This window comes from Nocardia bovistercoris, from assembly GCF_015674855.1.
GTDB classification, from domain to species: Bacteria; Actinomycetota; Actinomycetes; order Mycobacteriales; family Mycobacteriaceae; genus Nocardia; species Nocardia bovistercoris.
Genome location: NZ_JADMLG010000001.1, coordinates 775,342 through 833,012, shown reverse-complemented (window position 1 = coordinate 833,012; position 57,671 = coordinate 775,342). Strand labels below are relative to the sequence as shown.

General features: G+C 69.1%; 53 protein-coding genes (2 of these 53 only partly in view). 43 read left to right on the top strand and 10 right to left on the bottom strand.

Annotation, left to right across the window (positions count from 1 at the left end; all coding sequences use genetic code 11):
* Positions 1 to 616: the 5' portion of a hypothetical protein gene (locus IT779_RS03810; protein ID WP_198428061.1), read on the bottom strand. It extends 119 nt beyond the left edge of the window; the window shows 616 of its 735 coding nt (coding positions 1-616); its start codon is at positions 614 to 616; its stop codon lies beyond the left edge, outside the window.
* A gap of 205 nt (positions 617 to 821) precedes the next feature.
* Positions 822 to 2,258: a CYTH and CHAD domain-containing protein gene (locus IT779_RS03805; RefSeq protein ID WP_196147668.1), complete on the bottom strand. Its 1,437-nt coding sequence runs from the start codon at positions 2,256 to 2,258 to the stop codon at positions 822 to 824.
* A gap of 192 nt (positions 2,259 to 2,450) precedes the next feature.
* On the opposite strand from IT779_RS03805, the gene IT779_RS03800 reads away from it, so the two are divergent.
* The 7 genes from IT779_RS03800 to IT779_RS03770 all read left to right on the top strand — a co-directional run bounded on the left by IT779_RS03800 (position 2,451) and on the right by IT779_RS03770 (position 9,674).
* Positions 2,451 to 5,009: a sensor histidine kinase gene (locus IT779_RS03800; protein ID WP_196147667.1), complete on the top strand. Its 2,559-nt coding sequence runs from the start codon at positions 2,451 to 2,453 to the stop codon at positions 5,007 to 5,009.
* A gap of 62 nt (positions 5,010 to 5,071) precedes the next feature.
* A complete protein-coding gene (locus IT779_RS03795; protein ID WP_196147666.1) occupies positions 5,072 to 5,779 on the top strand; it encodes a response regulator in 708 nt (235 codons plus the stop codon).
* Positions 5,780 to 6,015: 236 nt separating this feature from the next.
* Positions 6,016 to 6,528 (top strand): OsmC family protein, encoded by a 513-nt coding sequence (locus IT779_RS03790; RefSeq protein WP_196147665.1) that lies wholly within the window; start codon positions 6,016 to 6,018, stop codon positions 6,526 to 6,528.
* Positions 6,529 to 6,700: 172 nt separating this feature from the next.
* Positions 6,701 to 7,009: an acylphosphatase gene (locus IT779_RS03785; protein ID WP_196147664.1), complete on the top strand. Its 309-nt coding sequence runs from the start codon at positions 6,701 to 6,703 to the stop codon at positions 7,007 to 7,009.
* Positions 7,010 to 7,448: 439 nt separating this feature from the next.
* Complete coding sequence (locus tag IT779_RS03780) at positions 7,449 to 8,000, top strand: hypothetical protein (RefSeq protein WP_232541362.1); 552 nt, start codon at positions 7,449 to 7,451, stop codon at positions 7,998 to 8,000.
* Entirely contained in the window at positions 8,000 to 9,178 is a 1,179-nt protein-coding gene (locus IT779_RS03775) for a glutathionylspermidine synthase family protein (protein ID WP_196147663.1), read from the top strand. Before IT779_RS03780 ends, IT779_RS03775 begins: the two co-directional genes overlap by 1 nt.
* A 46-nt stretch (positions 9,179 to 9,224) precedes the next feature.
* Positions 9,225 to 9,674, top strand: coding sequence for a DUF350 domain-containing protein (locus tag IT779_RS03770; RefSeq protein ID WP_196147662.1), 450 nt, complete (start codon positions 9,225 to 9,227; stop codon positions 9,672 to 9,674).
* 61 nt (positions 9,675 to 9,735) lie between these two features.
* On the opposite strand, the gene IT779_RS03765 is transcribed toward IT779_RS03770, so the two are convergent.
* Positions 9,736 to 10,362: an MBL fold metallo-hydrolase gene (locus IT779_RS03765; RefSeq protein WP_196147661.1), complete on the bottom strand. Its 627-nt coding sequence runs from the start codon at positions 10,360 to 10,362 to the stop codon at positions 9,736 to 9,738.
* Positions 10,359 to 11,444, bottom strand: a complete 1,086-nt coding sequence (locus tag IT779_RS03760) for an S-(hydroxymethyl)mycothiol dehydrogenase (protein WP_196147660.1) — start codon at positions 11,442 to 11,444, stop codon at positions 10,359 to 10,361. The genes IT779_RS03765 and IT779_RS03760 overlap by 4 nt, the downstream gene beginning before the upstream one ends.
* A 163-nt stretch (positions 11,445 to 11,607) precedes the next feature.
* On the opposite strand from IT779_RS03760, the gene IT779_RS03755 reads away from it, so the two are divergent.
* Positions 11,608 to 12,039 carry a DUF1707 SHOCT-like domain-containing protein gene (locus IT779_RS03755; protein ID WP_196147659.1) on the top strand — a complete coding sequence of 144 codons (432 nt, stop codon included), beginning with the start codon at positions 11,608 to 11,610 and terminating at the stop codon, positions 12,037 to 12,039.
* Positions 12,040 to 12,450: 411 nt separating this feature from the next.
* Here the strand turns inward: IT779_RS03755 and IT779_RS03750 are convergent, their stop codons facing one another.
* Positions 12,451 to 15,015 (bottom strand): hypothetical protein, encoded by a 2,565-nt coding sequence (locus IT779_RS03750; protein ID WP_196147658.1) that lies wholly within the window; start codon positions 15,013 to 15,015, stop codon positions 12,451 to 12,453.
* Between the two features lie 314 nt (positions 15,016 to 15,329).
* Here IT779_RS03750 and smc point away from each other — a divergent pair, with 314 nt between their 5' ends.
* Entirely contained in the window at positions 15,330 to 18,974 is a 3,645-nt protein-coding gene (gene smc, locus IT779_RS03745; RefSeq protein ID WP_196147657.1) for a chromosome segregation protein SMC, read from the top strand.
* A 597-nt stretch (positions 18,975 to 19,571) separates the two neighbouring features.
* Here the strand turns inward: smc and IT779_RS03740 are convergent.
* A complete protein-coding gene (locus IT779_RS03740) occupies positions 19,572 to 19,961 on the bottom strand; it encodes a DUF2237 family protein (protein ID WP_019048221.1) in 390 nt (129 codons plus the stop codon).
* 252 nt (positions 19,962 to 20,213) lie between these two features.
* On the opposite strand from IT779_RS03740, the gene ftsY reads away from it, so the two are divergent.
* From ftsY to IT779_RS03595, 29 genes are all read left to right on the top strand, one after another.
* Positions 20,214 to 22,139, top strand: a complete 1,926-nt coding sequence (ftsY, locus tag IT779_RS03735; protein WP_408637712.1) for a signal recognition particle-docking protein FtsY — start codon at positions 20,214 to 20,216, stop codon at positions 22,137 to 22,139.
* Between the two features lie 483 nt (positions 22,140 to 22,622).
* Positions 22,623 to 23,969 carry an ammonium transporter gene (locus tag IT779_RS03730; protein ID WP_332838634.1) on the top strand — a complete coding sequence of 449 codons (1,347 nt, stop codon included), beginning with the start codon at positions 22,623 to 22,625 and terminating at the stop codon, positions 23,967 to 23,969.
* A gap of 5 nt (positions 23,970 to 23,974) precedes the next feature.
* Entirely contained in the window at positions 23,975 to 24,313 is a 339-nt protein-coding gene (locus tag IT779_RS03725; RefSeq protein WP_039799550.1) for a P-II family nitrogen regulator, read from the top strand.
* Between the two features lie 99 nt (positions 24,314 to 24,412).
* On the top strand, positions 24,413 to 26,872 hold the full coding sequence (locus IT779_RS03720; protein WP_332838633.1) for a [protein-PII] uridylyltransferase: 2,460 nt from the start codon (positions 24,413 to 24,415) through the stop codon (positions 26,870 to 26,872).
* Positions 26,873 to 27,068: 196 nt separating this feature from the next.
* Positions 27,069 to 27,353 (top strand): hypothetical protein, encoded by a 285-nt coding sequence (locus IT779_RS03715; RefSeq protein WP_196147654.1) that lies wholly within the window; start codon positions 27,069 to 27,071, stop codon positions 27,351 to 27,353.
* A gap of 165 nt (positions 27,354 to 27,518) precedes the next feature.
* Entirely contained in the window at positions 27,519 to 29,081 is a 1,563-nt protein-coding gene (gene ffh / locus IT779_RS03710) for a signal recognition particle protein (protein WP_196147653.1), read from the top strand.
* A gap of 143 nt (positions 29,082 to 29,224) precedes the next feature.
* Positions 29,225 to 30,316 carry an amidohydrolase family protein gene (locus tag IT779_RS03705; protein ID WP_332838632.1) on the top strand — a complete coding sequence of 364 codons (1,092 nt, stop codon included), beginning with the start codon at positions 29,225 to 29,227 and terminating at the stop codon, positions 30,314 to 30,316.
* A 179-nt stretch (positions 30,317 to 30,495) separates the two neighbouring features.
* Positions 30,496 to 31,080: a Uma2 family endonuclease gene (locus IT779_RS03700; RefSeq protein ID WP_196147651.1), complete on the top strand. Its 585-nt coding sequence runs from the start codon at positions 30,496 to 30,498 to the stop codon at positions 31,078 to 31,080.
* Between the two features lie 89 nt (positions 31,081 to 31,169).
* On the top strand, positions 31,170 to 31,724 hold the full coding sequence (locus tag IT779_RS03695) for a dihydrofolate reductase family protein (protein WP_196147650.1): 555 nt from the start codon (positions 31,170 to 31,172) through the stop codon (positions 31,722 to 31,724).
* A gap of 186 nt (positions 31,725 to 31,910) precedes the next feature.
* Entirely contained in the window at positions 31,911 to 32,345 is a 435-nt protein-coding gene (rpsP, locus tag IT779_RS03690; RefSeq protein ID WP_196147649.1) for a 30S ribosomal protein S16, read from the top strand.
* Positions 32,346 to 32,588, top strand: a complete 243-nt coding sequence (locus IT779_RS03685) for an RNA-binding protein (protein ID WP_067782143.1) — start codon at positions 32,346 to 32,348, stop codon at positions 32,586 to 32,588.
* Entirely contained in the window at positions 32,589 to 33,149 is a 561-nt protein-coding gene (gene rimM, locus IT779_RS03680) for a ribosome maturation factor RimM (protein ID WP_196147648.1), read from the top strand.
* Positions 33,150 to 33,161: 12 nt separating this feature from the next.
* Positions 33,162 to 33,848, top strand: coding sequence for a tRNA (guanosine(37)-N1)-methyltransferase TrmD (trmD, locus tag IT779_RS03675; RefSeq protein WP_196147647.1), 687 nt, complete (start codon positions 33,162 to 33,164; stop codon positions 33,846 to 33,848).
* A 345-nt stretch (positions 33,849 to 34,193) separates the two neighbouring features.
* Positions 34,194 to 36,662 carry a Tex family protein gene (locus IT779_RS03670; RefSeq protein ID WP_408637711.1) on the top strand — a complete coding sequence of 823 codons (2,469 nt, stop codon included), beginning with the start codon at positions 34,194 to 34,196 and terminating at the stop codon, positions 36,660 to 36,662.
* Between the two features lie 32 nt (positions 36,663 to 36,694).
* The gene (locus tag IT779_RS03665; RefSeq protein ID WP_196147646.1) at positions 36,695 to 37,558 is read left to right on the top strand and encodes a hypothetical protein; all 864 of its coding nucleotides are present in this window, start codon (positions 36,695 to 36,697) and stop codon (positions 37,556 to 37,558) included.
* Between the two features lie 179 nt (positions 37,559 to 37,737).
* Positions 37,738 to 38,079: a 50S ribosomal protein L19 gene (gene rplS, locus IT779_RS03660; protein ID WP_196147645.1), complete on the top strand. Its 342-nt coding sequence runs from the start codon at positions 37,738 to 37,740 to the stop codon at positions 38,077 to 38,079.
* A 143-nt stretch (positions 38,080 to 38,222) separates the two neighbouring features.
* A complete protein-coding gene (lepB, locus tag IT779_RS03655) occupies positions 38,223 to 38,987 on the top strand; it encodes a signal peptidase I (protein WP_196147815.1) in 765 nt (254 codons plus the stop codon).
* Between the two features lie 51 nt (positions 38,988 to 39,038).
* Positions 39,039 to 39,791 (top strand): ribonuclease HII, encoded by a 753-nt coding sequence (locus tag IT779_RS03650; RefSeq protein ID WP_196147814.1) that lies wholly within the window; start codon positions 39,039 to 39,041, stop codon positions 39,789 to 39,791.
* Between the two features lie 124 nt (positions 39,792 to 39,915).
* Positions 39,916 to 40,221: a DUF2469 domain-containing protein gene (locus IT779_RS03645; protein ID WP_011210678.1), complete on the top strand. Its 306-nt coding sequence runs from the start codon at positions 39,916 to 39,918 to the stop codon at positions 40,219 to 40,221.
* Between the two features lie 110 nt (positions 40,222 to 40,331).
* A complete protein-coding gene (locus tag IT779_RS03640; RefSeq protein WP_196147644.1) occupies positions 40,332 to 40,688 on the top strand; it encodes a YraN family protein in 357 nt (118 codons plus the stop codon).
* Positions 40,688 to 42,196 (top strand): YifB family Mg chelatase-like AAA ATPase, encoded by a 1,509-nt coding sequence (locus IT779_RS03635; protein ID WP_196147643.1) that lies wholly within the window; start codon positions 40,688 to 40,690, stop codon positions 42,194 to 42,196. The genes IT779_RS03640 and IT779_RS03635 overlap by 1 nt, the downstream gene beginning before the upstream one ends.
* Before the next feature lie 302 nt (positions 42,197 to 42,498).
* Complete coding sequence (gene dprA / locus IT779_RS03630; RefSeq protein WP_332838647.1) at positions 42,499 to 43,632, top strand: DNA-processing protein DprA; 1,134 nt, start codon at positions 42,499 to 42,501, stop codon at positions 43,630 to 43,632.
* A gap of 51 nt (positions 43,633 to 43,683) precedes the next feature.
* Positions 43,684 to 44,607 carry a tyrosine recombinase XerC gene (locus IT779_RS03625; RefSeq protein ID WP_196147641.1) on the top strand — a complete coding sequence of 308 codons (924 nt, stop codon included), beginning with the start codon at positions 43,684 to 43,686 and terminating at the stop codon, positions 44,605 to 44,607.
* An 81-nt stretch (positions 44,608 to 44,688) separates the two neighbouring features.
* Entirely contained in the window at positions 44,689 to 45,420 is a 732-nt protein-coding gene (locus IT779_RS03620) for an acetoacetate decarboxylase family protein (RefSeq protein WP_196147640.1), read from the top strand.
* 297 nt (positions 45,421 to 45,717) lie between these two features.
* The gene (locus IT779_RS03615; protein ID WP_196147639.1) at positions 45,718 to 46,083 is read left to right on the top strand and encodes a YidH family protein; all 366 of its coding nucleotides are present in this window, start codon (positions 45,718 to 45,720) and stop codon (positions 46,081 to 46,083) included.
* On the top strand, positions 46,080 to 46,391 hold the full coding sequence (locus IT779_RS03610) for a DUF202 domain-containing protein (RefSeq protein ID WP_196147638.1): 312 nt from the start codon (positions 46,080 to 46,082) through the stop codon (positions 46,389 to 46,391). The genes IT779_RS03615 and IT779_RS03610 overlap by 4 nt, the downstream gene beginning before the upstream one ends.
* 41 nt (positions 46,392 to 46,432) lie before the next feature.
* Positions 46,433 to 48,334 carry an alkyl/aryl-sulfatase gene (locus IT779_RS03605; RefSeq protein WP_196147637.1) on the top strand — a complete coding sequence of 634 codons (1,902 nt, stop codon included), beginning with the start codon at positions 46,433 to 46,435 and terminating at the stop codon, positions 48,332 to 48,334.
* Between the two features lie 859 nt (positions 48,335 to 49,193).
* A complete protein-coding gene (locus tag IT779_RS03600) occupies positions 49,194 to 49,862 on the top strand; it encodes a GAF and ANTAR domain-containing protein (RefSeq protein WP_196147636.1) in 669 nt (222 codons plus the stop codon).
* A 185-nt stretch (positions 49,863 to 50,047) separates the two neighbouring features.
* A complete protein-coding gene (locus IT779_RS03595; RefSeq protein ID WP_196147635.1) occupies positions 50,048 to 50,245 on the top strand; it encodes a hypothetical protein in 198 nt (65 codons plus the stop codon).
* An 86-nt stretch (positions 50,246 to 50,331) separates the two neighbouring features.
* Here IT779_RS03595 and IT779_RS03590 read toward each other — a convergent pair whose 3' ends face one another.
* Entirely contained in the window at positions 50,332 to 50,859 is a 528-nt protein-coding gene (locus IT779_RS03590; protein ID WP_196147634.1) for a hypothetical protein, read from the bottom strand.
* Positions 50,860 to 51,020: 161 nt separating this feature from the next.
* The gene (locus IT779_RS03585; RefSeq protein WP_196147633.1) at positions 51,021 to 51,533 is read right to left on the bottom strand and encodes a DUF1990 family protein; all 513 of its coding nucleotides are present in this window, start codon (positions 51,531 to 51,533) and stop codon (positions 51,021 to 51,023) included.
* A 183-nt stretch (positions 51,534 to 51,716) separates the two neighbouring features.
* Here IT779_RS03585 and IT779_RS03580 point away from each other — a divergent pair, with 183 nt between their 5' ends.
* Positions 51,717 to 53,552 (top strand): protein kinase domain-containing protein, encoded by a 1,836-nt coding sequence (locus IT779_RS03580; RefSeq protein WP_196147632.1) that lies wholly within the window; start codon positions 51,717 to 51,719, stop codon positions 53,550 to 53,552.
* Here IT779_RS03580 and IT779_RS03575 read toward each other — a convergent pair.
* Both IT779_RS03575 and IT779_RS03570 read right to left on the bottom strand, forming a co-directional pair.
* Positions 53,524 to 54,102: a M23 family metallopeptidase gene (locus IT779_RS03575; protein WP_196147813.1), complete on the bottom strand. Its 579-nt coding sequence runs from the start codon at positions 54,100 to 54,102 to the stop codon at positions 53,524 to 53,526. The genes IT779_RS03580 and IT779_RS03575 overlap by 29 nt on opposite strands.
* Positions 54,103 to 54,122: 20 nt before the next feature.
* Complete coding sequence (locus tag IT779_RS03570) at positions 54,123 to 54,344, bottom strand: hypothetical protein (protein ID WP_196147631.1); 222 nt, start codon at positions 54,342 to 54,344, stop codon at positions 54,123 to 54,125.
* Positions 54,345 to 54,769: 425 nt separating this feature from the next.
* On the opposite strand from IT779_RS03570, the gene rpsB reads away from it, so the two are divergent.
* From rpsB to frr, 4 genes are all read left to right on the top strand, one after another.
* Positions 54,770 to 55,585: a 30S ribosomal protein S2 gene (rpsB, locus tag IT779_RS03565; protein WP_196147630.1), complete on the top strand. Its 816-nt coding sequence runs from the start codon at positions 54,770 to 54,772 to the stop codon at positions 55,583 to 55,585.
* Positions 55,586 to 55,726: 141 nt separating this feature from the next.
* Positions 55,727 to 56,551 (top strand): translation elongation factor Ts, encoded by an 825-nt coding sequence (tsf, locus tag IT779_RS03560; RefSeq protein WP_196147629.1) that lies wholly within the window; start codon positions 55,727 to 55,729, stop codon positions 56,549 to 56,551.
* 310 nt (positions 56,552 to 56,861) lie between these two features.
* Positions 56,862 to 57,590: a UMP kinase gene (gene pyrH / locus IT779_RS03555; protein ID WP_196147628.1), complete on the top strand. Its 729-nt coding sequence runs from the start codon at positions 56,862 to 56,864 to the stop codon at positions 57,588 to 57,590.
* A 49-nt stretch (positions 57,591 to 57,639) separates the two neighbouring features.
* On the top strand, positions 57,640 to 57,671 hold the beginning of the coding sequence (frr, locus tag IT779_RS03550) for a ribosome recycling factor (protein ID WP_196147627.1). Its footprint extends 526 nt past the window's final position; 32 of the gene's 558 nt are visible here — the first part of the coding sequence; the start codon lies at positions 57,640 to 57,642; its stop codon lies beyond the right edge, outside the window.

Genomic DNA, 57,671 nt, shown 5'->3' with positions numbered 1-57,671 from the left:
CGGGACCGAAGGATACCGACGCGACCTCCCACGGCGGCAGATCCGACCAGCCCCATTTGGTGCCGACCACGCCGGGCAGTCGCGCGGTGCCCCAGTTCTGCGCGGTGCCGTCGGCGGCGGTCGGTGCGGCGGTGGCCATCCATTCGAGGATCGGGGAGGTGGGGTCGGTGCTCTGCTTGACCGCCAGGAAGGTGGCCAGGTCGGCGGTGCTGGTGACCGCGGTGCTCCAGTCGCCGGGGCCGGAGCGGGTCTGCGCCAAAGCGTATTCGGCGGCGACCGCGTCGATGGCCGCCGGGTATTTCGCGGACAGCGCGGAAGCCGCCGCGTCGTCGGAGTAGCGGATCATCCGTTCGGCTAGTTCGAGGTCGCCCGCGGAATCGTCACCGTGGCGCAGGGCGTAGTCGACGATGTACAGCTTGGCCGTGGACAGCGCGCTGCGGGTCTCGTACTGGTTGGGGGTGCCCCAGTCGAGGCCGAGCGGCGTGCGCACCGACAGGGCGGTTCGCGGCGGCACCGCATCGGGCGGACGATTCGGCGGACCGGGGTCGGCCGTCGCGGGTGCGGCGGCGAGGCAGGCGGCGATCAGGGTGGTCAGCGCGGCGGTGCGGTAGCCCATGGCAGCTCCTGGGTCCGGAAAGGCGTCGATCCGGAATTTCCACGCTCCTGTCGCCGGGCGTGACAGGTGTCACGGTGCGCCGCGACGACAGGAGCGCCGAGACGATGCGCTCGATACTGCGACGCATCCCATGTAGATCTCTTGAGGCTACTTCACAGCTATCTGACTGTCTCGAGAATCAATCGTCCGCTCATCTGTTCTCGCCCTATGGATGTCGTGACGCGACCTCGGAAACCGAGCGCTTGGCGGCCTCGGCGTCGTGCAATGAGTCGGAGTACAGCAAACCGTAGGTGAAACCGTTCTCGCCGGGCGTCGTCCCCGCGACCGCGCCCGTCCGGCGCAGGAATTCCGCGGACACGACCCCGTCGTTGTGGTCCCCGAGGACCCGTTGCAGCCGCTTGTAGTACGCGATGGAGGCCTTCGCCCGACGCGGTTTGCGCACCGGACGGTGCAGTTCGGCCGCGTAGCGCGCCCGCTTGGCGGCCTTGCGCGCGCGGTGCAGTGATTCGTCGCGCTGATCGTCGAGCGCGGTCGCCAGTCGCCGGTCGGCCTTGTCGGCGGCGCGGTCCGCTCGGTCGACGAGGTCGCGTCCTCGGATGTGCCGCGTGAACGGCGGCGCGGACTTCCACTCGCTGAGCGTCGCCAACAGGCGCAGATAGCGCGTCGAGTCCATGGCCGCGTCGAGTGCCGCCCGATTCTTGACCTGCGTGCCGAGCAGGGTGCTGTCGATCCGTCCCGCCACCGGCCCGAGCACGAGTTCCGGCGGCAGCGCGGCGACCCGGTCGGCGAGCCGTCGGCGCTGTACCTCGCAGTCGCGGACCTCGCCGAGCACGCTCGCGTACCACTTCAGCTCCGCTTCCACGTCCTCGATCGCGGACCGGTCGAGGAGCTTGCCGAACACCCGAAGGGTGCTGCGCAGGCGACGGGTGGCGACGCGGGTGTCGTGGATCGGGTCCGAACCCTGCCGCAGCTCGATATCACCGGTGAAGATAGCGTCGATCTGCGTGGTCAGGTAGTCGTGGACCGCGCGTTCGGCCGTGTCGGTGCCGAGCCAGCGCCGCCGCGCGGGCAACACGCGGGAGAGTTTCGACGGATAGATCGCTTCGCGGGCGCCCGCCGAGGACAGGGTGTCGGCGAGTGCGGGCGGCAGTCGATCGGTGTGCCTGCCGAGTTCCACCTCGACCTCGCGCCACGCCTTGACCAGTCCGGAACCGTCGACCGCGCTCGCCTCGACGGTGTCGTCGTCCACCTCGAGGACCAGTTCGCGATCCGGGCCGAACACACGGTGCCGACGCCGGTCGGTGCGGATCTCGGTGCGCGGATTCAACTCCTTGCCGAGGCCGATGCCCTTCACGATCGCGGTGAGTTCGTGCGGCGGCTCCTCCGACAGCGCTGTGCTCTGCTCGAACCTGCCGAGCGTCCTCGGCACCTTGAGCTGCCAACCCGATTCGTCGTCGCCGCGGCGCTTGCGCAACGTGACGTTGCTCGCGAGCAGGTCGAGGTCGGCGGTGTCGTAATAGGTGCTTGTCAGCCGGACCGTCTTGGTCTCGATGTAGCCGTTCGGGACGAGGTCGTCCAGCGCCGGGAACGCGAAGTCCCGTTCGACCTCCCATTTCGTTTCTCGTTCCAATTCGCCCTTCATCGATATCGCCTTCCCGTTCCGTCACGGTCGAAACCGCGCGACCGGTACGCGGACGCCCTGCTGATGTGACGCTCGTCCCCCGTATGGATAGCGCTAAGAAGCGCGGTGGCGGGTCGCGCGCCGTGCCTACAGTCGGTTGATCGGACAGGTGATCCGCGGGCGGCGCGGACGGGAGGTTCGGAAAGGGATCGGGTGAAACGCGGGCGGCTGCGGATCTACCTCGGTGCGGCGCCGGGCGTCGGCAAGACCTACGCGATGTTGGCGGAGGCGCATCGGCGGCTGGAGCGCGGACGTGACGTGGTGGCCGCGATCATCGAGACGCACGGGCGGGCGAAAACAGCCGAACTCATGGCGGGGATCGAATTCGTGCCGACCGTGTCCGTGCGCTACCGCGACGCCGATTTCGCCGAACTCGACGTGGCAGCGGTCCTGCGCCGCGCGCCCGCCGTGGCGCTGGTCGACGAACTCGCGCATACGAACACGCCGGGCAGCCGCAACGCCAAACGCTGGCAGGACGTGGCGGAACTGCTCGAAGCGGGCATCGACGTGGTGTCGACGGTCAACGTGCAGCACCTCGAGAGCCTCAACGACGTGGTCGAGCAGATCACCGGGATTCGGCAGCGGGAGACGGTGCCCGATGCCGTCGTGCGCGGCGCGGACCAGGTGGAACTGGTCGACATCACGCCGGAAGCGTTGCGGCGCAGACTGTCCCACGGCAATGTCTACGCCGCCGACAAGGTGGACGCGGCGCTGCGCAACTACTTCCGGCCGGGCAACCTCACCGCCCTGCGCGAACTCGCGCTGCTGTGGATCGCCGACCAGGTCGACGCCGCGCTGGCGAAATACCGTGCCGACCACCGCATCACCGAGCTGTGGGAGGCGCGCGAACGCGTGGTCGTCGCCGTGACAGGCGGCCCGGAATCGGAGACCGTGGTGCGGCGCGCGGGCCGGATCGCCGTGAAATCCAGCGCCGACCTGGTGGTGGTGCACGTGGTGCGCGGCGACGGACTCGCAGGGGTGTCGGCGCAGCGGTTGGCGCGGCTGCGCGACCTCGCCGCGAGCCTGGACGCGACCCTGCACACCGTCACCGGCGCCGACGTGCCTACGGCCCTGCTGGAATTCGCGCGCGAGGTCGACGCGACCCAGCTGGTGCTCGGCACCTCGCGGCGCTCGCGCTGGGCGCACATCCTCGACGAGGGCATCGGGGCGGCCGTCGTGCGGCGCTCCGGCAAGATCGACGTGCACATGGTCACCCACGAGGAGGCCGATCGCGGGGTGCGGTGGCGCCGGTTCCTGCCGCGCCTGCCCGTCTTGGCGTGGCTCGCCGCGATTCTCGTGCCCGCGCTGGTGTGCGCGGTGAGCGCGGTCGCCCTCGACGGATACCTCGAACTCGGCGGACTCAGCGCCATGTTCTTCATCGGCGTCGTCGCGGTCGCGCTGCTCGGCGGGGTGCTGCCCGCCGTCTTCTCGGCGCTGTTCTCCGGACTGTTGCTGAACTGGTTCTTCGCCGATCCGCGCTACAGCCTCACCATCGCCGAGCCCGACAGTTTCGTCACGGTCGTGGTGCTGCTGATCGTCGCGGTCGCGGTCGCCGCGCTGGTCGACCAGGCGGCCGCGCGCACCGCGCAGGCGCGCCGGGCCGCGCACGAGGCCGAACTGCTGACCTTGTTCGCGGGCGCCGTGCTGCACGGCGCCGACCTGCCGAAACTGCTCGAACAGGTCAGGGAGACCTACGGACTGCGCGCGGTGAGCATGCTGTGCGGTGACGACGTGGTCGCGGCGGTCGGCGTGGAACCGGCACGCCGCGGTGTCGACGCCGACGCGGTGATCGAGGCGGGTGACACCACGAGTCGCCTGCTGCTGTCGGGGCGTCCGCTGGCGCCGGGGGACCGGCCGGTGCTCACCGCCGTGGCCAATCAGGCCGCGGGGCTGGTGAACCAGGCCAGGCTCGCCGAGGAGGCCAGTGCCGCCGCCGCGCTGCTCGAAGCCGACCGGCTGCGGCGGGCGCTGCTTTCGGCGGTCAGTCACGATCTGCGGACCCCGCTGGCGGGTGCGAAGGCCGCGGTGTCGAGCCTGCGCGGCGACGAGGTGGAATTCTCCGCCGAGGACACCGCCGAACTGTTGGAAGCGGTGGAGGAATCGGTGGATCAGCTGACCGCGCTGGTCGACAACCTGCTCGACTCCTCGCGCCTCGCGGTGGGCGTGGTGTCGCCGCGGCTACGCCGGGTCTACATGGACGAGGTCGTGCACCGGGCGCTGGTGAGTGTCGGAATGGGCGCGCGCGGGCCGCGTCGCGCGGCGATGGACCGGGTGTCGGTCGAGGTCGGCGATGTCTCGGTGCGCGCCGACGCGGGGCTGCTGGAACGGGTGCTGGCGAATCTGATCGACAACGCGCTGCGGCACTCCGGGGTCGACACGCCGGTGCGGGTCACCGCGGAACAGGTGAGCGACCGGGTCACGCTCGCGGTCATCGACGTGGGACCGGGAATTCCGCAGGACGCCGAGGAACAACTGTTCGAACCGTTCCAGCGGCTCGGCGACCGGGACAACACCACAGGGGTCGGGCTCGGGCTCTCGGTGGTCCGCGGATTCACCGAAGCCATGGGCGGCGCCGTGCACGCCGAACCGACGCCGGGGGGCGGGCTCACGATGATCGTCGACCTCGCGGCCGCCGACCCGCGACCCGGTGCGGACAACGGCGCCGACCGGCCCGCGCGTACTGCCGTCGACGGCGAGACGGGTGGTCGATGATGACAACGAGCATGGTCGAACGGGCGAGGACACCGAATCCGGAGAGGCGGACCGAGGTCGGTATGGCGGACAAGACACAGGACGGCCAGGCCACCAAGGTGCTGGTCGTCGACGACGAACCGCAGATCGTGCGGGCGCTGCGCATCAACCTGTCGGTGCGCGGCTACGAGGTGATCACCGCGGGCACCGGCGCCGCGGCCCTGCGCGCGGCCGCCGACCGCCACCCCGACGTGGTCGTCCTCGACCTCGGCCTGCCCGATATGGACGGTATCGAGGTGATCGCTGGCCTGCGCGGCTGGAGCACCGCGCCGGTGATCGTGCTGTCGGCGCGCACCGACTCCTCCGACAAGGTCGAGGCGCTCGACGCGGGCGCCGACGACTACGTCACCAAACCGTTCGGCATGGACGAACTGCTCGCCAGACTGCGCGCCGCCGTCCGGCGCGGGACGGGCGGCGCCGAGGCCGACGACCCCGTCGTGGTGACCGCCTCGTTCACCGTCGACCTCGCCGCCAAGCGGGTCACCAAGAACGGCGAGCCCGTGCACCTGACGCCCACCGAATGGGGGATGCTCGAGATGCTGGTGCGCCATCGCGGCAAACTCGTCGGCCGCAAGGAACTGTTGCGCGAGGTGTGGGGTCCGTCCTACGCCACCGAAACCCATTACCTGCGGGTCTATCTCGCGCAGTTGCGCCGCAAACTCGAGGACGATCCGGCCCATCCGCGACATCTGCTGACCGAGGCCGGAATGGGATACCGATTCCAGGAGTGAGGGGGTTGTGTTGATTTTGCGAGACGGCCGCGAACCGTCGCTCGTCGGGCTCGCTCCCGACGGGGCTGGGTTTGGTGGGGGTGTTGCGGGGCTGGGGATACCGCGCGGTGTGACGTGGGGGCCTGTGGCGGAATGCGGGTCGGGGCGGTCGATGTTGGCATGCAGGTCCAGATGTTCGCTGTGCTGTAGTTCACCGGCATGTCGGATGACCCGATCACGATGGCAGGATCGAGAACATGGCCGAGCAGATCTCCGCATCGAACAGTGCGCCCGCGGCGGCGCCGACGACCTCCGCGACTCCGGCGGCTCCGGCGGTCGCGACTCGGGCCGGCGCGGCTCCAACCACGCTGTGGGCCGAGCGCACCGGGACCCGTGAGTACGTCGGCCGCAGTTCGCGCGGAGCCGAAGTGCTCATCGGCTCCCAGGGCGTTCCCGGTCGGTTCACGCCGGGTGAACTGCTCAAGATCGCGCTCGCGGCCTGCTCGGGGCTCAGCGCCGATCTGCCGCTCGCGCGCAAACTGGGCGACCACTTCGACGCGACGATCCGGGTCTCCGGTGACCCGGATCGCGAGAACGAGGTGTACCCGCAACTCGACGAGGTCTTCGAACTCGACCTCAGCGAACTGGACGACGAGGCGCGCGAACGCCTACTGGTCACCGTGCAGCGGTCCATCGACAAGGTGTGCACGGTCGGGCGCACGCTGAAGGCGGGGACGAAGGTCACTCTTTCCTTCGAGATCGACGGCTGAGCTGTTCTTCGTATTTCCGCTGTCCTGAGTGGGTTTCGCGCTCGGCGGTCGGGGCTGTCTTCGGTGACGACGGCCGTGGTCGCCCGGCGGGATCGACCCGTCCGGGGTGCGTCGCGCAGCGCGGCGTGACCGTGGGGTGGGACTACCGCATCACACCCGTTATCGTCTGCGCATGGGTGACTTACCTGGCCCCCGTCCCGAGGACGGCGGCGACGCGCGGCTGAGCGCCTGGGTGCACGGCCTCGTGCAGGGCGTCGGATTCCGCTGGTGGACCCGCTCGCGCGCGCTGGAACTCGGACTCGCCGGATATGCCAGGAACGCGCCCGACGGCCGCGTCCACGTGGTCGCCGAAGGCCGCCGCGCGGACTGCGTGCGGTTGCTCGAGGTCTTGCGGTCGGGTGATACGGCTGGTCGGGTGACCCTTGTTGTGGAAAGCTGGGAGCCCGCGCGGGGTGATATGTCCGGATTCGAGGAGCGCTAGTGGATTCGACGGTGCAGCGGGGGGTGCTGTGAGTACGGGGGATTCGGCGGACGGTTCCGGTCGCGAGGAGCAGGCTGGTCGAGGCGGCGATCCGGCGCGCGGTGGCGCCGATCGTCCCGAACAGGACGCTCCAGGCTCGGCGCCGGGGCAGGGTATTCCGCCCGGTCCCGTGCCGCCGCCGGGCCAGGGGTCGTCGTTCGGCGCGGTGCCGCCGCCAGGTCAGGGTTCGGCGCCCGGAGGTGTCCCGCCGCAGTTCCAGGGTTCGCAGTTCGGCGCCGCGCCGCCGCCTGGCCAGGGATCTCCGTCCGGTTCCGCGCCGTCGCCTTGGCAGGGTTCTCCGTCCGGTTCCGTGCCGCCGCCAGGTCAGGGTTCTCCGCCTGGCTTTCCGCCGTCGGGCGGACCGGGACAACCTCCCGCTTGGCAGCCGCCCGGAGAGCAGGTGGGCGGGCAGCGTCAGGGCAGCATCGAGCGTCAGGAACCCGGTGTCACCCAGCCGCGTCCGCCGACCGTGGCCGAGGCGAGGGCGCGGGACAAGGCGCGTCGCAATGCCGAACAGGCGCACCGCGCGGCGACCGCGGCGGCCGACGCGAAACGCCGCACCCGCAACCGGGTGCTCATCGGCGGTGTCGCGGTGGTCGGCGTCGCCGGACTCGTCGGCGGCGGCTACCTCGCCTACCGCGCGTTGACCGCACCCGACCGGGTCACGGCGTCCTGCGTGCAGATCAACGAGAACGGCCAGGAAGTCGTGGTCGACGACAAGTACTGCCAACCCGGGCAGAGCGGATTCGTCAACGACAGTTCCGGCGCGGGCATCGTCGTGCTCGGCGCGTGGCCGCAGTATCGCTACTACTACGGCGGCAGTTCGACCATCGGCAAGCCACCCACCGGCGGGACCACGGTCCGGCCCAAAGGCGCGGAGATCAAGACCAAGTCGGGAACCACCGTCCAGCGCGGCGGACTCGGCAGCAAGAGCACCGGGAGCGGTTCGTAATGCGGCGTGTGCGCGGCACACCGAGGGCGGATTGGCAGCAGATCGTCGAAGGCCAGGGGTTGGTCTACGGCGCGCCGGGCCGGGATGCGAGCGGTCAGCCGCGGCCGTACTGGGACGAGTCGGTGCACTACGAATTCGACATGGCGGAGATCCTCGCGTTGGAGGCCGATGTCGAACTCCTGCATTCCATGTGCCTGCACGCCGTCGAACACGTCGTGCTCACCGGGCGGTTCCGGGATTTCGGCCTGCCGGAATGGAGTTGGGAGCCGATCGCGGAATCCTGGCGGCGCTCCGATCCACACGTCTACGGCCGTTTCGACCTGCGCTACGACGCCCGCCGCCCGGCGAAACTGCTGGAATACAACGCCGACACCCCGACCTCGCTGCTGGAAGCGGCCATCGTGCAATGGCATTGGCTGACCGCGCTGTATCCCGACGACGACCAGTGGAATTCGCTGCACGAGAAACTGGTCGAGCGCTGGGGCGACCTGCGCGATCTGCTGCCCGCGCCGCAACTGCATTTCAGCTGGTCCGGCGCGGACGCCACCGGTGAGGACAATGTCACCACCGCCTATATGCAGGAAACCGCGGCCGAGGCGGGTTTCGACACCATCGCGCTGCCCATCGAGGAAATCGGATTCGATTCGACGCTGGAACGATTCGTCGACCTCGCCGAGGCGCCGATCGACGCCGCTTTCAAGCTCTACCCGTGGGAATGGGTGCTCGACGACGAGTTCGGCAAGCGGGTGGTGAGCAGCTTGCCCGGCACCATGTGGGTGGAGCCGCTGTGGAAGACGCTGTTGAGCAACAAGGCGATTCTTGCGGTGCTGTGGGAAATGTATCCGGGACACCCGAATCTGCTGCCCGCCTACCTCGACGACCCGCACGAACTCACCGAGTACATCCGCAAGCCGAAACTCGGCCGCGAAGGCGCGAATATGACCATCGTCGGCGCGGGCATGGAAACCGCGACCGGCGGGGTGTACGGCGAAGAGGGTTTCGTCTACCAATTGCTCGACCCGCTGCCGGAATTCGACGATATGCGCCCGGTGCTCGGCGCGTGGATCGTCGGCGATACCTCGGCGGGGCTCGGGATCAGAGAAACCGCGGGCCTGATCACCGACGACAGTTCGGCCTTCGTCCCGCACCGCATTCCCGCCGACCCGGCCTCGCACTGATTCGGAAATCACCGAACGGACCTCGCATGTCAGGAAAGGACCATCGATGACCGCAGTCGCCCTCGAATCGGGGTACTGGAGTTCACTCGGCGAAGGAGTCGGCGCGATCCTGCTCTACGCCGTGATCGGCCTGGTGCTCATGTTGATCGGCTTCTACGCCATCGACCTGACCACCCCCGGACATCTGCGCGGGATGGTGAGCGAGGGCAAACCCAACGCCATCATCGTGACCGCGGCGGGCATCGTCAGCATGGCGTTCATCGTGGTGCTCGCGATCTACTCCTCGGCGGGCAAGCTGTCGGAGGGTCTCATCGCCGCCCTGATCTACGGTCTGGTCGGCATCATCGCCCAGGTGATCTCGGTGCGCATCCTGGAGCGGGCGCTCGGCATCGATATCGGGGCCGCGCTGCACGCCGACACCTACACCACCGAGGTGCTCGTGGTCGCCGCCGCGCACTTCGGGCTCGGTCTGGTCGTCGCCTTCGCCATTCTTTGAATGTGCGCGGCTTGAACGTGCGCGGCCCGGTGCGAGGATTCGACCGGGCCGCATCGTCGGGTCAGTGCCCGCGCGCGATCCAGTCCGCCAACGCGGGCCGCTCCGCGCCGATGGTGGTGCCGTCGCCGTGACCGGTGTGCACCGCGGTGTCCTCGGGCAGGGTGAGCAGGCGGTCGCGGATGGAATCGATGATGGTGTCGAAATCGGAGTAGGACCGCCCGGTCGCGCCCGGTCCGCCCTGGAACAGCGTGTCGCCGGTCCACAGGGCCGATAGTTCGGGCACGTACAGGCTGACCGAGCCGGGGGAATGCCCCGGCGTGTGCAACACGTCGATATCCGTGCCGGCCACGGTGATCCGCTCGGTGTCGGCCAGCGAACGGTAGTCGACGTCCGGGTGGGTCATGCGCCACAGCGGTTCGTCGCCGGGGTGCAGCAGGATGGGCGCGTCGAATCGGTCGCTCAGTGCGGGCGCGACGGTGACGTGGTCGTTGTGGCCGTGTGTGCACAGCACCGCGACCACCTCGCGGTCGCCGACCGCCGCCGCGATCGCGTCGGCGTCGTGGGCGGCGTCGATCACGAGCACCTGGCGGTCGTCGCCGATCAGCCACACGTTGTTGTCGACGTCCCAGGTGCCGCCGTCGAGGGAGAAGGTGCCCGAGGTGACGACCCGGTCCACGCGCGCGGTCACAGGACCACCACCGAGCGCAGCACCTTGCCCGCGTGCATGGCGTGGAAGGCGGCTTCGACGTCGTCGAGGCCGATGCGTTCGGTGACGAACTTCTCCAGCGGCAGGCGGCCCTGGCGGTACAGCTCGATCAGCATCGGGAAGTCGCGTTCCGGCAGACAGTCGCCGTACCAGGACGATTTCAGCGCGCCGCCGTGTGAGAACAGGTCGATCAGCGGCATGTCGAGGGTCATGTCGGGGGTGGGGACGCCGACCAGGACCACGGTGCCCGCCAGGTCGCGGGCGTAGAACGCCTGCTTCCAGGTCTCGGGGCGGCCGACGGCTTCGATGACCACGTCGGCGCCGACCTCGTCGGTGAGTTCCTTGACGCGTTCGACCACGTCCTCGGTGCTCGCGTCGACGGTGTGGGTCGCGCCGAATTCGCGCGCCCACTCCAGCTTCGCCGGATCGCGGTCGACGGCGATGATGGTGCGCGCGCCCGCGAGCCGCGCGCCCGCGATGGCGGCGTCACCGACGCCGCCGCAGCCGATGACCGCGACGGAGTCGCCGCGCGAGACATTGCCGGTGTTCATCGCGGCGCCGATGCCCGCCATGACACCGCAGCCGAGTAGTCCGGCGACCGCCGGATCGGCGTCGGGATCGACTTTGGTGCACTGCCTTTCGTGCACGAGGGTCTTGTCGGCGAAGGCGCCGATGCCGAGCGCCGGGCTCAGTTCGGTGCCGTCGGCCAGCGTCATGGGCTTGCTCGCGTTGCCGCTGTCGAAGCAGTACCAGGGCCGTCCGCGTTTGCACGCGCGGCACTGTCCGCAGGTCGCCCGCCAGTTCAGCACCACGAAATCGCCCGCGGCGACATGGGTGACCTGCGCGCCGACGGTTTCCACGACGCCCGCCGCCTCGTGTCCGAGCAGGAACGGGAATTCGTCGTTGATTCCGCCTTCGCGGTAATGCAGGTCGGTGTGGCAGACGCCGCACGCCTGCACCCGCACCACCACGTCGTGCGGACCCGGATCGGGGATGACGATGTCCACGATTTCGACCGGGGCGCCCTTGGCGCGGGCGACGACGCCACGCACGGTTTCCGACACGAAGTACCTCCTCGAGGATCTGGCCACTGCGGTACGGCTCATCCTGCCGTGCGGCGGCGCGCGACGCCACGGCGCGCCCACGGTGACACTTGACATTCCACATAGGAGGTTTCATGCTTGATCTACATTCCAATGTGGAACATCAAGGACGAAGGATTCGGATATGGACATCGCGACCGGAACTCGCGCCTCGGACGCCGAACGCGACGCCGTGGTGCGCCTGCTCGCCCGACATCTGGCCGAAGGCCGGATCGACCTCACCGAATACGACCAGCGCGTCGCCGCCGTCTACGGCGCCGCCACCCGCGACGACCTACACCTGGTACTCGGCGACCTGCCCGCCCTGTCGAAGCCCGCACTCACCGAACACGCCACCCGCCCCCGCCGGGTGCCGCTGTGGCAGCGCATAGAAGCCACCACTTGGTTCGGCGTGAGCCTGCTCGTCCTGGTGATCTGGGCCGCCATCTCCCTCGGCGTCGGCGAATTCACCTACTTCTGGCCGGTCTGGGTGATCGGCCCCTGGGGCGCGGTCCTGGCCTTCCGCATGGTCACCGGATTCGAATCCGGACTCGGCTGCGGTCGCCGCCGCGTGTGAATCGACCTGAGACCTCGGCCGACGGGCACCGAGCCGACGACCGACCGAGGCCGGGGCGACCGGCCATCGGCCCGAACACCGACGGACGCGGGCCTGACACCCTGCGCGAGGCCGAGGCTCACCACTCGACCGATGTCGGGACGGAATCCGATCCGAGTCGACCTGTGACCGACCGAGATCGCCCGGATGTTGGGCCTGCTCCGGTCGTGGCCGGAATTCGGCGTCTTCACCGAAGCCGAGGTCGCCATCCGGCTCGATGTCGGGGCTGGACTCCGGTCGTGGCCGGTCTCGGCGTCTCGACCGAAGTCGGATGGGCACCTTCCGAGGGGATGGCCTGAGATCAACCTCGAGGCCGGGCCTGAATCGGATCCGACACGCCGGTTGCGGCCGTGGCCGAACCTTATGCTTCGACTATCGGCCGTGACGTGGACGCGACCCCAGGTCGTACCTGTCGCGGCCGTAGTCGTCCTGGTCCGCGTACCGGTCGTCGTAGTCGCGGCGCACGCGATCCTGCGTGTGCCGGTCGCGGGTGTCGGGCGTGCTGGAGCGTGAGCGAGCGTTCGGGGCGGGGTCGTAGGCGGCGAGGCCGTCGGGTGATCTTCCGCCGCGCGGCGCGGATCGGTCGAAATCGTTCGAGTCGATGGGGCGGCGGCGACCGGATTCGGAGTACTCGGCGCCGATTCGGTCGCGTCGGTTCGCGTCGCCGGGGCGTGGTCGCGGGGCGTTCCCGCCCGAACGGTCGCGTCCGTCGCGAGGCTGCGCGGCGCGCGGGCCGGTGTCGGCGCGGCGGTCGGCATCGGGGCGGTCCGGCGTGTGGCGCGGCGGTCGGGCTTCGGCCTCCGGGCGTCGGGTGTGGGCCTCGGCGTCCGGGCGATGGGCGCGCGTGGCGGTGTCGGGGCGTTCGGCGGCGTGGCGGGTGCGAGGCTCGGCCGGGTCGTGCCCGCTCGTGCGGCGTGACTGTCGGGTGTGCGGATCGATCGATGTGTCGGGGTGTTCGGAGGTGTGGCGGGATCGAGGGGCTGCGGTGTCCTGCCGGTCGGTGCGGCGTGCTTGTCGGGTGTGCGGATCGACCGGGGTGTCTCGGCGTTCGGGGGTGTGTCGGGCCGAGTCGTCCCGGCCGGATCGGCCCGTGTCGTTGGCGCCTGCGCGAGCTCTGTCGGACCGATCGGCATCGCCGCCGGATCGGCCGTTTGCCTGCGTGCCGGATCGGCCCGTCGCTCGGGCATCGGATCGGCCGATGTCTCGTGCGGATCGGCCTGCTCCTGATCCGTCCGAGTCGCGACCCCGACGGCTCGAAGGCGAGTCGCCCCGCCGGTCCCTGCCCTCGGACTGCTCGCCCGCGTCCCCGCGCCGCCGCGCACCCGACCCGCGCGACCCCCGTTCCGGGACGTCGTCGTAGCGGACGTCGAAATCGCGGTAGTCGTCGTAGTCGGCCGGACGGGCGGGTGGGCGACTCCCGCCGCGTGCGCGGTCCCGCGAGCCCGGCCGGACGGCCGCGCGATCGTCGTAGTCGTCCTCGACATCATCGAGTTCGTCGTCGAAATCCTCGTCGTACTCGTCGTCGAGGTCGTCGTAGTCGTCGTCCGCATCGTCGCGGTGGCGCTGGGGGATGGCCCGCGCGAGCAGCCCGCGCGCCCGGTCCATGCGTTCACGCCACGACGGCGGATCCTCGTAGTCCTCGTCCTCCGCGAAGTCGTCCACATCGTGCGACACGGACTCGCGGACCCGCGACTTCGGTTGTGTGTGCGACCCGGGCCGCGCAGCCACGGGCGAGTCGGTCCGACCGCCCGCGGACTCCGATCGCCTTGATCTCGCGGCCGATTCGGACCGTCCGACCGTCGTGTCGGACCGCCCGGCCGTTGTGGGGGATTCGGCATACCTGGACGGCGATTCGGACCGCCCGGTCTTCGCGGCGGATCCGGGGTACCCGGGTGCGGATTCGGGTCGTCCGGCCGATGCGGAAGTCCTCGACCGCCTTGCCGTCGCGGCGGATTCCTGGCGTCCCGAGGCCGTGGGCGACTCACGCCGCCCGGAGGCGACCGGAGACTCCGCCCGTCCGGCGGCGGAGCGCCTGGATTCGGTCGCGGCGTCGAGCCTGCCGGACGCCGCGCCGGACTCGGGTCGGGCGCCCGGTTCAGGTCGTCTCGCGGTGTCCTGACGTCGGGATATCGCGGGAGATTCGGGTCGACCCGCTGCCGGTCGCTCGGCCGCTGCCCGCCTGCCCGTCGCGGCGGATACGGATCGTTCGGGTTTCGCGGGGGACTCGACCCGCGCGGACGAGGTGACGCGGACGTTCGGGCCGGAGGAAGGCGATTCCGCCGCCGCTCGGGTGGACGGCGTGATCGGGATTCCGCCGGTGCGGCTCGCTTGGACTTCGCGCGGCAGTCCGCGTTTGAGGATGGGGAGTTTGCGGGTGGAGCGGCTTGGATTGTCGCCTTTCTCACGGTAGGTCGCGGGGATGCCGTGTGCGCGGACCCAGGCGCCGGGGTCGCGACGGCTCGGGCGATCCAGTTGCGGGATTGTGCTTTCCAGCAACTCAACGAGCTCGCCCGCACCGCCCCCGAGCGCGCTGCGGATGGCGGGGAAGGTGGCGGGGCGGAAGGTCCACGACCATTCGTGTGCCTCGTGTTCGCCGGAGCCCTCGCGGCCGTGGAAGACCAGGTTGCCGGAGGGGGCGATTCTGGCCCGGATCGTACGGTTCTCGTGTTCGAGGAGGAATTCGCCGCGCTCGCCGGTCTCGTCGGCTTCGTCGGCCTCCAGTTCCTCGGCGCGATTGCTCAGCGTGATCTCGAACCAGGCCGCCGCGATGCCCGCGATGCCGAGGCCCGCCGCGAGCAGCAGTTCGCCCCAGACATCGGAAAGCATCGAGGTGCGACTTTGCTCACAGGCGTACAGGAACACCAGGCAGCCCAGCACCAAGGCGGTGATACGGACAAGCCGGTATCTGGTGCTGGTCCCGAATAGGGGGGCTGGCATCGGTGAAACTCCCGAGAAACGTACCGCTGGCGAACCTGGAGGCATGTTATGCGCACTCGCGCCCTTGTCGCAGAGTTTGCGAACGGTTCGACACACGGCATGCCCGTGAAGATTCTGTGAACGATCCCGACGTGGCTGTCGCGACGGGCAGGTCGCGTGGGCTCGGCAAACGCGGGGCACACCACACGGCGGCGCTGTCGTAGGGAGTCGATAACCTGGAACGGGCTGTCCCCCGGTCCCGCCGCCGGTGGATACGATGGCTGGTCGCGCCTCGCGGCACCGTGGGAAACGAACGACGGAAGGGTCGTCCGAATTTGCACCTGAAGAGTCTGACGTTGAAGGGGTTCAAGTCCTTCGCCTCCGCGACGACGCTGCGCTTCGAACCGGGCATCACCTGTGTGGTCGGCCCCAACGGTTCGGGCAAGTCCAATGTCGTCGACGCGCTCACCTGGGTCATGGGCGAGCAGGGCGCGAAGGCGCTGCGCGGCGGCAAGATGCAGGACGTCATCTTCGCAGGCACCTCGGGGCGCGCGCCGCTCGGCCGCGCCGAGGTGACCCTCACCATCGACAACTCCGACGGCGCGCTGCCCATCGACTACGCCGAGGTCTCCATCACCCGGCGCATGTTCCGCGACGGCGCGGGCGAATACGAGATCAACGGCAACTCCTGCCGTCTCATGGACGTGCAGGAACTGCTCAGCGACTCCGGCATCGGCCGGGAGATGCACGTCATCGTCGGGCAGGGCCAGCTCTCGGCCATCCTGGAATCGCGGCCCGAGGACCGCAGGGCCTTCGTCGAGGAGGCCGCGGGCGTACTCAAACACCGCAAACGCAAGGAGAAGGCGGTCCGCAAACTCGAGGCGATGCAGGCCAACCTGGCTCGCCTCACCGACCTCACCACCGAATTGCGGCGGCAACTCAAACCGCTCGGACGTCAGGCCGAGGTCGCGCGCCGCGCCCAGACGGTGCAGGCCGACCTGCGCGACGCCAGGCTGCGTCTGGCCGCCGACGACCTGGTCACCCGCCGTCAGGAACTCGCGTCCCAGCAGAGCAAGGAAGCCTACGCGCGCGAGCAGCAGATCACCGTGCAGTCCGAACTCGACGCCGCCAACGCCGCGCTGGCCCAACAGGAGTTCCAGCTGTCGCGGCTCACCCCGAGTTCGGAGGCCGCGGCGCAGAGCTGGTTCCAGCTGTCCGCGCTGGCCGAACGCGTGAACGCGACCATCCGCATCGCGGGCGACCGCGCCCGCCACCTCGACACTCCGGCTCAGGTCGGCACAGGCCGCGATCCCGAACAGCTAGAGGCCGAGGCCGACCGTGTCGAGGCCGAGGAACTGGAGCTGAACGCGGCCGTCGAGATGGCCACCGAAACCCTGGAGTCGGCGCGCGACGCGCTCTCCGACCGCGAGCACGCCGCCAAGGCCGCCGAGGCGGCGCATCTGGCCGCCGTGCGCGCCATCGCCGACCGCCGCGAGGGCCTGGCTCGGATGGCGGGCCAAGTGGAGATGTTGCGGGCGCGTGGGCAGTCGGTGGACGCGGAGATCGCGCGCCTGTCGATCGCGATCACCGAAGCGCGCGGACGCGGCGACACGGCCGAAGCCGAATTCGAGGCCGTGCAGGCCGAGTTGAGCGAACTCGACGCGGGTGAGGAAGGTCTCGACGCCCAGCACGAACACGCCGTGCAGGCCATCACCATGGCCGATCAGCGGGTCGCCGAGCTGCGCGAACAGGATCGTGACGCGGGTAAGCGGGTCGCGTCGCTGACGGCGCGCATCGAGGCGCTCGGCATGAACCTGGCCCGCCGCGACGGCGCCGCCTGGCTGGCCGAGCACCGGGCCGAGGGGCTGCTCGGTCCGCTGTCGGGGATGCTGCGGGTGCACGGTGGCTACGAGGCCGCGGTGGCCGCCACCCTCGGACCGCTCGCCGACGCCGTCGCTGCCGACTCCGGCACGACCGCGCACGCCGCCTTGAACGCGCTGAAGGAGGCCGACGGGGGCCGCGCCGCCCTGGTCTTCGACACCGCCGACGGCCACCGCGCACCGGGCGACCCGCTGCCGGAGGGCGCCCGCTGGCTGGCCGAGGTGGTGGAATGCCCCGACCACATGCGCGGCGCGGTCACCGCACTCGTCGCGGGCGTCGCCGTGGTCGCGGACCTGCCCGCCGCGACCACTCTGCTCGCGGCCCGCTCCGACCTGCGGGTGGTGACCCGCGACGGTGACCTCAGCGGCAGCGGCTGGGTGCTCGGCGGTTCCGATCGCGCGCCGAGCCAACTCGAGATCCAGGCCGATATCGATACCGCCCGCGCCGATCTGGCCGCCGCGCAGCGTCGCGCCGAGGAACTCGAAGCCGCGCTGTCGGGCGCCCTGGACGAACAGGCCGACCGCAAGGACGCCGTCGACCAGGCGTTGCTCGCCCTGCACGAATCCGATCAGGCCCTGCTCGCGATCTACGATCGGCTCGGCAGGCTCGGCCAGGCCGCCCGCGCCGCCCGCGCCGACAGCGATCGGCTCGGCGTCCAGCGCGCCGAGGCCGAGTCGAGTCGCGACGACGCGTCGACCGCGCTGGCCGAGATGGAAGACCGGCTGCGCGCGATCGAACTCGAACAGAGCGACGATCCCGACGGCCTCGGCTCGGCGGGCACCGAGGCCGCGGGCCGGGCGCGCGAGGAGGCCGCCGCCGCGCTCGCCGAGGCGCGCGCCATGGAGGTCGAGGCCAGGCTCGCGGTTCGCACCGCGGAGGAGCGCGCGCAATCGGTGCGCGGCAAGGCGGATTCGCTGCGTCGCGCCGCCCGCGCCGAACGCGAGACCCGCGCCCGCGCCGAACGCGCGCAGGCCGCGCGCAGACAGGCCGCTGCGGTGGCGGCGGCGGTCGCCGAATCCGGTGCGCGGGTGGCCGCCGAGCTGGAGCAGGTGGTGGCCGCGGCGAGCGCCCGCCGCGACGATCTGGTGCGCCGCCGCACCGAGGTCGCGGCGCAGGTCGATCAGATCAAGGAGCGTTCGCGCGCGCTGGCAGGCCAGCTCACCCAGCTCACCGACGCGGTGCACCGCGACGAAGTGGCCAAGGCGCAGGCCGCGCTGCGCATCGAACAGCTCGAGGTGACCATCGCCGAGCAGTTCGGCATCGCGCTCGCCGACCTGATCGCCGAATACGGTCCCGACGTGCCGTTGCCGCCCTCGGAGCTGGAGCTGCTCGAGTACGAGCAGGCCAAGGAACGCGGCGAACAGGTCACCGCGCCCGCGCCGATGCCGTTCGACCGCGCGTCCCAGGAGCGCCGCGCCAAACGCGCGGAGAAGGACCTGAGCACCCTCGGCAAGGTCAATCCGCTCGCGCTCGAGGAGTTCGCGGCGCTGGAGGAGCGCTACAACTTCCTCGCCACCCAGCTCGAGGACGTGAAGAACGCGCGAAAGGATCTGCTCGAGGTGGTCGCCGAGGTCGACGCGCGCATCCTCCAGGTCTTCACCGAGGCGTACGAGGATGTCGAACGCGAATTCGTCGGCGTGTTCGCCAAACTCTTCCCTGGCGGCGAGGGCCGACTCGTGCTCACCGACCCCTCCGACATGCTCACCACCGGCATCGAGGTGGAGGCGCGGCCGCCGGGCAAGAAGGTCAAACGGCTGTCGCTGCTGTCCGGCGGGGAGAAGTCGCTGACGGCGGTCGCGTTGCTGGTGGCCATCTTCCGCGCGAGGCCGTCGCCGTTCTACGTGATGGACGAGGTCGAGGCGGCCCTCGACGACACCAATCTGCGGCGGCTGATCGGGCTGTTCGAGCAGCTGCGGGAGAAGAGTCAGCTGATCGTGATCACCCACCAGAAGCCGACCATGGAGATCGCCGACGCCCTGTACGGAGTGAGCATGCGCGGCGACGGGATCACCCAGGTGATCTCGCAGCGGCTGCGCGGACAGGCGCCTGCACCTTCGGCGGCGGCGGATCCGGTGGAGCCCGCCGCGGTGTCGGGCTGAGGATCGCGCCGCGCAGTCCGCTCCTGCGCTGTCGAAGGTAGGCTCGGGCAACCGGTTGCCTTGCGTCCGAGATCAATTGCCTTGCACCTCACTGGTGCCATCCGCTGATCTCGCTCCGGCATATCCGACGACGGCAGCGCCGGAGATGTCGTTTCGCGGAGTGGGAGAACGCTTTCCACGTGCGCGCGGCGAGATTCCGGGCGTCCCGCAATACCATCGCGCCGCGGCGCGCGGACGTCGCGGTCGCCGACGCGCGTGATCCTGTTCACCGGATGCGTTGCCATCCAACGGCACCGGAGCAACTGCGCGATGACCATACGCGCGGACAGTCGAGTCGATAAGCGCGCAGGGCGGTCGAAATGTCGCTCGCGGCGGCCGCGCCAGAGCCCGACGAAATGGCCGGGGGAAACGTGATGAAAGTCTCGACTCGCCGAGCTGCGCTATCTGCCGGGCGTGGTCGCGGCGCTCGGGAGCGCCCCGCGATCCGGGACCGCGCAGACGATCCGGCCGAGCGCGCCACGTCGAGCGGGCACGCCGCGATCCGGCAATCCGGATGTCCGAATTGCCGGGCGCGGTGCGGCGTCTATCCAGGGTGGCTCAGAGCAGGTCGCTGACGTCGTCGGGGACGTCGACGGCGTATTTGCGCAGGATGTCCATGGAGATCACCTCTAAGGCGTTCTCGTGGGTGGCGGCGAGCACGACGGGGGCGGCGACACCGTCCTCGTGGGCGTGTAGCCAGCGCACCGCAACCACACACCAGCGATCACCCGGTTGCAGGCCGGGGAAGTTGTTCTCCGGACGCGGAGTGCTCAAGTCGTTCCCGATGGACGCCTGATGCTCGAGGAACTCTGCTGTCACCACGGTGCACACGGTGTGGCTACCGAGATCTTCCGGTCCGGTACTGCAGCAGCCGTCCCGGTAGAAGCCGGTGAGCGGATCGGTGCCGCACTCTTCCAGCGGCCCCCCAAGCACGTTTCGATCGGTCACGTCGCCGATCCTATTGTCCCTTCGCGAGAAGTTCCGCAGGACAAGAAATCTCGGGGGCTGTGTCGATGGCCTCAGCACCGCTGTGATCTGTGGCGCGCACGGCTGTGACCTGTGGTGCACGCGGTTGTCATCTGTGGTGCGCGCGGTTGTGGCCCGCGGTGCACGCGGCTGTGATCTGCGGCGCACGCGCAGTCGACCTGCGGCGCGACGCGGCGAAGGGCGCGAACGCATACTTCTGCAAGGATGGTCGGCGTGAGTTCCGAAGCCTGGATTCTGATCGCCGTAGTCGCCGCGCTGCTGCTCGTCGCGCTGGTGTCCGGATTCGTCCTGTACAAGCGCAGGCGCGTATCGCTGACGGCGCCGACCGAGGACAAGGAACTGACCGACCGGTCGGGCGGTTATACCGCTTCCGGTGGCTTCAGTTTCAGCCAAGGCGGCGCAACCACCGCGACACGCCCGGAACCTGCGCCCATCGAACGCACCGACACCGACGGCCAACCGCACATCGGTGACGATGCCGCGATTCCACGCGACGCGCCCAAGCGCGGCATCACGAATATCCCGCTGCCCGAATCCGACACCGCCGTCGCGGACGCCGCGCCCTCGACCGACGAACTATCCGAAGCCGCTCCGTCCGACACCACCGCGCCCGGCGCCGAAGACGTGTCGGCCACCGAGGCGACGAGTACCGCGCCCCCCGCGACAGGTAAGCCCGCCGCGCCGACCGAAGCCGGCCGACCTGGCGCCCCCACCGAAGCGGGGAAGCCCGCTGCGCCCGCCGAGTCTGCGGGCAAGACCACCGCGCCCGCCGAGCCTGCGGGTAAAGCCACCGCACCCGCCGAGCCTGCGGGTAAATCCGCCACTCCGACTGAGGCCGCGGGGAAGCCTACCGAGGCTGCCGCGCCCGCCGAGGCCGAGGACAAGGCCACCGCGCCCACAAAGGCTGCGGGCAAGACCACCACCGCGCCGACCGAGGCCGGCGGTGAGGCCACCGCGCCGACCGAGGCCGTTGCTCCCGCCGACGCCACGGGCAAGGCCGCCACGCCGCCGGGGACCGCGGGTACGGCTGTCGCACCTGCCGACACCGCGGGTGCATCCGTCGCACCTGCCGAGGCCGCGGGTACGGCTGTCGCGCCCACCGAGGCTCCGGAGAAGGCCGCGCCTGGCACGCCGACCGAGGCGCCGCGGACGACCACCCCGCCCGCCGATACCGCCAAGACCATCGCCGGGGTACCGACCGCCCCGGTCGAGGAGATCGAACCGACGGCGGGCCGCCTGGTGCGCCTGCGCGGCAGGCTGTCGCGCTCGCAGAACGCCGTCGGCAAGAGCCTGCTCGGTCTGCTCGGCGGCGGCGACCTCGACGAGGACTCGTGGGAGGAGGTAGAGGACACCCTGGTCCTGGCCGACCTCGGCACCGCGAGTACCGCGTCGGTGGTGAACCGGTTGCGCGAGGAGATGGCGGCGCGCAGCGTGCGCACCACCGACCAGGCCCGCGAGGTGCTGCGCGCGGTCCTCGTCGAGGCGCTGCGCCCCGAACTCGACCGTTCGGTACGCGCGCTCCCGCACGCCGACCATCCGTCCATCCTGCTCGTCGTCGGCGTCAACGGCACCGGAAAGACCACGACCACCGGCAAGTTGGCGCGGGTGTTGGTCGCCGACGGCCGCCGCGTCCTGCTCGGCGCCGCCGACACCTTCCGCGCCGCCGCCGCCGATCAACTCCAGACCTGGGGTGAGCGGGTCGGCGCCGAGACGGTGCGCGGCAAGGAGGCGGGTGATCCGGCTGCGGTCGCCTTCGACGCCGTGGCCGCAGGCATCGATCGCGGCGTGGACGCGGTCCTGATCGATACCGCGGGACGCCTGCACACCAAGACCGGCCTGATGGACGAACTCGGCAAGGTCAAGCGCGTCGTGGAGAAGAAGGCCCCCGTCGACGAGGTCCTGCTCGTGCTCGACGCGACGGTGGGGCAGAACGGTCTCACCCAGGCGCGAGTCTTCGCCGAGGTCGTCGACATCACGGGCGTGGTGCTCACCAAACTCGACGGCACCGCCAAGGGTGGCATCGTCTTCCAGGTGCAGCACGAACTCGGCGTGCCGGTGAAGCTGGTCGGCCTCGGCGAGGGCGCCGACGATCTCGCCCCGTTCGAACCGGCCGCCTTCGTCGACGCGCTGTTGGGCTGAGTCCGCCCGCGCGGCCGGTGGTTTCGCCGCTGTCCGCGCGGAATACTCCGCCTGCGGCGCTGCGCCGCGACGAGCCGGAGCGGTCGTCGGAGAATCCGCCGGATTTCCCCGCGATCCCGCGCAATTCCGGGTGCGGAGAATTTGCCGATTCTCGGCGAGCCGCTGATTGATTTGTGGTACCTGATGCGACGGTGTGATTGTTTTCCCCGGCGGCGCGATACCCCCGCAAACCGGGGGGCGTGGCGAGCGGGCGGTTTGCCGAACGCTACCGATCGGTAGCAGTGATTTCGATACGGGGTCGCGCCGCTCACACCTGCGGGGAAACCTGCGGTGTACGCCCTGAAACCTGGCGGCAACACAACTGCGCTATCCGTTCACGCGAGTGAAACATTGCAGCATGACGGATGAAACACCGAGTGAGGAACCTTCTGTGCAGGTCCATTTGCCGGAGTCGGCAGGGCCCGAGATGAGGAGGACATTAAGGTGGCATTTCCCGTAATCGGCGCGCCGGACGCCGGTGACACCGCATGGATGCTGGCCAGCTCAGCGCTCGTGCTGTTGATGACACCCGGACTGGCATTCTTCTACGGCGGCATGGTCCGCTCCAAGAACGTGCTGAACATGATCATGATGAGTATCAGCTCGATGGGATTGATCACGATCCTGTGGGTGCTGTACGGATTCTCGCTGGCATTCGGCGAGGACAAAGGCAATCTCATCGGAGACCCGGGTCAATATTTCGGATTGAAGAGCGTTTTCGGTGGTAGCTACCTCGCTTCCACAGATCCGGCGGCCCCGGCCGCGGTTCCGCTGAACGGTACGATTCCACTCTCGGTATTCGTCGCCTTCCAGCTCATGTTCGCGATCATCACGGTCGCACTCATCTCGGGCGCGGTCGCCGATCGCCTCAAGTTCGGCTCATGGCTCCTGTTCGCGGGCATCTGGGTGACGGTCGTCTACTTCCCGGTCGCGCACTGGGTGTTCGCCTTCGACGGCTACACCGGTGAGGAAGGCGGCTGGATCGCCAACAACCTCAAGGCGATCGACTTCGCGGGTGGTACCGCCGTCCACATCAACGCGGGCGCGGCGGGCCTGGTGCTGGCCATCGTCCTCGGCAAGCGCAAGGGCTGGCCTTCGACCCCGTTCCGTCCGCACAACCTGCCCTTCGTCATGCTCGGCGCCGGTCTGCTGTGGTTCGGCTGGTACGGCTTCAACGCCGGTTCCGCGGTCGGCTCCAACGGCATCGCGGGCGCGACCTTCCTGACCACGACGATCGCCACGGCGGCGGCCATGCTGGCCTGGGTGCTGGTCGAGAAGTTCCGCGACGGCAAGCCGACCTCCCTCGGCGCCGCTTCGGGCATCGTGGCCGGTCTGGTCGCCATCACCCCGGCCTGTTCCTCGGTGAACGCGCTCGGCGCGGTCGCGGTCGGCGTCGTGGCGGGTGCGCTGTGCGCCCTCGCGGTCGGCCTGAAGTTCCGGTTCAAGTTCGATGACTCGCTCGACGTGGTCGGCGTCCACCTCGTCGGTGGTCTCGTCGGCACGCTGATGGTCGGCCTCGTCGCCGCGCCCGAAGCACCGGCGGCGGTCGAGGGCTTGTTCTACGGTGGTGGTATCGAGCAGTTGAAGCTTCAGGCTGTCGGTGCGTTCACCGTGCTCGCCTACTCCCTGGTCGCCACCGCGGTGATCGCGTACATCATCAAGTTCACGATCGGTCTGCGGGCAACCGAGGAGGGCGAGTCGGCGGGTCTGGACGAGGCCGAGCACGCTGAGACCGCATACGATTTCGCTGCTGTGGGTGGCACGGCGCGCTCGCTCGTCAAGGAGGCATGACGACAATGAAACTGATCACGGCAATCGTCAAACCGTTCACGCTCGAGGACGTCAAATCCGGCCTCGAACAGGCGGGCGTGCTCGGTATGACGGTCAGCGAGGTACAGGGCTACGGGCGGCAGAAAGGCCACACCGAGGTCTATCGCGGCGCCGAGTACTCCGTCGATTTCGTTCCCAAGGTCCGCGTGGAGGTCGTGGTGGACGACGCCTCGGTCGACAAGGTCGTCGAGGTGATCGTGGAGGCTTCGCGCACCGGCAAGATCGGTGACGGCAAGGTCTGGGTGACGCCGGTCGAGGCGATCATCCGGGTCAGAACCGGTGAACGCGGAACCGACGCCCTGTAATCAGCGCGCGCAAGACGGAAAATCGAATCGAGCGGCGGCCTCGCTCCCACCGGATTCCCCGGTCGGGGCGGGGCCGCGGCATTGAATGGGCGGTGGGTCGTGGGCAACGAGCGTGACAGTGGCAGACAGCGGAACGACAGGGTCTCCAACGGGGCCGCGGACCTGGTCCGGGCACGGGAGCAATTACTCGACGGCGGGCTGCCCCGCAATCCTCGGCTCGATGCCGAATCATTGCGGTCGGCGCTGGTCGATCTCTACGAACTGTGGCTCACCAGCAAGGGAGCCGAACTCGGCATCGTGGCCGACAGCGGCCTGTCCGTGGTCGCCGTCGGTGGACTCGGGCGCCGGGAGATGCTGCCCTATTCGGATCTGGACCTGGTGCTGTTGCACGACAACGTCGATCCGACGCGGGTCGCCGAGGTCGCCGATCAGCTCTGGTATCCGCTGTGGGACGCGCACATCAAACTCGATCACAGCGTGCGGACCGTGCCGCAGGCGTTGCGCGTGGCGGGCGAGGACCTGATCGCCGCGCTCGGCATGCTGGAGGCCCGCCACATCGCGGGCGACGTGGAACTGAGCAATCTGCTCATCGGCGGCGTGCGACGGGAATGGCGAACCGGAATCAGAACGCGGTTCGACGAATTGATCGCCCAGGCGCACACCCGGTGGCAGCGCAGCGGCGAGATCGCGCACCGGGCCGAACCCGACCTGAAGAACGGTCGCGGCGGACTGCGCGACATCCAACTGCTCGACGCGCTCTCGATCGCCCAGCTCACCGACGCCATGCCAGGCCTCGGTCCCGATGTGCCGGGCGGCGGTCTGAAACACGCGCACCGCAGGCTGCTCGACGTGCGCACCGAACTGCACCGGGTCGCGGGCCGCACCCGCGACCAGCTGCGCGCCCAAGACGCGGACGAGATCGGCGCCGCGCTGCGCATCGGCGACCGTTTCGATCTCGCGCGCACCCTGAGCGATTCCGCGCGAACCGTCAGCTATTCCGTCGATGTCGGATTGCGCACCGCCGCCAACGCGCTGCCGCGCCGCGGGCTCGCGCGACTGCGCCGCATGCCGGTGCGTCGACCACTCGATGAGGGGGTGGTCGAGCACGGGGGGGAAGTGGTGTTGGCCCGGGACGCTCGCCCGCAGCGGGATCCGGGGCTCATACTGCGGGTGTCGGCGGCGTCGGCGCAGACAGGACTGCCGATGTCGGCCACCACCCTCAATCGCCTCTCCGAGGACGCTCCCGAACTGCGTGAACCGTGGCCGAAGGACGCGCTCAACGATCTGCTCGTGCTGCTCGGCTCGGGCCGAGGCGTCATCAACGCCGTCGAGGCGCTGGATCGCACCGGCCTGTGGGGGCGGCTGCTGCCGGAATGGGGCGCGGTGCGTGATCTGCCTCCGCGCGACGCCATCCACACCTGGACCGTCGATCGCCACCTCATGGAGACCGTCGCCTACGCGGGGGCCTTGAGCACCAGGGTCGCGCGGCCGGATCTGCTCATGCTCGGCGCGCTGCTGCACGATATCGGCAAGGGGCGCACCGGGGATCACAGCGTGGTCGGCGCGGAGCTGGCCACCCAGATCGGGCGCAGGCTCGGCCTGTGGCCCTCCGATGTGCGCACCCTCAGCGCCATCGTCCGCTACCACCTGCTGCTGCCCGACACCGCGACCCGCCGCGACCTGGCCGATCCCGAGACCGTGCAGCTCGTGGTCGACGCGCTCGACGGCGAGGTGCAACTGCTGGAACTGCTGCACACCCTGGCCGAGGCCGATTCGCTGGCCACCGGGCCCGGCGTCTGGGGCGAATGGAAATCTTCGCTGATCGGCGAGCTGGTGCGCCGCTGCCGCCTGGTGATGGCGGGCGATCCGCTGCCGACCCCCGAACCGATCGCGCCGGAATTGCTCGAGCAGGCCGCGGCGGGCGGCGTGCACGTCGACCTGCGCGCGGGCGAGGGCAAATACACCCACGTCGTGACGGTGATCGCTCCCGACGCCCCCGGCCTGCTCTCCGATGCCGCCGGGGTGCTCGCCCTGCATTCGCTGCGGGTGCTGTCCGCGTCGGTGGGCAGTGAAGGTTCGTCGGCGATCAACACCTTCGTGGTATCCCCGAAATTCGGCGACCCGCCGGATCCCGGACTGCTGCGCCAAGAGCTGATCCGGGCGAGCGCGGGCGAACTCGACCTGCCCGCTTTGCTGGCCAAACGGGAAAGGGAAGCGAGCGGGACGGCGCCGAGTCCGTACGCGAAGGCCCATCCGAAGGTGATCTGGTTCGACGGATCCGGCCCGGGCCAGGCGATTCTGGAACTGCGCGCCGAGGACCGGCTTGGTCTGCTCAGCAGACTGTCGGCGACCTTCGAGGCGGCCGAGGCGAATGTGCGCTGGGCCAAGGTGCTCACCATGGGCTCGGCTGTGGTCGATGTATTCGGCCTCGACCTGGGCCCGGGCGACGGGCCCGCGCGGCGCGAGGCGATCGAGAAGGCGGTTCTGGAGGTGGTGCCGCGTCCGGCCCCGAAGAAGCCGGAGGACGCCGACTCGACGGGAGCCGATCAGATTTCCTGATTGTTAACCGGATGACCGGTTCGCTCCTCGATCCCGTGGCATTACTGGTGGATCTGCCTAGAAATCAAACCGTTGCACATGATTCGCCGGAACGCCATGGCGGGCCACCGGACCGACCCTAATATCAGAGCGTCCGGCTATCGCGAGCACGAGGGGAGCGGTTCGGTTGGCAATCGAAGTTGTTTCTGCGCGCACGATGACCAGTGACGAGACGACCCACATGGCGCGCTGCGTCGGTGGTGACCGATGGGTCGTCTCCTGGCTGCCGGGTCGCACGTTGACCGGTAAGCAAGCGGTGACCGCCATGACCATTGCCACGACGGTCGCCACCCGCGAGATCGGCACCGACGCGGAATGGGCGCTGTTGGACGAGTTGGCCCTGCAACTGGGGTTGACCGGCCGCGAGGCCACGTTCATGGTGGCCGCGGAGAATCACGACTACCGCAGGACGGCGCGTCCGCGTCGCCGCGCCTTCGGCTGAGGGCGGCGCGGGCACCGGTTGCGCACGAGGGTGGACGATCCCATTACCCTGGGGACAATTACCTTTTCCGCTGAGCAGTGGATTATCCGGTAATCGAGTTGTCCACCCGGCCGGGTCTCCCGGCTGTCGTCCTCACGGACGTCCCCGAGATCAGGAGCGCGATCGGTGTTCGAATCCCTGTCCGACCGGCTTACCGGTGCCCTCAAGGATCTGCGCGGTAAGGGACGTCTGTCACCGGCCGATATCGACGCCACCTGCCGTGAGATCCGGCTCGCCCTGCTCGAGGCCGACGTCGCGCTCCCCGTGGTGCGCGGCTTCATCGCCAAGATCAAGGAGCGTGCCAAGGGCGCCGAGGTGTCCGGCGCGCTCAATCCGGCCCAGCAGGTCGTCAAGATCGTCAACGAGGAACTCGTCGGCATCCTCGGCGGCGAGACCCGCAGGCTGAGCCTGGCCAAGACCCCGCCGACGGTCGTCATGCTCGCGGGCCTGCAGGGTGCGGGTAAGACCACGCTGGCGGGCAAGCTCGCGCGATGGCTGAAGGGTCAGGGGCACCAGCCGTTGCTCGTGGCCTGCGACCTGCAACGCCCCGGCGCCGTCACCCAGCTGCAGGTGGTCGGTGAACGCGCGGGCGTGCCGGTCTTCGCCCCGCACCCCGGCACCTCGGTCGGCGGCGGCGAGAACCCGCTCGGCAGCACCGCCGCCGATCCGGTTGCGGTCGCGCGCGACGGTGTCGCCGAGGCCAAGGCCAAGCAGTACGACGTGGTCATCGTCGACACCGCGGGCCGTCTCGGCATCGACGAGACGCTGATGCGCCAAGCCGCGGGCATCCGCGACGCGGTCCAGCCGGACGAGACGCTGTTCGTGCTCGACGCCATGATCGGCCAGGACGCGGTCAGCACCGCCGAGGCGTTCCGTGACGGCGTCGGGTTCACCGGCGTTGTGCTCACCAAACTCGACGGCGACGCCCGAGGCGGTGCGGCGCTGTCGGTGCGCAATGTCACCGGCGCGCCCATCATGTTCGCCTCCACCGGTGAGAAGCTCGAGGATTTCGACGTCTTCCACCCGGACCGCATGGCCGGCCGCATTCTCGGCATGGGCGATGTGCTCACCCTCATCGAGCAGGCCGAACAGGTCTACGACGCGCAGCAGGCCGAGGAGGCCGCGCGCAAGATCGGCAGCGGCGAGCTCACGCTGGAGGACTTCCTCGACCAGATGCTCGCCATCCGCAAGCTCGGGCCGATCGGCAATCTGCTCGGCATGCTGCCCGGCGCCGGTCAGATGAAGGACGCCCTGGCACAGGTCGACGACAAGCAGCTGGACCGGGTGCAGGCCATCATCCGCGGCATGACCCCGGCCGAGCGCGAGAACCCGAAGATCATCAACGCCTCCCGGCGGCTGCGCATCGCCAACGGTTCCGGTGTCCAGGTCTCCGAGGTCAATCAGCTGGTCGACCGGTTCTTCGAGGCCAAGAAGATGATGGCGGCGATGGGGCGTCAGATGGGGATGCCCGGTTCGCGGCGCGCCAACAACCGCAAGGGAAAGAAGGGCAAGAAGGGCGGTCGCGGGCCGACACCGCCGAAGGTGCGCGGCGGCTTCCCGGGCATGCCCGCAGGCATGCCGGGCCTGCCGCCCGGCATGGACCTCTCGAACATGCCCCCCGGACTCGACGAACTCCCCCCCGGCCTCGAGGGCTTCGACCTGAGCAAACTGAAGTTCCCCAAGAACTAGGCAATCCCCGGCATGGTTCGCGGTGAGACATGAAGGGCCGCGAACCCGCGTCGCCGAAGGCGACGCAAGAAGACACAGCAGGGGAGCATCGGGATCCGCGCCGCGCGGTAGGTTGGGGCCAGTCGAGGCTCCGGGAGGTTGGTGTGCGGCTGCGTGGTGTGGTGCTTCCTCACGACGAGGTGCTCGAGCTGTGGGTTCGTGACGGCTCGGTGTCGTTCGAGCCGGTGGCAGGCGCCGACACCCTGTGCGATTCGGGATGGATCGTGCCCGGTCTGGTCGACGCGCACTGTCACGTCGGCATCCGCTACGGCGGCGGCCACGAGGATCGCGACGGCGCGGTCGCGCAGGCCGAGACCGAGCGTGACGCGGGCGCGCTGCTGCTGCGCGACGCCGGATCCCCGATCGACACCAGATTCATCGACGACCGCGAGGACCTGCCGCGCATCATCCGCGCGGGTCGTCACATCGCCCGCCCGAAACGCTACATCCGGGAACTCGGCATCGAACTCGATGACGAGCGCGACCTGCCCGAGATCGTGGCCGAACAGGCCCGCCTCGGCGACGGCTGGGTCAAGATCGTCGGCGACTGGATCGACCGGTCCGTGGGCGATCTGCGCCCGCTGTGGAGCGACGCGATCCTGAAGGAAGCCATCGACGCCGCCCACGCCAACGGGGCCCGCGTCACCGCGCACGTCTTCGGCGAGGACGCGCTACCGGGCCTGATCGCCGCGGGCATCGACTGCATCGAGCACGGCACCGGTCTCACCGACGACACCGTCGAGATGATGGTCGAACACGGCACCGCACTCGTCCCGACCCTCGTCAACATCGACACCTTCCCCGACATCGCCGCGGGCGCCGACAAGTACCCGGTCTACCAGGCCCACATGCGCGACCTGCACCGCCGCGTCCGCGACACCGTCGCCTCGGCCCATGCCGCAGGCATCCCCATCTACGCGGGCACCGACGCGGGCGGTTCCATCCGGCACGGCCGCATCGCCGACGAGATCGCAGCTCTCACCGCCGCCGGTCTGTCCTCCCACGACGCCCTCGGCGCAGCCTCATGGAACGCCCGCACCTGGCTCGGCCGTCCCGGCATCACCCACGGCGCCCCCGCCGACTTCGTCGTCTACGACGAGGACCCGAGAACCACCCCCGCCATCCTCACCACCCCCCGCCACGTAGTCCTGCGCGGCCGCGTCGTCAGCAGTGGCCCGGTTACCGGTCACCGCTGATCGGGGAACCTTCGAGTCCCGCCGGAACCAGCGAGAGCTGGCACAATAGTGACACGCTATAGATTTGCAACATTGGATCGCATTAGTGTTCTTGCTGGTCCGGCTTTGGTGTCTGGAGTTGCGATCTGTGTTCTAATCCAGCAAGAGGTGGCCGTACGCGACGGGGAGATCGGGCGGTAATGACGATGAGTGCCGAGGTTGCGATGCTTCATTCGCTGGGACCGACAAGCGTGAACGACTGGCTTGCTGAACCGCAGCCGTCGGATGGATCTCGACTCGAATTGATTCTGGGGTACCTCTACATGACGCCTGCGCCCGGTGGGCCGCATCAGTTCGCGGCGGGGGAGCTGTTCGCCGTTCTGCGTGACGCTATTCGCGCGTCGAAACGTGCTGACCTTCTTGCTTTGCCCGCGGTTGGTGTGCGGATCAGCACTGGGTTCCGTACTGCGGTGATACCGGATGTCGTGGTGGTACATGGCGGATTCAACCGCACCAGCTTTGCGGCGAGCGATCTGGAACTCGCTGTGGAAGTTTGGTCACCGGGCAATACCAGAGAGGAACGTGACACCAAGATATCCGGGTACGCGAGTGCGCGAGTGCCCTACCTGTGGGTAGTCGAGCTGCCCGACGGAAAACCCGCGCGGTTCGAGGGCTATCGACTCGACGAAGAGGGTTACCGTCAGGAAGTTTTCGCCACCGCGGGCGAGGTAGTGGTAGCACCGGGTCCTGTGCCGGTGGAAATCGATACCTCGACTCTCACGTAGTGCTACACCGGCTTTGCATCCCGCGATGAATCCGCGACGCCGAGCACGTCCGCATAGGTAGGAGGACGACTCGACATGGAGGATTGCGGATGCGGGATCTTGTGGTTACTCAGAACATCACGATCGACGGTGTGATCGACGCGAGCGGGGGATGGTTCACCGTCGGGAACGACGCGGTCGCGGACGATTCGGACATCATCGAGACGTTGATGGAGCACACCGAGCGCTGCGACGCGGTGTTGTTCGGGCGGGTGACCTTCGAGGAGATGCGCGGGTACTGGCCCGAGCAGACCGAGGACGAGACCGGGATCACCGATGACCTGAATCGGATGACGAAATATGTGGTGTCCGGGTCGATGGGGGACCCGGGCTGGCAGAACTCGATCGTGCTGCGCGATCTCGAACAGGTGCGTGCGCTCAAGGAACAACCGGGGCTGGATATCGTGAGTACGGGCAGCATCACCCTGGTTCATTCCTTGATCGCGGCAGGATTGGTGGACGAGTTCCGGCTGTTCGTCTATCCGGTCGTCCTGGGGAAGGGGGCGAAGTTGTTCACCGACGGCGTCGAGGTGCCCGCCCTGCGGTTGACCGAGACCAGGCGGTTCCGTTCCGGAGTGGTGTTGTTGCGATACCGGGCGGCGTAGCGACGCGATTTCGGATCGGCGCGGGGTGTCTGGCACAATGAACCACCGTCCGTTCAGGACAGTGTCAGCCCGTCTCCGGTCACGGACCGCGCGGCGGTCACACACTCCAAGCGTGAAACCGGGCTCGCAGACCGTGCGAGTCGCTGAATCGCGTCGTGACCAACCACTGGAAAGAGGCAGATCAGCATGGCTGTTCGCATCAAGCTCACCCGCCTGGGCAAGATCCGCAACCCGCAGTACCGCGTCGTCGTCGCGGACGCCCGCACCCGTCGTGACGGCCGGGCCATCGAGTCCATCGGCAAGTACCACCCCAAGGAAGAGCCTTCGCTCATCGAGATCGATTCCGAGCGCGTCCAGTACTGGCTCGGTGTCGGCGCGCAGCCCACCGAGCCCGTGCAGCGCCTGCTGGAGATCACCGGTGACTGGCAGAAGTTCAAGGGCCTGCCGGGCGCCGAGGGCACGCTGAAGGTGAAGGCCGCCAAGCCGTCCAAGCTCGACCTCTTCAACGCCGCGCTGGCCGCCGCCGACAACGAGCCGGTCGCCGAGGCCGTCACCCCGAAGAAGAAGGCCGCCAAGAAGGACGAGGCCGAGGCGTCCGCCGAGACCGCGGCTGCCGAGTAGATGAGCGCCGTCGTCGCCGATGCCGTCGAACATCTGGTTCGCGGCATCGTCGCCAACCCCGACGATGTCCGCGTGGAGTTGATCACCGGACGCCGCGGCCGCACGGTCGAGGTGCACGTGCACCCCGAGGACCTGGGTAAGGTCATCGGCCGCGGCGGTCGCACCGCCACCGCGCTGCGCACATTGGTCGCGGGTATCGGCGGGCGCGGTATCCGGGTCGACGTGGTCGACACCGATCAGTAGATGGAACTCGTCGTAGGGCGGGTCGCCAAGTCGCACGGTGTGCGCGGCGAACTCGTGGTCGAGGTCCGCACCGACGAGCCCGAGGAACGTTTCGCGCCGGGCGTCACCCTGCGGGGGCGCCCGGCGCGCTCGACTGCCGCTGTGAAGTCTGTGACGGCTGTGACCTCTTCGGAGATCCGCGAGTTCGTGATCGAGTCCGCCCGCGAACATTCGGGCCGACTGCTGGTCGTCTTGGCCGGTGTCACCGATCGCGGCGCCGCCGACGCCCTGCGCGGGATGTTGTTCTTCGTGGACAGCGCGGATCTGCCGCCGTCGGAGGATCCCGACGAGTTCTACGATCACGAACTCGAAGGTCTCGCGGTGCATCTCACCGACGGCACGGCTGTCGGCACCGTGATCCAGATCCTGCACTCCGCCGCGGGTGAGCTGCTTTCGGTGCGCGCCGTCGAGGACGGGCGTGAACTGCTCATCCCGTTCGTGAAGGCCATCGTGCCGACGGTGTCGTTGGATCAGCGCATCGTCGTCATCGATCCCCCCGAGGGTCTGCTCGACCCGGAATAGCAGGAGGGGCGGATGAGGATCGATGTCGTCACCATTTTCCCGGAGTATCTCGAGCCGCTGCGCACCGCGCTGCTCGGCAAGGCCATCGACAAGGGCCTGATCTCCGTTGCCGTGCACGATCTGCGGGACTGGACCCACGACGTGCACAAATCCGTGGACGATTCCCCGTACGGCGGCGGACCGGGCATGGTCATGAAGCCCACGGTGTGGGGCGACGCGCTCGACGCGGTGTGCCCAGCGGACGCCCTGCTCGTGGTGCCGACCCCCGCGGGCGTTCCGTTCACCCAGGCCACCGCACAGCGCTGGGCGCGGGAGCGGCACATCGTGTTCGCGTGCGGCCGCTACGAGGGCATCGATCAGCGGGTATTCGACGACGCCGCGCGCCGGGTGCGGGTCGAGGAGGTCAGCATCGGTGACTACGTGCTGATCGGCGGCGAGGCCGCCGTGTTGGTGATGACGGAGGCTTTCGTCCGCTTGATTCCGGGCGTGCTCGGCAATCAGCAATCCCACCAAGAGGATTCGTTCTCCGACGGACTCCTCGAGGGCCCGAGCTACACCCGACCGGTGAGCTGGCGCGGTCTGGACGTACCGCCGATCCTGCTGTCCGGCGACCACGCCAAGGTCGCCGCCTGGCGGCACGAGCGATCCCTCGAACGCACTCGCCTGCGTCGCCCGGACCTGCTGGACGACTCCGCCTGACACCCGTATCGGCTTGCGCCCCAACGTATGCGGTGTTGCGGATGCCCGTGGCGATCGTGTCGTTCCCGGTGCTGCGCGCGGTCCGGCGACACGGGGCGCATCCGTAGCCGGCCGGCCACCGCCGCTGACCATCCGCGAGACCCGTCGGGCGGCCGAACACGTGTTGCCGGGCGCGGTATCCGACGTCACCTGCTGCTCCGGTATTCGATCGTGTGGACGAAACCGTTGTAGCGGTGGGAGAACGAGTTCGCGGCGATGGGTTCGCGCCGGTCCGGGGCGCCGGTCGGCGGGGGCATTCACCCGGGTGTCGGTCACCTGTCAGCGGACAGAGGTAGTGTCTGGCAGGTGACGACAGCGCCCGAGATCGCCAGTTCGGCGACGAACCCCGATACGACCGCCGCTGCGGCGCCCGCACCGCTGCTCGGCGTCGGCCGCCGCATCGCCGAGGAACTCGGTGTGCGCGAGAGTCAGGTCACCGCCGCCGTCGAACTACTCGACGCGGGTTCGACGGTGCCTTTCGTCGCGCGCTACCGCAAAGAGGTCACCGGCGGCCTCGATGACGCGCAGCTGCGCCAACTCGACGAACGCCTGCACTATCTGCGCGAACTCGACGAGCGCCGCGGCGTCGTCATCGAATCCATCAGGAGCCAGGGCAAACTCGACGACGCGCTGCTCGGGCAGTTGATGACGGCCGAGACCAAGGCCCGCCTCGAGGACATCTACCTGCCGTACAAGCCCAAGCGGCGCACCAAGGCCCAGATCGCGCGCGAGGCCGGTCACGAGCCCGTCGCCGACGCGCTGCTCGGGGATCCGAGCACCGATCCGGGCGGGTACACCTCCGAACAGCTCGAAGGCGCCCGCGCGATCCTCGTCGAGCGCTTCGCTGAGGACGCCGACCTGGTCGGCGAACTCCGCGAACTCATGTGGAATCGCGGCCAGGTCAGCTCATCGGTCCGCGCGGGCAAGGAGGAGGCGGGCGCGAAGTTCGCCGACTACTTCGAATTCAGCGAGTCTTTCGACACCCTGCCCTCCCACCGCATTCTCGCGCTGCTGCGCGGGGAGAAGGAGGAGGTGCTGTCGTTGCAGCTCGAACCGGACGCCGAGGAGCCGGAACCGGGCGAGCGCACGATCTACGAGGGCCGTATCGCGGTCCGCTTCGGCATCGCCGAGCAGGGCCGCCCTGCCGACGGCTGGCTGCTCGACACGGTGCGTTGGGCGTGGCGCACCAAATTGCAGGTGAGTCTGGGCATCGACACCAGGATGCGGCTGCGCCAGGCCGCGGAGAAGGACGCCGTCGACGTCTTCGCGGCGAATCTGCGCGATCTGTTGCTCGCCGCCCCCGCGGGCACTCGCACCACCATGGGCCTCGACCCCGGCTACCGCACGGGCGTGAAGGTCGCGGTGGTCGACGCCACCGGCAAGGCGGTCGCCACCGAGGTCATCTACCCGCACAAACCGCAGGGACAGACCGAGAAATCCCTCGCCGTGCTCGGCGCGCTGGTCGCGCGGTTCGGCGTGGAACTCATCGCCATCGGCAACGGCACCGCCTCGCGGGAAACCGACGCGTTGGCCACCGAACTGATCTCGCGCATCCCGGAGCACAAGCCAACCAAGATCGTGGTGTCGGAGGCGGGCGCCTCGGTGTACTCCGCGTCCGCGTACGCCTCGCAGGAACTTCCGGATATGGACGTGTCGCTGCGCGGCGCGGTGTCGATCGCGCGGCGGCTCCAGGATCCGCTGGCCGAACTCGTGAAGATCGATCCGAAGTCCATCGGCGTCGGCCAGTACCAGCACGACGTGTCCGAAACGCTGCTCGCCCGCTCGCTGGGCGCGGTGGTCGAGGACGCCGTGAACGCGGTCGGCGTCGACGTGAACACCGCATCGGTGCCGCTGCTGTCGCGGGTGTCCGGCATCGCCGGGTCGGTCGCGGAGAGCATTGTCGCCCACCGTGATCAGAACGGCCCGTTCCGCAGCCGCAGCGCGTTGCTGAGCGTGCCGCGCCTCGGCCCGAAGGCATTCGAACAGTGCGCGGGCTTCCTGCGCATCCGCGAGGGTGAGGATCCGCTGGACACCTCCGCCGTGCACCCCGAGGCATATCCGGTGGTGCGCCGCATCCTGGAACGCACCGGCCTGCCGATCACCGATCTGATCGGCGACACCGCGGCCCTGCGCGCCCTGCGTCCGGCCGATTTCACCGACGAGACCTTCGGCGTGCCGACCGTCACCGACATCATCGCCGAGCTGGAGAAGCCGGGTCGCGACCCGCGCCCCGAGTTCAAGACGGCGGAATTCGCCGCGGGCGTGGAGAAGGTCGCCGACCTCGAGCCGGGCATGGTGCTCGAGGGCGTGGTCACCAATGTGGCCGCCTTCGGCGCCTTCGTCGATGTCGGCGTGCACCAGGACGGGTTGGTGCACGTGTCGGCGATGTCGCACAACTTCGTCAAGGACCCTCGCGAGATCGTCAAGTCCGGCGATGTCGTGCGGGTGAAGGTGCTCGAGGTCGATGTCGCGCGTCAGCGCATCGGTCTGAGCCTGCGTCTTGACGACGAGCCCGGCGCCGCCAACAAGTCCGGCGGCAATCGCGGTCAGGGTGGGCGCGGTCAGGGTGGCGGTGGTCAGGGCGGCGCTCAGGCGGGCGACCGGCAACGTCAGGGCGGCGGTCAGGGCAGGCAGCAAGGTCGTGGTCAGGGCCAGGGGCGCGGTCAGGGACAGGGCCAGGGGCAGGGACGCAACCAGGGCAATCAGCGTCGTTCGGCCCCCGCCCCGACCGGTTCGATGGCGGACGCCCTGCGGAGGGCGGGCTTCGGTAAGTAGCCGCGTACGACGAGCGAAGGGGGCCCGAGGCCATGCGCAGGTGGCTCGAGGAGGATGTGATCGCGCAGGGCCGCCTGCCGCTGCTGTGCTTCCTGCTCGGGTTCATCGTCGGCTTCCTGTTCATCAGGCTCAGCGTGCGCCTGATCCGCAAGAAGGTGCGCTGGTGGCCGGGCAATCTGCGCGCGGGCGACGTGCACGTGCACCACATGGTGTTCGGCGTGATCCTCGTGCTCGGGTCCGGCCTCGGCATGGTCGCGGTGTACGACACGGCCGACAATCTCACCGCGAGTCTGCTCGCCGCGGCCTTCGGCGTCGGCGCGGCCCTTGTCCTCGACGAGTTCGCGCTGATCTATTACCTGCGCGACGTCTACTGGGAGGAACAGGGCCGCACCTCGGTCGACGCGGTTTTCGTCGCGCTCGCGGTGACGGGGTTGCTGCTGCTCGGATTCCATCCGCTGTCGCTGCTGGAGATCAACGATTTCCGCAGTTCGATGGGTACCGAGGCGCGCACCGTGGTGAGCGCGTTCGCGGTGGTGAACCTGATGCTCGCGGCGATCGTCATCGCCAAGGGCAAGATCTGGACCGGGCTGTTCGGCATGTTCTTCCCGCCGCTGCTCATCATCGGCGCGCTGCGGTTGAGCCGACCCGGAGCGCCGTGGGCGCGCTGGCGCTACGCCGAGCGCCGCAGGCTGATGTACCGCGCGATCGTGCGCGAGCGCCGCTACCGTCGGCCGGTCATCCGCGCCAAGATCTTCATCCAGGATCTGATCGCCGGAAAGCCCGACGTCGAGCACATTCGCGCCGCCGCCGAGGCCGAACTCACCAGGAAGGTGGTGCCCGCGCCGCCATCCCCGCATCCGCATCACCTGCCATGGGAGCGCAAGGCCGACTCCTGAGCCGCCGCGTTCACGGGTGTGCGCGGGTCGATTTTTCCTGCGTGCGCCCGGTCTGGCACAATGCACAGGTTGCCCCCGGCGCGTGTCGGCCGCGGGAGCACCCCTATTCGGAGCATGAACCGGCCGCGCACCCAGTGCCGCCAGGGTCCTCTGTTCGCGCACACATCAGAAGGATGGACATGAACACCCTCGATTTCCTTGATGAGAAGTCGCTGCGCAGCGACGTCCCCGACTTCCGGCCGGGTGACACCCTGAATGTGCACGTGAAGGTCATCGAAGGCTCGAAGGAGCGCATCCAGCTCTTCAAGGGCGTCGTCATCCGGCGCCAGGGCGGCGGCGTCCGCGAGACCTTCACCGTCCGCAAGGTGTCCTTCGGCGTCGGTGTGGAGCGCACCTTCCCGGTGCACACCCCCAATATCGACCGCATCGAGGTCGTTACCCGCGGTGACGTCCGCCGGGCCAAGCTGTACTACCTGCGCGATCTGCGCGGCAAGGCCGCCAAGATCAAGGAAAAGCGCTGACCGTCGCGTCCTGACGGCCCGCGTGTTCCGCACGCGGTTCGATCGGCGACGCCGCGAAAGTTCTTCGTAGCCCGGCACCGGACGCCATGTCACGGTGTCGGGCTACTCTGTTCGGCGTGGCAGACGAAAGTGGGTCGGTGGCGATGTCCGGGTCGGACGACGAGCGGGCGGCGGGCGGTCGCCGTGGGCGGCGCCAGAAGAAGGCCAAGAAGCAGCGCCCCTTCTGGCAGGAGTTGCCGATCCTCATCGTGATCGCGGGGGTGATCGCCGCACTGATGGTGAGTTTCGTCGGGCGGCCGTACGTGATCCCTTCCCAGTCCATGGAACCCACGCTGCACGGCTGCACCGGCTGCACCGGCGATCGCATCTACGTCGAGAAACTCAGCTCGTATTGGAGCGATCCCGAACCCGGTGACGTGGTGGTGTTCGTCGGCCCGCCCTCCTGGAACACCCGCTACCAGTCGATTCGCTCGGAGAACACGATCGTGCGCGGGGTGCAGAACTTCTTCTCCTTCTTCGGCTTGGTCCCGCCCGACGAGAACGACCTGGTCAAGCGGGTGATCGCGGTGGGCGGTCAGACCGTGCAGTGCTGTGACGCCGAGGGCAGGATTCTGGTCGACGGCAAACCGCTGGACGAGCCGTACGTCCAGAACGACTACAAGTGGGTTTCCGGACAGCAGAACGCCACCTACCCCGGCGGCCGGGTCTTCGGTCCGATCAAGGTGCCCGATGGCAACTTGTGGGTGATGGGCGACAACCGCAACCAGTCGGCCGATTCCCGCGCCCACGTCGGCGATGAATTCCAGGGCACCGTGCCGGTGGACAACGTGCGCGGCAAGGCGGTGTTCAAGATCTGGCCGCCGAACCGGATCGGACCGATCAAATCCCAGGACCCCCAGACGAATTGACCGGTGCGGCGGCGGGATAATCGAACGGTGGCGCAGGGGCGAGTGGCTGTGATGTCGACCGGCGGGTGGCCGCCGCGCGTGGTGATGCGGCGCGCGGGCGGGCTGCGCACGCTGGAGGCCGCGCTGATCCGCAACGGCCTCGGCCCGGTTGCGGGCGTCGACGAGGCCGGTCGCGGCCCGTGCGCGGGTCCGCTGGTGATCGCGGCCTGCCTGCCGGCCCCGAAGGCGTACGACTCGCTGGCGGGCCTCGACGACTCCAAGAAGCTCACCGAAGCCACCCGCGAGGAACTGTTCCCGGTGATCACCCGCCTCGCGCTGGCCTACGCGGTGGTGGTGGTCCCGGCCTGGGAGATCGACGCCATCGGCATCCACGTCGCCAATATCGAAGGCATGCGCCGAGCCGTCGCCGGATTGGCGCACCCGCCGGGCTACGTGCTCACCGACGGATTCCGGGTGCCCGGCCTGCCGGTGCCGTCGCTGCCGGTGATCGGCGGCGACGCGACGGCGGCCTGTATCGCCGCCGCGAGCATCCTGGCGAAGGTCACCAGGGACCGGATCATGGTCGGGTTGGACGAGCGCCTGCCCGGCTACGGTTTCGCGGCCCACAAGGGCTACAACACGCCCGAACACACCGCCGCGCTGGAGCGTCTCGGCCCGAGCAGTGAGCACCGCAGATCCTGGCGCAATGTACGCGATGCGTCGGGTTCGTCGCCGCTGCCGAGCGCGGTCGCCGGTGTCGAGGCGGCGCGGGCCGAGGGCGTGCGGGACGGCCGAGTGGCTACCGACGCCGCCCATGCGAGATGATGTCCGCATACGACGCAGCGGCGTGCGTGACGGGCCCGGAGGAAAGTAGCAGGCTGTACACCCCTTGGCCCCGCGAATGTCGCACAACGAACGCAGTGCGGCGAGAAGGAGGACGTTCCACCCGATGAGTGCCGAGGACCTCGAGAAGTACGAAACCGAGATGGAACTCTCGCTGTATCGCGAGTACAAGGACATCGTCGGTCAGTTCTCGTACGTGGTGGAGACCGAGCGCCGCTTCTACCTGGCCAATTCCGTCGAACTGCGGCCGCAGAACGCCGACGGCGAGGTCTACTTCGAAGTGCGGATGAGCGACGCGTGGGTCTGGGACATGTACCGCCCGGCCCGCTTCGTCAAACATGTCAGGGTCATCACCTTCAAGGACGTCAATATCGAAGAGTTGGAGAAGCCGGACCTGCGGCTTCCCGAGTGAGCGGTGGCGGCGCGGCCGATGTTGTCCACAGTCGCGCCGTTATCCACAGGGCGGCTGTTCGCCCTGGTCGGCGCGGGTGAGTCGGTAGCGCCGGGACGCACCCTTTCGGGGTGGCAGACAACCAGGCGCTCGGCGCACAAGGGGAAGAGCTGGCGGCACAGTTCCTGAAAGCCGCCGGTATGGAAATCGTCGAGCGCAATTGGCGTTGCCGCTACGGCGAATTGGATCTGATCGCCCGCGACGGCGCGATCACCGCATTCGTCGAGGTCAAGACCCGTACCGGACTCGGTTTCGGCGTGCCGTCGGAATCGGTCACCGTCGCCAAGCAACGCCGTATCCGCACCACCGCGCTCACCTGGCTCACCCAGCAGAACGGCCCGTGGTGCCATATCAGGTTCGACGTCGTCGCGATTCTGCTGCGGCGCGGTCACCGGCCTGTCGTCGAACATTTCGCGGGGGTGTTCTGATGGCGCTCGGGCGTGCCTACTCGGTCGCGGTGACCGGCGTCGACGGCCAGTTGGTCGAGATCGAGGCCGATATCGGCCAGGGGCTGCCGTCGGTGAGCCTGGTCGGGTTGCCCGACACCGCGTTGCAGGAGTCACGCAACCGGGTGCGCTCGGCGGTGGCGAATACCGGCGAGAAATGGCCCGACGGCCGCGTCGTGCTGGCATTGAGTCCGGCCACGCTCCCGAAGGTGGGCAGCGTGTACGACCTCGCGCTGGCCGTCGCGGTGCTCGACGCGGCGGGCGCGGTACCCGCCGAGCGGCTCGCGCGCACCGTCATGCTCGGCGAACTCGCACTCGACGGCCGGGTCCGGCCGGTTCGCGGCGTGCTGCCCGCCGTACTCACCGCGCGCAACGCGGGCTGGTCCACGATCGTCGTGCCGGAATCGGCGCTAGCCGAGGCGGGACTGGTCGACGGAATCGAGGTCATCGGCGCCGACCGGCTGCGCTCGGTGATCGACTGGCTGCGCGGCGAAGGCGACCTGCTCACCCCGAGCCGAGTCGTACCCGACACGGAGCGGCCCGGCGGTGACCTGAGCGAGGTCGTCGGCCAGGACGAGGCCCGTTGGGCACTCGAGGTCGCCGCGGCAGGCGGGCACCACCTCCTGCTCACCGGCCCGCCGGGGATCGGCAAGACGATGCTGGCCCAGCGCCTGCCCGGCTTGCTGCCGCCGCTGAGCGAAACCGAATCGCTCGAGGTGACGGCCATTCACTCCATGGCGGGCGCGCTCGCGGGCGAGCACCCGCTCATCACCGCCCCGCCGTTCGTCGCCCCGCACCACTCGACCTCCGCCGCGGCCATGGTCGGCGGCGGATCGGGATCGGCGCGGCCGGGCGCGGTCAGCCGCGCGCACCGCGGCGTGCTCTTCCTCGACGAATGCGCCGAGATCGGGACGAAGGTCCTGGAGGCGTTGCGTACACCGCTGGAGGAGGGCGAGGTCCGCATCGCCCGCCGCGACGGCGTCGCGCGCTATCCGGCCCGTTTCCAACTCGTGCTCGCCGCGAATCCGTGTCCCTGCGCGTCCGCCAGGGAGGTCGACTGCATCTGCGCGCCGCTGGCCCGGCGTCGCTACCTGGGCAAACTATCCGGTCCGCTGCTCGACCGCATCGATATCTGGGTGCGTATGCACGGTCAGGACGGCGGGGCGTTCGCCGGCGGAACGGCCGAGAGCAGTGCGATGGTGCGCGAGCGGGTCGCGGCCGCTCGGTGCGCGGCGGTGCGGCGCTGGCAGGACTACGGGTGGACCACCAACGCCGAGGTGCCTGGCCATGCTCTGCGGCAACGGTTTCCGTTGCCGGAGGCGGCGATCGCTCCGGTCGAGTCCGCGCTGCGTCTCGGCCGGATGTCCGCGCGCGGCGCCGACCGGGCCATTCGGGTCGCCTGGACCATCTGCGACCTGCGCGAAGGTGAACTGCCGACCGCCGAGGATGTGCTGTTGGCGTTGAACTTCCGGCAGCGGGGTGCGCAATGAGCGGCGGTTGGGCGGAGGAGCCCGAGGACACCGTTCGGGAGTCCGCGTCGACCCCGCGGGCGCTGCCACAGGCAGCATCGGCCACCACCCGGGCGAGATCGACGGTCACGAGGGCCCCGGCGGGTCCGCCTGCGCTGCGGCGTGCCGCCGTACCCGAGGAAGTGACGGGATTGTTGCCGACAGTGGATCTGGATGCGCACCTCGAATTGCCACGGGGCGATCGTGGCCGTTCGATTGGCGACGTCACCTCGCCCGTACTCGTCGAACCGGACGGTGCGTCGGAAAGCGGGCGTCTGGCCGCTGTGCGTGCCGACGAGGACAGGCGTGCGGCCTGGGTGTATTTGTCGCGGGTGGTACTCGGACCCTGTGCACCACTGTCGGCACTGATCGAATCGGTGGGAGTGGTCGAGGCCGCGCGGGCCGTGCGGGAATGCGAATTGCCCGAGGCGTTGCGTGGCCCCACCGTGCAGCGTCGCGAGATCGATTGCGTGGAAAGTGATCTGGAAGCTGTGTGGCGCTGTGGTGGTCGCGTGGTCACACCGGATGACCCGGAGTGGCCCGCGTGGCGGATGCTCGGATTCACCACACTGCCGCGGCCCGATCCCGACGGTGCGGCGCCGCTGGTGCTGTGGGTGCGCGGACCGGGATCACTGGCGGATCTCACGGAGCGGGCGGTCGCGGTCGTGGGTGCGCGGTGCAGCACCGGATACGGCGACCGGGTCACCGGCGAGATCGCGGGGGATCTCGCCGCGCGCGGGCTCACCGTCGTCTCCGGCGCGGCCTTCGGGATCGACGCCATGGCCCATCGCGCCGCGCTCGCCGCGGGCGGTTCCACCGTCGCCGTGCTCGCGTGTGGCGTCGATCGCGCGTATCCGGCTCAGCACGAGCGGCTGCTCGCCGAGATCGCCGAAACCGGTCTCGTCGTGAGCGAGTACCCGCCGGGCACGCCCGCGCGCAAACATCAATTCCTGGAGAGGAATCGCGTCATCGCCGCGCTGTCGGACGGTGTCGTGGTAATCGAGGCGGGCATACGCAGCGGTGCGCGCAATACCGTGAAGTGGGCGCGTCGCCTCGGCAGGCCTGCCCTGGCAACCCCGGGACCGGTCACCTCCGCCGCGTCGGTGGGCTGTCACCGCATGATCCGCGATGAGGAAGCACTTCTGATCGCCGATGCCGAGAACGTGATCGACGAGTTGGGTCCGCTTCGCCTGTCGGTGGCGAGCGCGCCCGCTGTCGAGGAGCCGGTCGTGTCCGGCGATCCCGGCACGGTGCTCGCGGCCATGCCCGAGCGCGTCGACCACCTGCCGGTCGAACTCGCGGCCCGGACCGGGCTGCAACTGCCCGCGGTCCGCGCGGCGCTGACCACCCTCGAATTCGCGGGTCTGGTCGAGGAAGGGCGTTCCGGCTGGCGTCGCACGCCGCGGGGGCGGTCGTGAGGGGCGGCGCGGCGGCTTGCGCGGCGCGCCGGTCGCGGCGACGGTGGTCGGGTGCAGGATTTGCCCGAGGATTTGAGTGCGTTGGTGGACGAATACGGGCGGCATTTGCGGCTCGGGCGGAATCGATCGGCGCATACCGTGCGCGCCTATGTCGGGGACGCGCGGTCGCTGCTCGGGCATCTGTACGCGCGTTCGTCGGATTCGGCGGTCGGCGAACTGGATCTGGCCTTGCTGCGGTCGTGGTTGGCGGCGGAGTCGGCGAAGGGGGCCGCGCGCACCACCGTCGCGCGGCGCGCGTCCTCGGCGCGGACCTTCACCGCGTGGCTGACCGAGACCGGTCGGCTCGCCGTCGACCCCGGCCGCAGGCTCGGTTCGCCGAGTTCGCATCGCGTGCTGCCCTCGGTCCTCGGTACGGGGCAGGCGGTCGAGGCGATGGAGGCGGCGCGGTCGGGGGCGTCGCAGCAGGATCCGATGGCGCTGCGGGATCGACTGATCGTGGAACTGCTGTACTCGACCGGCATCCGTGTCGGGGAGCTGTGCGGACTCGATATCGAGGACGTGGACCGGGAGCGGCGACTGGTTCGGGTGCTCGGCAAGGGCAACAAGGAGCGCGCGGCGCCCTTCGGCGGGCCCGCCGAAGAGGCTGTGGACGGATGGTTGCGCTTCGGGCGGCCTGCCTTCGCGGTCGCCGAGTCGGGCCGTGCGCTGCTGTTGGGCAGGCGCGGCCGCAGACTCGACCAGCGCCAGGCCAGGACCGTGGTGCACGAGGTCGTCTCGGCCATTCCCGGCGCACCCGATCTGGGGCCGCACGGCCTTCGCCACAGCGCGGCCACCCACCTGCTCGAAGGCGGCGCCGACCTGCGGGTGGTGCAGGAACTGCTCGGGCACGCCAGCATGGCCACCACCCAGCTCTACACGCACGTCTCGATCGAACGGCTCAAGTCGGTGCACGACCAGGCGCATCCTCGGGCCTGAGCGATCCGTCCGGAATTCCGGCGCGGCGTCCGCCGACCTCGTATTCTGAAACAAGTTCTAGTTTCAGGAGGGTTCGTCGAGATGAGCACGCACACCGTCCTCGGTCGGGAAGTCGAGATGCCGGTGCGCATCAGGTCCGCGCGGGCGTTCATGGCGTCCTATCGCGTACCCGCGGATGCCGCGCAGCGGCTCATCGAGTACTCGGGCCTGCGGGTGCTGCGGCTGCCGCGCGAGCGGGCACTGTGCACGATCCTGTTCGTCGACTACATCGACGGCGACCTCGGCCCCTACAACGAATTCGGCGTGTCCTTCATGGTGCGCCACCACACCGAGACCGGCGGCGGCCGATTCCGCGACCTGCGTGCGCTCGCGACCGGGAAAGCGGGCGTATTCATCCATCACCTGCCCGTGGACGGCGAATTCACCCTCGCCGCCGGTCGCGAGATCTGGGGATTTCCCAAGATCATCGCCGACTTCCAGACCGACCACGAGGCGCCGGTGCGGCGCGGGACGCTGAGTCACGACGGATCGCTCATCGCGGACTTCTCGGTGCGGCCCGGCCTCGCCACCCCCGGCAGGCGCGGTGCGGGCACCTCCTTCGACGCCTACTCCCATATCGACGGCGTGACCCGGTGCACCACGTGGGAGATGGAGCCGTCCGGAATGCGCGCGCGACTCGGTGGCGCCGAACTGCGCCTCGGCGACCACCCGATCGCGAAGGAACTGGCCGCACTCGGCCTGCCGACCCGCGTGCCGATGACTTCGACCGTGGACCGCCTCGTCATGACGTTCCAGGACGCGACCGCGCTGTGACGGCGCCTTCCAGTGTTGCCACAAGGGCGTATCCGGCTGTGATCGAAGGGTTCTCGCCGAGTCGCGCGCCGAATATCGGGTGGATATCACACGGCGTCGATCATGGACGCTCCCATACCGTCCGGTTAGGCTGACGTAGCGGTTTGTTTGCCTCGTGACCACGACACCGACCAGGGCCGGGGAGGTCTCCGTGAATTCGCAGGATCGTTCACACGATGTGGAACGATCCTGCCGAGTGGGCGAATCACGTGGGTGTCGAGGCGCGGCGTCGGGGTCCGCGGCGGGAACCGGGGCGCTATGACATTGCCGACGCCCGGCGCCGAATCCGACGACGGTGAAGAGGACATCGACTACCGCTTCACCCTCGCCAACGAGCGCACCTTCCTGGCGTGGATGCGCACCTCGCTCGGTCTGCTCGCGGGCGGGGTCGCCGTCGAAACCCTGGTGCAGCCCTTCCACATGGCGGGACTGCGGCGGGCGGTCTCGATGAGCTGCCTGGTGCTCGCGGTCGTCGTCGCGGTCGGCGCGTACCTGCACTGGCGGCGCGTGCGCGCGGCCATGTACAGCGGCGAGTCGCTACCGGGGACGCTGCTGGTCCCGATTCTGTCGGTGGGTGTCACGGTGGTCGCGGTACTTGCCTGCGCGGCGGTGTTGCTGCGATGAACGCCGACACCGGGCTGGCCGCGCAGCGCACCGCACTGTCCTGGCGGCGGACCGCCATCGGCGCGGTGGCCGTCGGCCTGCTGTTCCTGCAACACGCGGTGGTCCTCGACACGCGCGCGGCTGTGTTGACCCCGCTCGTCGCGGCGGTCACCATGATCGCCCTCGGACTGTTGTGTTTCGTGCGCAATCGCCGCCTGCGGCGCGATCGGCGCGGCGCTCGATCCGCGCTCATCGCCACCACCGCGGCGGCGGTGGTGGTCGTCGCGGGCATGGCGGCGCTGGTCGGTTTCACGAATCCGAATTTCTGAAGGCGCACCGGACGTCTCGGCCGAGTACAGGAGGATGGGATATGAGCACAGCGACCGACCCGAGTGATCTCATCGTCGCCGCGCAGCGGCGCGCCGCCGCCGATCTGCCCTTCGCGGACGACACCGACGAATCCGACGCCCGCCGCGGATTCGTCGCCGCCCTCGAACCGGGGGTGGTCACCACCGCCGACGGCACCGTGGTCTGGGACAACGATTCCTACGACTTCCTGCGCGCCCGCTGCCCGGATTCAGTGCATCCCGGTCTGTGGCGGCAATCCGGGCTGGTCGGCGCCCAGGGATTGTTCGAGGTCACCGAGGGCATCTACCAGATCCGCGGCCTGGATCTGTCGAATATGACCCTCGTGGAAGGGGATTCGGGGGTCGTCGTGATCGATCCGCTGATCTCCGTCGAGACCGCCGCCGCCGCGCTCGCGCTCTATCGCGCGCACCGCGGTGACCGACCCGTCACCGGACTCGTCTACACCCACTCCCACGTCGACCATTTCGGCGGTGCGCTCGGGGTAACCACCGCCGAGGCGGTCGAGTCCGGCCGTTGCCCGGTGCTCGCGCCCGCCGGATTCCTCGAGCACGCCGTCACCGAGAACGTCTACGCCGGGACCGCCATGGCCAGGCGTGCCGCGTACATGTACGGCGCGGTGTTGCCGCGCGGTCCCCTCGGCCAGGTCGGGGCCGGACTCGGGCAGACGACCTCGGTGGGCACCGTCACCCTCATACCGCCGACGCGCGAGATCACCCGGACCGGTCAGCGCGAACACATCGACGGCGTATCCCTTGTCTTCCAGATCACGCCCGGCGCCGAAGCACCCTCGGAGATGAACATTCACCTCCCGGAACACCGTGCGCTGTGCGCGGCCGAGAACGCCACGCACACCATGCACAATCTGCTCACCCTGCGCGGTGCGTCGGTGCGGGACCCGAGACTGTGGGCGAAGTATCTGACCGAGGCGATCAACCTGTTCGCCCACGACTGCGATGTCGTCCTCGCCTCCCATCATTGGCCGACCTGGGGCACCGAGCGCGTCGTGGAATACCTGTCGCTACAACGCGATATGTACAGCTACCTGCACGATCAGACCCTGCGTCTGCTCAATCAGGGCTGGGTCGGCGCGGAGATCGCCGAACATCTGACCCTGCCGCCCGCGATCGAGAACGCTTGGCACGCACGCGGTTACTACGGTTCGGTCAGCCACAACGTGAAGGCCGTCTACCAGCGCTACCTGGGCTGGTTCGACGGCAATCCGGCGCACCTGTGGGAGCACCCGCCCGTCGAATCCGCGCGTCGCCATGTGGAATTCATGGGCGGGGCCGACGAGGTGCTGCGCAAAGCGCGCCGGTCCTACACCGCGGGTGACTACCGCTGGGTCGCCCAGGTGCTCGACTACGTCATCTTCGCCGACCCGGGCAACGAGGAAGCGAAACTGTTGCAGGCGAGCACCTTCGAACAACTCGGATACGGCGCCGAGAACGCCACCTGGCGCAACTTCTACCTCAGCGGCGCCTACGAACTCCGCTACGGACGTTTCGGCACCCCGACCACCCCCGACGCGCCGACCGTGCTGACGGCGCTCACCACCGAGCAGATCTTCGACGCGCTCGCGCTGCGGATCGACGGTCCGAAAGCGTGGGACCACCATTCGGTGACCGACTGGGTCATCGTGGACGAGGACACCGTGCACCGCGTCGAACTGCGCAACGGGGTCCTCGTCCACCACGCCCGCGTCGACGGCGTGAAATTGCCCGATCCCGACGCCGAATTCACCCTCACCCGCGCCACCCTCGTCCGAGTGCTTTTGGGCGGTGACGATTTCGGAGTGGCCGCCGCGGCGGGCGATATAGCAATCGAAGGTGATCCGCTCAGTCTCGCCGACCTCGTCAACGTCCTCGACGCTCCCGACCCGGACTTCGCCATCGTGACGCCGTGAGACGCGTGGCGCTGTGAGACGCGTGGTGCTGTGTGCTGTGTGCTGTGTGCTGTGTGCTGTGTGCCGTGTGGTGCCTGTGCCGTGAGACGCATGGTGCCGTGACACGGGTGCTGCGAGAGGCTGCGTGGTGCGGAAGTGGCGTGGTGCGTGAAGCAGCGATATCGCGCCGAGCTCAGGGACCGGCCGCGACCTGGTCGCGAGGAGTGGCTCGGTGCGATCGCACGGCACGCGAGTCCACAGCGGTGGAGTCGGTGGGCGGGCTTCGTCTCGTCCCCTGGGACGAACGGTATTCGCGAGGATACGAACGGTATTCGCGACCGGCGCGTGGCGGCGGCGCCGCGCCCGACTCGCGGCCGTCGACCGGACTGGGTGGTCCGGTCGCGATCACGAAAGCGGTTGCGTTCGCGGGGCCCATCGAGGCAGGGCGGGTGTGGGATGTCGTGCCGCCGACTGAGTGACGCCGCTGACCTCATCGTGCCGAGATCGTCCGAGCGCACGCGATCAATTGGCGAGAGTTCAACGGGATTGCGTGGTCGACGATGCGCTTGATGTAATCGGCGAGCGAGAGGTCGCGCCGCCGTGCCTCGGGCGCGCTGATTCGTAGCCGTCGGTGGCGTCCGCTCGAATGTTAAACCGTCGCAACCGAATACGAGAGGCACGGCCATCTCGATCGGGGCCGACCGGGCGGAAACGCGGTCTGGTGCGCCGACACGGTCGCGCGATCCCGTCGCGGTGGTGCGCGAGTCGTAGGCCGTGACCACATGCCGGATGCGTGACTCTAGGCGCGGGGCGGTCGGTTTCGCTATTCTGGCGATTTCCGAGCGATCGCGGTTCCCGTCGTCGGGCAGGTGGTTTCCAGGTGGATGTAGCACAGTTCGAACTCGTCACCGAGCGAGTCCGCTCGGCCCTACGCTTGGGCGGCGGTGATCTCTTCGCAGTCTGCGAAACCAGCGTGCAGGCGCTGCCTGTCCAGCGCGCCGCCGTCCTCATCGATGAACCTCATCTCGGCGCGCAGCCGTGGGCGACGACCGACGAGTGGACGGCGAGCGTCGAGTCCGCGCAGGCCACGGCGGGGGAGGGGCCCGCGTTCGAGACCATCGCCGCGGGAATGCCGATCGTGTTGACCGACCTGCGCGGAATCGATCGCTGGCCCGCCTACGCGACCGCCATGCGTCGATTGTCGGCCTCCGGCGCCATGCTCGCCGTACCGTTGCGCACCGGCGCGATCCGCTTGGGCGCCCTCGACCTCTACCGCGATGCCGCCGGAGAGTGGCCGCCCGCGCTGGTCGCGGTCGCCGAACAGATCGCCGACCTCATCGCCGAACACTTGGTCGCGGCGAACTCCGCGCCGCCGCCCACCAGCACGCTGATTCACGAAGCCGCAGGTCTGGTCATCGCGTATCGCGGAGCGGGCATCGCCGACGGCTACGAGTGGCTGCGCGCCGAAGCGCAGCGCCGCGACCTCTCGCTCGCCGATTGCGCCGAGCGCATCGTCGACCACGCGATCCCGTTGAACTCCCGCCACTGATCGCGCGCACCGAAGCTGTTTCGCGCGTCCGCACACGGACCGTCGACAGAGACCGCAGATCGCGTGCCGGAGCCCCGCGGCGGACGACCTCGAAGGTCGATCCATTCGAAACACTCTGTCACTGGGTTGCGGTAGGTCAGACGAGCGGCCTCGAGCATGGTCAGCGTCAGCGGTGTCACGTCACGGTGAACCGCGTAGCATTCGCCACCGCTGTCGAGCGACTACGTGCACGGATCCTGCTGCTGCTGCTGCCGCTGCCGTCGTCGCTGTCGCTGCCGCTGCCGTTGCTAGCGCCGTCGTCGCTGCCGTCGTCGCTGTCGTTGCCGCCGTTGCCGTTGTCGCCGTTGCCGCCGCTGTGCTGCCGTTGTTGCTGCCGCCGCTAGCGCCGCTGCCGTTGCTGCCGCTGCCGTCGCTAGCGCCGTTGCCGTTGCTGCCGTCGTCGTTGCCGTTGCCGTTGCCGTTGCCGTTGCTAGCGCCGCTGCCGCTGCCGGCTGTCGTTGCTAGCGCTGCCGTCGCTGCCGCTGCCGCTGCCGCTGCCGCTGCCGCTGCCGCCGTTGTTGCTGCCGCCGCTAGCGCCGCTGCCGTTGCTGCCGCTGCCGTCGCTAGCGCCGCTGCCGCTGCCGCTGCCGTTGCTAGCACTGCCGCCGTCGCCGCTGCCGCCGTCGCCGCTGCCGCCGTCGCCGCTGCTGCCGCCGCTGCTGCCGTTGCCGTTACCGCCGTTGTTGCTGCCGCCGCTAGCGCCGCTGCCGTTGCTGCCGCTGCCGTCGCTAGCGCCGCTGCCGCTGCCGCTGCCGGCTGTCGTTGCTAGCGCTGCCGCTGCCGTTGCCGTTGCTAGCACTGCCGCCGTCGCCGCTGCCGCCGTCGCCGCTGCCGCCGTCGCCGCTGCCGCCGTCGCCGCTGCTGCCGCCGCTGCTGCCGTTGCCGCCGTTGCCGTTACCGCCGCTGTACTGCCGTTGTTGCTGCCGCCGCCGTTGTTGTTGTCGCGCGACGCCGTCACGTCACGGAAGGGCGTATCGCGTGGGAATGTGCCTACGACCCGCCTTGTCGAGATCGAAGAGGAGCGGTGCGGTGGTGAACGCACGACTCGACTGCGGCCGTGGTCGTTGCACTACTCGGTCCTCGGCGGCTTCGATTGTGGTTGTACGGAATGGCGTGCGGTCAGGCGGTCGTGGGCAGGGCGGCGATGTAGCGGCCCGCGATGATCCGCTGCAGGAGGCGGACCGCGGGACCGCCGAGACGCACGTACCAGGCGCCCGGCCGGGAGAATGCCTTGACGAGGCCGTATACGGTGTCATCGGTCGGGTCGTATTCGACCGCGAACAGTTCCTCACCGATCTCCGGGTGGCCGGGCAGGGTCCCGTAGGCGAATCCCAACCGGTTCGTCTCGCGCAGGAGGTACACCACGCGACACGGCGCTTCGATAGCGAACGGGCCGACACCGAGCCGCACCGCGAGCGAGGTGCCGACCTCGGCCGTTGGCGTATCGGCGATATGGAAGATCCCGGTGCCCTTCTGCATGCGGTACGCCATGATCTCCGCACCCGCGCGCTCGAACAGCGCCCGCCCGCGCCCGATCGGCCGCCGCAACGTGAACCGGTGATATCCGGCGGGCATGTCCCCGTCCGTGGCCCCGACTTCGGTGTAGGTCAGCTCGTCCGTCTCATCGCGCATGCGTCGATCCTCGTCGCCCCGGCCCTCGGTGGGAACTCTCGCCCCGCACTCGAAGCGTCCGCCGGGCTCTGGTTCCGCAGGTGGTCTCATCTATGCCCGCCGCACACTCTGAAGTGGGCGCGGGCGGTAACTGGAATCCCTGCGGGACGGGCGGGTTCGGAGCGGATGTGGTAGGGGTACGGAGTGGATGGGACTCCCTTCGGCCGGTATCGGCTGCTCGGTCTGCTCGGGTCGGGCGGTATGGGGCAGGTCCATCGTGCCTACGACACCGTGACGGATCGGATTGTCGCGCTCAAGGTGCTCCCGGCGGACTTGGCGCACGATCGGGTGTTCCGCGAGCGGTTCCGCCGGGAAGCGCAGGCCGCCGCTCGGTTGAACGAGCCGCATGTGATTCCGATTCACGACTTCGGTGAGATCGATGGTCGCCTGTTCCTCGACATGCGGCTGGTCGAGGGCACCGATCTCGCCGCGGTCCTGGCGACGCGTGGCCCGTTGAGTCCGACGGTCACCATCGCCTACCTCGAACAGATCGCCTCGGCGTTGGACGCCGCGCACCGGGCCGGGCTCGTGCATCGTGACGTCAAGCCGTCCAACATCCTCATCACCCCGGAGAACTTCGCCTACCTCATCGATTTCGGCATCGCCCGCGGCGCGGGCGACACCGAGTTGACCACCGAGGGCGCGACCATCGGCACCTTCGCCTATATGGCGCCCGAACGTTTCGAACGCGGGGATTGCGACGGTCGCTGCGATGTCTACTCCTTGGCCTGTGTGCTCTACCAATGCCTCACCGGCGCCAAGCCTTTTCCCGGTGACAGCGTCGAACGCCAGGTCGTCGCACACCTCACGGCCCTGCCGCCGCGCCCGTCGACCTCGAACGTGGCCCCCGCCTTCGATCCGGTCGTCGCTCTCGGCATGGCGAAGAACCCGGCCGAGCGCTATTCCACCGCGGGCGCACTGCTCGCCGCGGCCCGCGCCGCAATCATCGGCGATCCGAGACAGGCTCCGACCCAACGCAATACCGCCGCGCAAGAACACTTGCCCTTCCGGTCCCACGGCGACACCGCGCCGATGACGGACGTCGTCGGTCCGTCGGGTCGTGGAGCCTCGATGCCAACCGTTCCGGTGGGGCCCGATGCCTCGGTAGCCGATCACAGTCGGTCGACCACTCTCAGAGGTACCGGTGCCACCAACCACGGTATGCCGGAGATCGGTGATGCCGGTGTTGCGGAACCCCGCGCGACCGGGGGTGACAACAGCTGGTCGACTGCTGTCGGCTCGGGCCGTCCGGCCGGCACCGGTGGTTCGGCGGGCACCGGTGGTTCGACTGGCGGCAGTGGTTCGGTGGGCGAGAGAGCCGGGCAGGGAGGACGACGGTTCGCGGATGGGACCGGTGCGGCGGCATCCGAACGCGCGCAGGCGTCAGGATCAGCGCCTCGACGCGTCGCGCCGATGGTCGCCGCGGCGGTGATCGTGCTGCTCGTCGTAGCTGGCGTCGTGATCGGCCGAGTGACCGCGGGCGACTCCGAATCTGATTCGACCACAACACTTTCCGGCGCAGCAGCCAGTTCCGATGCGGCGTCTGCGTCCGGCGCGGGCGAGGTGCCACGCACCGCGCCGACTACCGTAGGCGCGACCGCACCACCACTCGGACCGCATTCCCCGGCGAACTCCGCCCGCGCCACCGCACCGACCACCGTGCAATCCGTCGGCGATCCGCTCGGCGACTACGTCCGCGCCCACTACGCCCAACTCCCCGGCGACACGTCGGCGGCGTGGAACAGACTCACCCCGCGCTACCGGGACGAGATCGGCGGTCTCGACGCCTACCGATCCTTCTGGGGTTCGGTGAGTTCCACCGGCGTGCAGATCATGTCCGCCGATTCCGCGGCGACCACGGTGACCTACCGGCTCACCCTGCGCTACCGCGACGGTCGGGTCGGCGTCGAGGTTCGCCGAATCCACTTGGTGCCCAACGACACCGGATATCTCATCGATCGGGCGGAGCTGCTTGCCTGACGGTTCGAGCGTCGACCGGTTCGAGTCGCAGCGGTGAAAGACGCAGCAGGCCGAGCGGATTCAGGTATTCGCGACGGCCGCCGCTCTGCCGCCGCAGCCCCCAGTGCAGACACGCTTGCACCGGACAGCCGTCGTGCCCGGCTTCCAGTTCGCCGATCGGCGTGCCGCGCGCCACCCGACCACCCACCCCGATCCGCGCCCGCACCGGCTCGTAGGTCGTGCGCAACCCACCGGGATGGTCGACCGAAAGCACCGGCCGCCCCGCGACATCGCCCGCGAACACCACGATCCCCGCGCCCGCCGCGAGTACGTCCTGACCGGGAGCGCCCGCCAGATCCACCCCGCGATGCCCCGGTAACCAATCCTGCGCGGGCCCGTCGAAGCGTTTCTCCACCTGCGGACGCGGCGACAACGGCCACCCGAATTCCCCCGAGGAATCCGCGATTGCCCCGTGTCCGGCCTGCACGGTCGCGGCGGCCAGTCCGGCGGCGAACACCGACGCGCCACGCAGGTAATTCACGTGTCTCCGGTTCCGCCGCCGCCCGGACATCGATGCGCCGTCCTCCTGGTTCACGACCATGTGAACCGAACTCGCCCCGGATTCGGCGCGCTTTCCACACCGGAGGTGACCTGGCGGGGCGCCGAACGCCGCCATTCACCCGGCAGGCAGACCGAGCCGATACACGACGTGTCCGCCCGCGGGGGAGCCGCACGCGCCCGCTGCGCCATGGCCGCCGACAGTACGAAGAGCAGCGGGACCAGCAATGCCACCGACACCGTTATCGTCCTCATGCTCCGAGCTTGCGCCGCGGCGCTGCCGCGTGGAGCGCCGAAATCGCGATTGTGGACAACTTCCGCGTATGTGAATGCCGCACCCTCCACACTCGTGAAAGCAGGCGCTCCTACCTGGGAGTACGCGGGTTTCAGCTGGTCAGAGGCTCGCGCGCCGGGCGATTTCGGCGACGGCCCGCTACGTCGTAGACTGATCGAGCGGTCTGTGCTGGCACGGACCGACTTCGCGCGCCACCCCGTGCTTGTTCGTCCGGCGCTGTTCGAACCCGACCTCATTCCCGAGATCGTTCGCGGCAGTCCGTGCGGAGCAGGGAATCGCCGGCTGGTCCCGTCCTACACGGTCGGGTCCGGCGATTCGGAGGCGCCAGGGCAGCGGATCGCCGATTCGCTGCGTCAACCGGCAACGAAAGAGAGATACGAGAGCCATGGCTGTCGTAACAATGAAGCAGCTGCTCGACAGCGGCGCGCACTTCGGACACCAGACCCGGCGCTGGAACCCGAAGATGAAGCGGTTCATCTTCACCGACCGCAACGGCATCTACATCATCGACCTGCAGCAGACGCTGACCTACATCGACAAGGCCTACGAGTTCGTCAAGGAGACGGTCGCCCACGGCGGCACCGTGCTCTTCGTCGGCACCAAGAAGCAGGCGCAGGAGTCGATCGCTGCCGAGGCGACGCGCGTCGGGATGCCCTACGTGAACCAGCGCTGGCTGGGCGGCATGCTCACCAACTTCTCCACCGTGCACAAGCGTCTGCAGCGCCTCAAGGAGCTCGAGGCGATGGAGCAGACCGGTGGTTTCGAGGGTCGCACCAAGAAGGAAATCCTCATGCTCACGCGTGAGATGAACAAGCTGGAGCGCACCCTCGGCGGTATCCGCGACATGGCCAAGGTGCCCTCGGCCATCTGGGTGGTCGACACCAACAAGGAGCACATCGCCGTCGGCGAGGCGCGCAAGCTGAACATCCCGGTCATCGCGATCCTCGACACCAACTGCGATCCCGACCTGGTCGACTACCCGATCCCGGGCAACGACGACGCGATCCGTTCGGCCGCCCTGCTCACCAAGGTCGTCGCCTCCGCGGTGGCCGAGGGCGTGCAGGCGCGCGCGGGCGTGTCCGCGGGCGACGACAAGCCGGAGGCGGGCGCGGGCGAGCCGCTGGCGGAGTGGGAGCAGGAGCTGCTCGCGCAGGCTGCCCCCGGCGCCGACGCGGCGGCCGAGACCCCGGCCGACGCCTGAGTCGTCCACCGTATTCAGATTCTGTTCCAGCGGTGATCACGGTGTTGTGCTCTCGTGATCACCGCTGACCGGTACTCAGGAGCGTCCGGGCGGTATCAGTCGCCGCCCGTCGCACACTTTTTCGAAGGAGGCTCGCCACCCATGGCGAACTACACCGCTGCCGATGTGAAGCGGCTCCGAGAGCTGACCGGCTCCGGGATGATGGACTGCAAGAACGCGCTGGCCGAGACCGACGGCGATTTCGACAAGGCCGTCGAGGTGCTGCGCATCAAGGGCGCCAAGGACGTGGGCAAGCGCGCCGAGCGCGCCACCGCCGAGGGTCTGGTCGCGGCCAAGGACGGCGTCCTGGTCGAGATCAACTCCGAAACCGACTTCGTCGCCAAGAACGCCGAGTTCCAGAACCTCGCCGATCGGATCGTCGCCGCGGCCGCCGCCGCCAAGCCCGCCGACCTGGACGAGCTGAAGGCGCTGGCGCTGGACGGCGAGACCGTCGACGCCGCGCTGCAGGCGCTGGCCGCCAAGATCGGCGAGAAGCTCGAACTGCGCCGCGTGGTGTCCTACAACGGCCCGGTCGCGACCTACCTGCACAAGCGTGCCACCGACCTGCCGCCCGCCGTCGGCGTGCTCATCGAGTACACCGGTGCGGGCGACGCCGCCGCCGACGCCGCGCGCGGTGCGGCGATGCAGGTCGCCGCACTCAAGGCCAAGTACGTCACGCGCGAGGAGGTGCCCGCCGAGATCGTGGAGAACGAGCGTCGGATCGCCGAGCAGACCGCGCGCGAGGAGGGCAAGCCGGAGGCCGCGCTGCCGAAGATCACCGAGGGCCGCGTCAACGGCTTCTTCAAGGATGTCGTGCTGCTCGAGCAGCCGTCGGTCACCGATTCGAAGAAGACGGTCAAGGCCCTGTTGGACGAGGCCGGTGTCACCGTGAGCCGCTTCGCCCGCTTCGAGGTCGGCCAAGCCTGAGCGTCGTGTCGAAAAGGCCCCGAATCCAACGGAATTCGTTGGATTCGGGGCCTTTCCGCTATCTTGTACTCGGTCGGCGCGCCGGATCGTGGAAATGATCCGTGGCGGGCATGGATACGAGTCCGTCCCGTCGGCCGCGCCGGATCGCGCGCGCACCGACCCGCCCCGCTCGAGGGGGCCTTCTGCACCACTCGAAGCCGCATAGGGCAGGATAGGTTCGCCTTGTGTTGCGCCCGATCGCAGACGTATCCGATTTGCCTGATGACTCGCCGTGTCGACAAGACCAACACCGCTGAAGGAGACGAGCACGATGCCGGAACCCGGGACCGAACGTCCAGGATATCGCCGCGTGCTTCTGAAATTGGGTGGAGAGATGTTCGGCGGCGGTTCCGTCGGACTCGATCCCGATGTCGTGCAGACGGTCGCCGAACAGATCGCCGAGGTCGTCGAGGACGGCATCCAGGTGGCCGTCGTGATCGGCGGCGGCAACTTCTTTCGCGGCGCCGAACTGGAGGAGCGCGGTATGGACCGCGCCCGCTCCGACTACATGGGCATGCTCGGCACCGTCATGAACAGCCTTGCGTTGCAAGACTTCCTGCAGAAGCAGGGCATCGACACCCGGGTGCAGACCGCCATCACGATGGGGCAGGTCGCCGAGCCGTATCTGCCGTTGCGCGCCAAGCGCCACCTCGAGAAGGGGCGCGTGGTGATCTTCGGCGCGGGCATGGGCATGCCCTACTTCTCCACCGACACCACAGCCGCGCAGCGCGCGCTGGAGATCGGCGCCGACGTGGTGCTGATGGCCAAGGCGGTCGACGGAGTGTTCAGCGCCGACCCGCGCGTCGACCCGAGCGCGACCCTCTACACCGAGATCACCCACAAGGAGGTGATCGAACGCGGTCTGAAGGTCGCCGACGCCACGGCCTTCAGCCTGTGTATGGACAACCAGATGCCCATGCTGGTGTTCAATCTCTTGACGAAGGGCAATATCGCCCGAGCGGTCGCCGGTGAGAATATCGGCACACTGGTACGGTCCTGACCCCGCACCCCGCGGATCATGACGATGACGACGCTGTGGAGGAACGGTCGTGATTGATGAAGCCCTCTTCGATGCCGAGGA

Coding starts and splice junctions, on each gene's coding strand:
- IT779_RS03785 (WP_196147664.1), top strand. CDS start 6,701: ATGGGTGACTTACCTGGCCCCCGTCCCGAGGACGGCGGCGACGCGCGG.
- IT779_RS03715 (WP_196147654.1), top strand. CDS start 27,069: ATGACCAGTGACGAGACGACCCACATGGCGCGCTGCGTCGGTGGTGAC.
- IT779_RS03665 (WP_196147646.1), top strand. CDS start 36,695: ATGCGCAGGTGGCTCGAGGAGGATGTGATCGCGCAGGGCCGCCTGCCG.
- IT779_RS03805 (WP_196147668.1), bottom strand. CDS start 2,258: ATGAAGGGCGAATTGGAACGAGAAACGAAATGGGAGGTCGAACGGGAC.
- IT779_RS03605 (WP_196147637.1), top strand. CDS start 46,433: ATGAGCACAGCGACCGACCCGAGTGATCTCATCGTCGCCGCGCAGCGG.
- IT779_RS03695 (WP_196147650.1), top strand. CDS start 31,170: ATGCGGGATCTTGTGGTTACTCAGAACATCACGATCGACGGTGTGATC.
- IT779_RS03620 (WP_196147640.1), top strand. CDS start 44,689: ATGAGCACGCACACCGTCCTCGGTCGGGAAGTCGAGATGCCGGTGCGC.
- IT779_RS03725 (WP_039799550.1), top strand. CDS start 23,975: ATGAAACTGATCACGGCAATCGTCAAACCGTTCACGCTCGAGGACGTC.
- IT779_RS03775 (WP_196147663.1), top strand. CDS start 8,000: ATGCGGCGTGTGCGCGGCACACCGAGGGCGGATTGGCAGCAGATCGTC.
- tsf (WP_196147629.1), top strand. CDS start 55,727: ATGGCGAACTACACCGCTGCCGATGTGAAGCGGCTCCGAGAGCTGACC.
- lepB (WP_196147815.1), top strand. CDS start 38,223: ATGTCCGGGTCGGACGACGAGCGGGCGGCGGGCGGTCGCCGTGGGCGG.
- IT779_RS03645 (WP_011210678.1), top strand. CDS start 39,916: ATGAGTGCCGAGGACCTCGAGAAGTACGAAACCGAGATGGAACTCTCG.
- trmD (WP_196147647.1), top strand. CDS start 33,162: ATGAGGATCGATGTCGTCACCATTTTCCCGGAGTATCTCGAGCCGCTG.
- IT779_RS03570 (WP_196147631.1), bottom strand. CDS start 54,344: ATGAGGACGATAACGGTGTCGGTGGCATTGCTGGTCCCGCTGCTCTTC.
- IT779_RS03685 (WP_067782143.1), top strand. CDS start 32,346: ATGAGCGCCGTCGTCGCCGATGCCGTCGAACATCTGGTTCGCGGCATC.
- IT779_RS03770 (WP_196147662.1), top strand. CDS start 9,225: ATGACCGCAGTCGCCCTCGAATCGGGGTACTGGAGTTCACTCGGCGAA.
- IT779_RS03750 (WP_196147658.1), bottom strand. CDS start 15,015: ATGCCAGCCCCCCTATTCGGGACCAGCACCAGATACCGGCTTGTCCGT.
- IT779_RS03575 (WP_196147813.1), bottom strand. CDS start 54,102: ATGTCCGGGCGGCGGCGGAACCGGAGACACGTGAATTACCTGCGTGGC.
- IT779_RS03790 (WP_196147665.1), top strand. CDS start 6,016: ATGGCCGAGCAGATCTCCGCATCGAACAGTGCGCCCGCGGCGGCGCCG.
- rplS (WP_196147645.1), top strand. CDS start 37,738: ATGAACACCCTCGATTTCCTTGATGAGAAGTCGCTGCGCAGCGACGTC.
- IT779_RS03635 (WP_196147643.1), top strand. CDS start 40,688: ATGGCGCTCGGGCGTGCCTACTCGGTCGCGGTGACCGGCGTCGACGGC.
- IT779_RS03615 (WP_196147639.1), top strand. CDS start 45,718: ATGACATTGCCGACGCCCGGCGCCGAATCCGACGACGGTGAAGAGGAC.
- IT779_RS03650 (WP_196147814.1), top strand. CDS start 39,039: ATGTCGACCGGCGGGTGGCCGCCGCGCGTGGTGATGCGGCGCGCGGGC.
- rimM (WP_196147648.1), top strand. CDS start 32,589: ATGGAACTCGTCGTAGGGCGGGTCGCCAAGTCGCACGGTGTGCGCGGC.
- IT779_RS03755 (WP_196147659.1), top strand. CDS start 11,608: ATGGACATCGCGACCGGAACTCGCGCCTCGGACGCCGAACGCGACGCC.
- rpsP (WP_196147649.1), top strand. CDS start 31,911: ATGGCTGTTCGCATCAAGCTCACCCGCCTGGGCAAGATCCGCAACCCG.
- IT779_RS03795 (WP_196147666.1), top strand. CDS start 5,072: ATGGCGGACAAGACACAGGACGGCCAGGCCACCAAGGTGCTGGTCGTC.
- IT779_RS03585 (WP_196147633.1), bottom strand. CDS start 51,533: ATGCGCGATGAGACGGACGAGCTGACCTACACCGAAGTCGGGGCCACG.
- IT779_RS03700 (WP_196147651.1), top strand. CDS start 30,496: ATGACGATGAGTGCCGAGGTTGCGATGCTTCATTCGCTGGGACCGACA.
- pyrH (WP_196147628.1), top strand. CDS start 56,862: ATGCCGGAACCCGGGACCGAACGTCCAGGATATCGCCGCGTGCTTCTG.
- rpsB (WP_196147630.1), top strand. CDS start 54,770: ATGGCTGTCGTAACAATGAAGCAGCTGCTCGACAGCGGCGCGCACTTC.
- IT779_RS03610 (WP_196147638.1), top strand. CDS start 46,080: ATGAACGCCGACACCGGGCTGGCCGCGCAGCGCACCGCACTGTCCTGG.